General features: G+C 46.1%; 42 protein-coding genes and 1 pseudogene. 13 read left to right on the top strand and 30 right to left on the bottom strand.

Annotated features, from left to right (window positions below; translation table 11 throughout):
• From AACQ21_RS15635 to AACQ21_RS15620, 4 genes are all read left to right on the top strand, one after another.
• A partial coding sequence (locus tag AACQ21_RS15635; RefSeq protein WP_105977055.1) for a glycosyltransferase family 2 protein occupies positions 1–920 on the top strand: 920 nt, incomplete at its 5' end.
• Between the two features lie 36 nt (positions 921–956).
• Entirely contained in the window at positions 957–1,847 is an 891-nt protein-coding gene (locus tag AACQ21_RS15630) for a glycosyltransferase (protein WP_105977054.1), read from the top strand.
• A gap of 181 nt (positions 1,848–2,028) precedes the next feature.
• Positions 2,029–3,078, top strand: a complete 1,050-nt coding sequence (locus tag AACQ21_RS15625; RefSeq protein WP_105977053.1) for an EpsG family protein — start codon at positions 2,029–2,031, stop codon at positions 3,076–3,078.
• A gap of 21 nt (positions 3,079–3,099) precedes the next feature.
• Positions 3,100–4,236 (top strand): glycosyltransferase family 4 protein, encoded by a 1,137-nt coding sequence (locus AACQ21_RS15620; protein WP_105977052.1) that lies wholly within the window; start codon positions 3,100–3,102, stop codon positions 4,234–4,236.
• 58 nt (positions 4,237–4,294) lie between these two features.
• On the opposite strand, the gene AACQ21_RS15615 is transcribed toward AACQ21_RS15620, so the two are convergent.
• The gene (locus AACQ21_RS15615) at positions 4,295–5,293 is read right to left on the bottom strand and encodes a sugar transferase (protein WP_105977051.1); all 999 of its coding nucleotides are present in this window, start codon (positions 5,291–5,293) and stop codon (positions 4,295–4,297) included.
• A 379-nt stretch (positions 5,294–5,672) separates the two neighbouring features.
• Between AACQ21_RS15615 and AACQ21_RS15610 the strand changes: the two genes are divergently transcribed.
• Both AACQ21_RS15610 and AACQ21_RS15605 read left to right on the top strand, forming a co-directional pair.
• Positions 5,673–6,989, top strand: coding sequence for an MBL fold metallo-hydrolase RNA specificity domain-containing protein (locus AACQ21_RS15610; RefSeq protein WP_105977050.1), 1,317 nt, complete (start codon positions 5,673–5,675; stop codon positions 6,987–6,989).
• A gap of 226 nt (positions 6,990–7,215) precedes the next feature.
• A complete protein-coding gene (locus AACQ21_RS15605) occupies positions 7,216–9,105 on the top strand; it encodes a methyl-accepting chemotaxis protein (RefSeq protein WP_105977049.1) in 1,890 nt (629 codons plus the stop codon).
• A gap of 66 nt (positions 9,106–9,171) precedes the next feature.
• Here AACQ21_RS15605 and AACQ21_RS15600 read toward each other — a convergent pair whose 3' ends face one another.
• Together AACQ21_RS15600 and AACQ21_RS15595 are read right to left on the bottom strand one after the other, a co-directional pair.
• The gene (locus AACQ21_RS15600) at positions 9,172–10,407 is read right to left on the bottom strand and encodes a mechanosensitive ion channel family protein (protein ID WP_105977048.1); all 1,236 of its coding nucleotides are present in this window, start codon (positions 10,405–10,407) and stop codon (positions 9,172–9,174) included.
• Between the two features lie 168 nt (positions 10,408–10,575).
• Positions 10,576–11,502 (bottom strand): D-2-hydroxyacid dehydrogenase, encoded by a 927-nt coding sequence (locus AACQ21_RS15595; RefSeq protein WP_094164664.1) that lies wholly within the window; start codon positions 11,500–11,502, stop codon positions 10,576–10,578.
• Between the two features lie 71 nt (positions 11,503–11,573).
• On the opposite strand from AACQ21_RS15595, the gene AACQ21_RS15590 reads away from it, so the two are divergent.
• Positions 11,574–12,161: a YjaG family protein gene (locus AACQ21_RS15590; protein WP_026028258.1), complete on the top strand. Its 588-nt coding sequence runs from the start codon at positions 11,574–11,576 to the stop codon at positions 12,159–12,161.
• Between the two features lie 157 nt (positions 12,162–12,318).
• Here the strand turns inward: AACQ21_RS15590 and AACQ21_RS15585 are convergent.
• Positions 12,319–12,672: pseudogene (locus AACQ21_RS15585) on the bottom strand (endonuclease domain-containing protein); the annotation flags it as partial.
• Between the two features lie 20 nt (positions 12,673–12,692).
• Positions 12,693–13,745: a CNNM domain-containing protein gene (locus AACQ21_RS15580; protein WP_105977047.1), complete on the bottom strand. Its 1,053-nt coding sequence runs from the start codon at positions 13,743–13,745 to the stop codon at positions 12,693–12,695.
• 347 nt (positions 13,746–14,092) lie between these two features.
• Between AACQ21_RS15580 and hupA the strand changes: the two genes are divergently transcribed.
• Both hupA and AACQ21_RS15570 read left to right on the top strand, forming a co-directional pair.
• Positions 14,093–14,365 carry a nucleoid-associated protein HU-alpha gene (hupA, locus tag AACQ21_RS15575; RefSeq protein WP_010320328.1) on the top strand — a complete coding sequence of 91 codons (273 nt, stop codon included), beginning with the start codon at positions 14,093–14,095 and terminating at the stop codon, positions 14,363–14,365.
• Positions 14,366–14,407: 42 nt separating this feature from the next.
• Positions 14,408–15,097, top strand: coding sequence for a DUF1481 domain-containing protein (locus tag AACQ21_RS15570; protein ID WP_105977046.1), 690 nt, complete (start codon positions 14,408–14,410; stop codon positions 15,095–15,097).
• Between the two features lie 119 nt (positions 15,098–15,216).
• Here AACQ21_RS15570 and purD read toward each other — a convergent pair whose 3' ends face one another.
• Both purD and purH read right to left on the bottom strand, forming a co-directional pair.
• A complete protein-coding gene (gene purD / locus AACQ21_RS15565) occupies positions 15,217–16,512 on the bottom strand; it encodes a phosphoribosylamine--glycine ligase (RefSeq protein WP_105977045.1) in 1,296 nt (431 codons plus the stop codon).
• A 171-nt stretch (positions 16,513–16,683) separates the two neighbouring features.
• On the bottom strand, positions 16,684–18,276 hold the full coding sequence (purH, locus tag AACQ21_RS15560) for a bifunctional phosphoribosylaminoimidazolecarboxamide formyltransferase/IMP cyclohydrolase (RefSeq protein WP_105977044.1): 1,593 nt from the start codon (positions 18,274–18,276) through the stop codon (positions 16,684–16,686).
• A gap of 164 nt (positions 18,277–18,440) precedes the next feature.
• On the opposite strand from purH, the gene zntR reads away from it, so the two are divergent.
• Complete coding sequence (zntR, locus tag AACQ21_RS15555) at positions 18,441–18,839, top strand: Zn(2+)-responsive transcriptional regulator (RefSeq protein WP_013855804.1); 399 nt, start codon at positions 18,441–18,443, stop codon at positions 18,837–18,839.
• 28 nt (positions 18,840–18,867) lie between these two features.
• On the opposite strand, the gene AACQ21_RS15550 is transcribed toward zntR, so the two are convergent.
• The 10 genes from AACQ21_RS15550 to AACQ21_RS15505 all read right to left on the bottom strand — a co-directional run bounded on the left by AACQ21_RS15550 (position 18,868) and on the right by AACQ21_RS15505 (position 30,535).
• Positions 18,868–20,508 carry a methyl-accepting chemotaxis protein gene (locus tag AACQ21_RS15550; RefSeq protein WP_105977043.1) on the bottom strand — a complete coding sequence of 547 codons (1,641 nt, stop codon included), beginning with the start codon at positions 20,506–20,508 and terminating at the stop codon, positions 18,868–18,870.
• Between the two features lie 399 nt (positions 20,509–20,907).
• Entirely contained in the window at positions 20,908–21,204 is a 297-nt protein-coding gene (gene fis, locus AACQ21_RS15545) for a DNA-binding transcriptional regulator Fis (protein WP_010320338.1), read from the bottom strand.
• A 23-nt stretch (positions 21,205–21,227) separates the two neighbouring features.
• The gene (gene dusB, locus AACQ21_RS15540) at positions 21,228–22,196 is read right to left on the bottom strand and encodes a tRNA dihydrouridine synthase DusB (protein WP_038171221.1); all 969 of its coding nucleotides are present in this window, start codon (positions 22,194–22,196) and stop codon (positions 21,228–21,230) included.
• Positions 22,197–22,335: 139 nt separating this feature from the next.
• Positions 22,336–23,223 (bottom strand): 50S ribosomal protein L11 methyltransferase, encoded by an 888-nt coding sequence (gene prmA, locus AACQ21_RS15535; protein WP_013855808.1) that lies wholly within the window; start codon positions 23,221–23,223, stop codon positions 22,336–22,338.
• Between the two features lie 113 nt (positions 23,224–23,336).
• Entirely contained in the window at positions 23,337–24,683 is a 1,347-nt protein-coding gene (accC, locus tag AACQ21_RS15530) for an acetyl-CoA carboxylase biotin carboxylase subunit (RefSeq protein WP_013855809.1), read from the bottom strand.
• A gap of 14 nt (positions 24,684–24,697) precedes the next feature.
• Complete coding sequence (accB, locus tag AACQ21_RS15525; RefSeq protein ID WP_105977042.1) at positions 24,698–25,153, bottom strand: acetyl-CoA carboxylase biotin carboxyl carrier protein; 456 nt, start codon at positions 25,151–25,153, stop codon at positions 24,698–24,700.
• 83 nt (positions 25,154–25,236) lie between these two features.
• Positions 25,237–25,686: a type II 3-dehydroquinate dehydratase gene (gene aroQ / locus AACQ21_RS15520; protein WP_105977041.1), complete on the bottom strand. Its 450-nt coding sequence runs from the start codon at positions 25,684–25,686 to the stop codon at positions 25,237–25,239.
• Positions 25,687–25,971: 285 nt separating this feature from the next.
• Positions 25,972–27,921: an acetate--CoA ligase gene (acs, locus tag AACQ21_RS15515; RefSeq protein WP_026027881.1), complete on the bottom strand. Its 1,950-nt coding sequence runs from the start codon at positions 27,919–27,921 to the stop codon at positions 25,972–25,974.
• 141 nt (positions 27,922–28,062) lie between these two features.
• The gene (locus AACQ21_RS15510) at positions 28,063–28,695 is read right to left on the bottom strand and encodes a 3'-5' exonuclease (RefSeq protein ID WP_026027882.1); all 633 of its coding nucleotides are present in this window, start codon (positions 28,693–28,695) and stop codon (positions 28,063–28,065) included.
• A 13-nt stretch (positions 28,696–28,708) separates the two neighbouring features.
• Positions 28,709–30,535 carry a DUF294 nucleotidyltransferase-like domain-containing protein gene (locus tag AACQ21_RS15505; RefSeq protein WP_105977056.1) on the bottom strand — a complete coding sequence of 609 codons (1,827 nt, stop codon included), beginning with the start codon at positions 30,533–30,535 and terminating at the stop codon, positions 28,709–28,711.
• Between the two features lie 202 nt (positions 30,536–30,737).
• Between AACQ21_RS15505 and AACQ21_RS15500 the strand changes: the two genes are divergently transcribed.
• Both AACQ21_RS15500 and AACQ21_RS15495 read left to right on the top strand, forming a co-directional pair.
• Positions 30,738–31,928, top strand: coding sequence for a 3-phenylpropionate MFS transporter (locus AACQ21_RS15500; RefSeq protein WP_105977040.1), 1,191 nt, complete (start codon positions 30,738–30,740; stop codon positions 31,926–31,928).
• An 86-nt stretch (positions 31,929–32,014) separates the two neighbouring features.
• Entirely contained in the window at positions 32,015–35,449 is a 3,435-nt protein-coding gene (locus tag AACQ21_RS15495) for a PAS domain-containing hybrid sensor histidine kinase/response regulator (RefSeq protein WP_105977039.1), read from the top strand.
• 97 nt (positions 35,450–35,546) lie between these two features.
• On the opposite strand, the gene AACQ21_RS15490 is transcribed toward AACQ21_RS15495, so the two are convergent.
• Positions 35,547–37,250 carry a sodium:solute symporter family protein gene (locus AACQ21_RS15490; protein ID WP_017048884.1) on the bottom strand — a complete coding sequence of 568 codons (1,704 nt, stop codon included), beginning with the start codon at positions 37,248–37,250 and terminating at the stop codon, positions 35,547–35,549.
• Positions 37,251–37,262: 12 nt separating this feature from the next.
• A complete protein-coding gene (locus tag AACQ21_RS15485) occupies positions 37,263–37,529 on the bottom strand; it encodes a DUF4212 domain-containing protein (RefSeq protein WP_013855818.1) in 267 nt (88 codons plus the stop codon).
• Between the two features lie 387 nt (positions 37,530–37,916).
• Here AACQ21_RS15485 and AACQ21_RS15480 point away from each other — a divergent pair, with 387 nt between their 5' ends.
• Positions 37,917–39,662 (top strand): potassium/proton antiporter, encoded by a 1,746-nt coding sequence (locus AACQ21_RS15480; protein WP_105977038.1) that lies wholly within the window; start codon positions 37,917–37,919, stop codon positions 39,660–39,662.
• A 4-nt stretch (positions 39,663–39,666) separates the two neighbouring features.
• Here the strand turns inward: AACQ21_RS15480 and AACQ21_RS15475 are convergent, their stop codons facing one another.
• From AACQ21_RS15475 to AACQ21_RS15425, 11 genes are all read right to left on the bottom strand, one after another.
• Positions 39,667–40,296 (bottom strand): response regulator transcription factor, encoded by a 630-nt coding sequence (locus tag AACQ21_RS15475; RefSeq protein ID WP_013855820.1) that lies wholly within the window; start codon positions 40,294–40,296, stop codon positions 39,667–39,669.
• Between the two features lie 241 nt (positions 40,297–40,537).
• Entirely contained in the window at positions 40,538–42,340 is a 1,803-nt protein-coding gene (locus tag AACQ21_RS15470) for a protein-disulfide reductase DsbD (RefSeq protein ID WP_105977037.1), read from the bottom strand.
• A 160-nt stretch (positions 42,341–42,500) separates the two neighbouring features.
• A complete protein-coding gene (locus tag AACQ21_RS15465) occupies positions 42,501–42,959 on the bottom strand; it encodes an arginine repressor (RefSeq protein ID WP_088718009.1) in 459 nt (152 codons plus the stop codon).
• 408 nt (positions 42,960–43,367) lie between these two features.
• Complete coding sequence (gene pyrI, locus AACQ21_RS15460) at positions 43,368–43,832, bottom strand: aspartate carbamoyltransferase regulatory subunit (RefSeq protein ID WP_017042201.1); 465 nt, start codon at positions 43,830–43,832, stop codon at positions 43,368–43,370.
• A 15-nt stretch (positions 43,833–43,847) separates the two neighbouring features.
• The gene (gene pyrB / locus AACQ21_RS15455; RefSeq protein ID WP_017042200.1) at positions 43,848–44,777 is read right to left on the bottom strand and encodes an aspartate carbamoyltransferase; all 930 of its coding nucleotides are present in this window, start codon (positions 44,775–44,777) and stop codon (positions 43,848–43,850) included.
• A gap of 454 nt (positions 44,778–45,231) precedes the next feature.
• Entirely contained in the window at positions 45,232–46,242 is a 1,011-nt protein-coding gene (locus AACQ21_RS15450; RefSeq protein ID WP_013855826.1) for an ornithine carbamoyltransferase, read from the bottom strand.
• Positions 46,243–46,377: 135 nt separating this feature from the next.
• Positions 46,378–47,289: a carbamate kinase gene (gene arcC / locus AACQ21_RS15445; protein WP_013855827.1), complete on the bottom strand. Its 912-nt coding sequence runs from the start codon at positions 47,287–47,289 to the stop codon at positions 46,378–46,380.
• A gap of 73 nt (positions 47,290–47,362) precedes the next feature.
• Entirely contained in the window at positions 47,363–48,586 is a 1,224-nt protein-coding gene (gene arcA, locus AACQ21_RS15440) for an arginine deiminase (protein WP_105977036.1), read from the bottom strand.
• Positions 48,587–49,428: 842 nt separating this feature from the next.
• Positions 49,429–50,874 carry a YfcC family protein gene (locus AACQ21_RS15435; RefSeq protein ID WP_026027156.1) on the bottom strand — a complete coding sequence of 482 codons (1,446 nt, stop codon included), beginning with the start codon at positions 50,872–50,874 and terminating at the stop codon, positions 49,429–49,431.
• 515 nt (positions 50,875–51,389) lie between these two features.
• On the bottom strand, positions 51,390–52,703 hold the full coding sequence (locus tag AACQ21_RS15430) for an anaerobic C4-dicarboxylate transporter family protein (RefSeq protein WP_017042196.1): 1,314 nt from the start codon (positions 52,701–52,703) through the stop codon (positions 51,390–51,392).
• A gap of 148 nt (positions 52,704–52,851) precedes the next feature.
• A partial coding sequence (locus AACQ21_RS15425) for a lyase family protein (RefSeq protein ID WP_258174217.1) occupies positions 52,852–53,587 on the bottom strand: 736 nt, incomplete at its 5' end.

The raw sequence follows: 53,587 nt of genomic DNA, 5'->3' as shown, positions 1-53,587 counted from the left end.
TTATGCCTGTATACAATACAGAACTGTATGTTGAACGGGCAATGATTAGCTTGATGGAGCAAACCCTTGATGATGTGCAATTCATCATTATTGATGATGGTTCAAAAGATAATTCATTATCAATAATCAAAGAGGTAATTACTCGTTATCCCACTAGAAAAGATCAAATCACTCTTCTTAGTCGTGAGAATCGAGGTGTAGCTGCTACTCGAGCACAAGGAATGGAACTGGCTACTGGTGGTTATATAATTCACCTAGATAGTGACGACTGGGCTGAGAGAAATTGGCTAGAGGCTATGTATGCTAAAGCAATAGAGGATAATGCCGATGTGGTAGTTTGTGATTATTCTTTAATATACTCTAATGGTAATAAAAAGCGAGTTAAACAAAAGGTATATGACTCAGGAAGTAAGTGTGTGGAAAGTTTGTTGAAGAATAATGTTTGTAATGCAAACTGGAATAAAATTGTAAGATTTGAAATTATAAAGAGTAACAATATTACATTCTCGAATGATATTAATATGGGTGAAGATTTATTAATGTCTCTACAGTTTTTTTATTACGCAAATAAAGTCTCCAAGATTTCTGAATCTCTTTACAATTATAATCAAGAAAATGAAAATGCATTGACTAAGTCGTATAAAGACAAGTCATTTAAAGATATTCAAGATGTAGTTATTCTTGCAACCAAATTTCTTATGGAAAATGATGCAGATGACAGAATTTTACATGCCATTAATCATCTTAAATTAAATGTAAAATCAACAATTGTTAATAACTCGCCTAATGTTAATTATAAAAACAAAGCCATGTTATTATATCCAGAGACAAATTTTTTATTATTTATGGCAAAAAGGCTTTGGCGACTTAAATTCTATTTTATTGTATTTTACATAAGGTCTTGGTTTTCTTTAAAATAAAACGGCCTAATTTTTATTATAAGGAGGTGAGTGTTAATGAGGGTTGGAATAGGTTTAAAGCTTGGGTCCTACACGCCAGAGGCATATGCTTATGAGAAGTTTTTAACTGAAAATGGAATTGAAGTTCAGTTGGAAGATGAAGTTTCGTTATGCATAGATAATGATATAAATATTTATTTTATGGGTTTTCGACCAGCCCAAATACATAAGAAAAAAACTGAGATTGAGATTCATGAATATCAAAGTTTATCAACATATCCATTAGCTAAATTTAAAGATTATTTAAAAATCAATATAAATAAAAAACCAGAGCGAAGGATTTTTCTCAATGAAATTGTGAAGAATAGATTAAATTTTAATGATGATATACCATATATATATCGAGATATGGGTGTCGATAAGGAGTTTTATCAGGTTTCTCATAACAAAAAAAACTTCGATATTGTATACAGTGGCTCTATACATGGCAGGAAAGGGTTGATTAATGAGTTATACCGTTTGGCTTCTTTGGGCTTTAAATTACTAATTATTGGAGATGTTGACAGCACTATAATGAAGATTTTTTCAAGGTTTAATAATAGTGTAATCTTCACCGGAAGAGTTAGGAGAGAAGACTTGCCAGATTTATATAATATGTGCCGAGCTGGTTTGAATTATACGCCTAATATATATCCATTTAATATACAAACAAGTACAAAAACACTAGAATATCTAGCTTCTGGTTTAATGGTTATTACAAATAGCTATTATTGGAGTAATCGATTTTTCGCTGGTCAAAATCAGCATTGCATTTTTTTGGAAGATTTAAATAATTATATAGAAATTGAATGTAAGGATATGCGATTTAATTCTATTGAAGATTATGAATGGAATGTTGTTCTAAGGAAATCAGGATTTTATAACTTCATCAAAGGGAATGAATCCTAATCTTTCTATTTCATTTTCTATTGAAATAATTATTGCTATTAATTTTACATGTGGAAAATTTTATTTAAAATATGCATACTATGCTTGTGTCTTGTTAGACGTCCTATACGTGTTCAAATGTTTTTTAAAAGTGAATTTGAGTGTTTATTACTTGAATGGATAAGGGTTTCAAAAAGCACAAATGAATACTTATATTATTTTGTGGATTTTTTTAGTTATTTCTAATTTTACTATTAGCCAAATTGATCGCCGATTAGGTCATTTTTTCTTTAAGTTTTCTTTATTTATAATTTTTATTCTAGTAGGGTTTAGACATCAAGTAGGAGGAGATTGGTACAGTTATCTCTCTATTTTTGACGAACTACGTTACGCCAGTTTACCTCAAGCACTTTTATTTACGGATCCTGCCTACGGCGCATTTAACTGGCTAGCTCATCAATTGGGCTTCACTGTGCATTTTGTTAACGTAGTATGTGCATTGATTTTTATGTGGGGTTTGAGCTATTTTTGCCTTAAGCAACCTCAACCTTGGTTGGCGTTGTTAATCGCGATTCCTTATTTAATAAGTGCTGTAGCTATGGGGTATACTCGCCAGTCGGTAGCCGTCGGTATTTCTATGGTGGCATTTATGGCCTTGCTTGAGCTAAGGCCTTGGCGATTTGTCGGTTTAATTCTGTTTGCTGCTTTGTTTCATAAATCAGCCATCATCTTATTCATTCTTTTTCCGGTAGCGATGCCACACTTTCAGTTAGGCAAACTATTTGTTATTGGAATATTTAGTTCTGGACTCGGTCTATTATTAGTTTTAGAACGCTTAGGCAGCATGTGGGATCTCTATGTCAGCCAAGGTATGGACTCTGAAGGTGGCCTAATTAGGATATTGTTGAATACTGTTCCCGCAGTCTGCTTTTTCTTATTTAAAGAGAAGTGGCAGCAACGTTGGCCGAGCTCATATAAACTAACTCTGTGGTTATCCTGTATGGCACTTATTTTATTGCCAATACAATTTCTAGCTTCAACCGCGGCAGATCGAATTTCATTATATATCATGCCATTACAATTATTGGTCTTGTCTAGCTTGCCACTATTATTTCAATGGAAAGTTCAGTATGTGTTTTGTTATGGCTTAGTGTTGGCTTATTCTGCAGTATACTTAGTCTGGTTAAACTATTCATATTATGCACAAGAGGCTTGGATTCCATATAATAATTTATTGCTATTAATCTTATAGTTTAAAGAATGAGAATTACTTATGAAGTTAATTATGGTGGCGAATACTGCATGGTCAGTATTTAATTTTCGCCACTCTCTTATTAAAGAATTATTGAACCATGGTGTGGAGCTCTATGTTATCGCCCCTGAGGATAAGTTTTCAGAAAAGCTGGCTGAGATGGGCTGTCAAGTGCTCGATTTACCTATGCAAGCAAAAGGGGTAAACCCTATTGCTGATTTCGGTTTAATGCTACGTTTATTGCGTCATTACCGTGAAATAAAACCTGATTTTATTATTCACTATACGATCAAGCCCAATATTTACGGCTCCTTAGCGGCTAAATTAGCTGGAATTCCTTCTTTAGCGATTACTACTGGCCTAGGCTATACCTTCGTTAACCAAAATGTGGTTTCACAAGTAGCCCGTCAACTGTATAGGTTCGCCTTCCGTTACCCCAAAGAAGTATGGTTTTTAAATGAGGATGATCGATGCGCCTTTTTAGATCATCGTCTAATCGAGCCAAATAAAGCGGTATTGTTGCATGGCGAGGGGGTTAACCTTAACCACTTTGTACCGAGTGACAAACCACAACCTGATGAGAATATTCGCTTCCTACTGATAGCTCGTATGTTGCGAGATAAAGGTGTGTGTGAGTTTGTTGAGGCGGCGCGCCAAATTCGTAAGCAGTACCCACAGGCTATTTTTCAATTGCTGGGTGATTGTGGTGTGCCTAACCCAAGTGTGATTGGGCGTGAGGAAATTGCCCTGTGGGAAAAAGAAGGGATAGTGGAGTATTTAGGCACCACAGATGATGTGCGCCCCATTATTGCTCAAGCGGATTGTTTAGTTTTACCTTCTTACCGTGAAGGTATTCCAAGAACCATGATTGAGTCGGCTGCGATGGCAAAACCTTTGATTGTGTCTGATGCACCAGGTTGCCGTGATGTAGTGCTCGATGGTCAAACTGGCTATCTGTGTGAAGTGAAAAATGCTCTGTCACTGGCGCAGCGTTGCGAGCTGTTTTTAACACTCAGTGATTCAGAGAAACAGGTAATGGGTAAGGCTGGTCGTGCCTTTATGGAAGACAAGTTTGATGAGAAATGGGTCATCAAACAGTATTTCACAACACTCAAAAGATATGATGTATTACCTGCTAATAATGAAGTTTTGATATAACAATCTTGTTTTAAATAAAAAGGTTCCTTACGGAACCTTTTTATTCTAAGTGATTTTATTACCTTCCCATCCCAAACAAAACTGTCTTGACGGTCAACAACAAAATTTTCAATTCCATGCGCCAGTTCTGGTGCTTAATATAGTACACATCATATTTATGTTTCCATACGGCATCTTCTACTGATGCACCGTAAGGGTACTTCACTTGAGCAAGCCCTGTAACTCCCGGTTTCACCGCATGGCGAAAACGGTAGTAGGGAATTTGCTTTTCAAGCTCATCAATAAATACTTCACGTTCTGGCCGTGGGCCAACCATCGACATTTCCCCTTTTAATACATTGATTAATTGAGGAAGTTCATCAATTCGTGTTTTACGAATGAATTTGCCCACTTTGGTCACACGTGCATCATTTTTTATTGCCCATTGCGCGCCATTTTTTTCTGCATCATTACGCATTGAGCGAAACTTAATCACTTCAAATTCTTTGTTGTATTGTCCTGTCCTTCGTTGTTTGAAAAAAACAGGACCGGGTGATTCTAGTTTAATGAGAAGCGCGGTGATTAGCCCAACAGGTATTGCGACAGTCGATAAGCTGAAAACAAAAAAGAGATCAATAAAACGTTTTTCTCGGCTATGTCTTTTGTTTGATAAAATAGAAAAGGCTTTTTGGTGCAGGAAGTAACCGCTGTGCAGTAGCTCTGTTTCTGTATAGCCTACTTTTCGGTCAAAATAGCTGACCAGTGGCTCAACCCATGCACCAAACTCGGTCGCAGCGATTAAAAATAGCTGTTGACGTTTAGACAAATTCGCACTTTTAAAATGACAAAGTGTTTTATTTTTAAAATCGACTAAGTTGTAGTTGTTTACTTGGTAGTGAATTGGGTGTCGAGAGAGCACGGTGTGAATTTTGCCCGCATCTTCATCTGGACAATAAATGTACACTATCTCATTAGCCAAACTGTCAATCGTTTGATCTTGTCCATCGTAATCGCCTAATTCAGAGAGTTCAGCAACGGATTCACGGTGTTGTGTTGACTCATTAAAAATATCAGTCATAGCCTTAGTCTTTCTGGTTTATTAATTTAATAACCTAGCGCGATTATATTATCATTGATTTCTTATGCTTTCCTGCAAGGATATACCTACTTTGTAGGAATATTCCTATTTGGGCGGGCAGTATAGACTATTTTTCTGATATGTCATACCAATTACATTTATTATCCCCGGTATACCGATTCTTCTTATGTATATATATCCGAGTATTTGGTGTTGAAAATTAATCAATATTGATGATTTTGAAATTAATAAAATCAATTTATAAAGATGGCATCGCGTTTTGCAACAGTGAGTGATATTTTTTGTCGAAACATTAACCATGTTGTGTTGTTTATTTAACCGCTAAATATGCGAGCAAACATAAATTCAGGAGAAGAATATGGATATTATCCACCACGGTGGAAAAGAGACCGTCACGGGCTCTTGTCATGAGCTGAGGCTTGGGAAGAAAGGAATTTTGGTTGATTGCGGCTTATTTCAAGGGCGTGATAGCCGACCAATGGCGATTGATTTTCCATTAACTCATCTGCAGGCGTTGTTGTTAACTCACTCGCATATTGATCACATCGGCCGTATACCTTGGTTATTAGCGGCTGGTTTTCATCAGCCTATTTATTGCACACCCGCTACCGCAGAATTACTCCCGTTAATGTTAGAAGATGGGTTAAAGCTTCAACTTGGTTTAGGGCAAGCACAGCGTACAAGAATATTAGAAAAGCTGAATAAACAAATAAAGCCAGTGAATTATGGCGTGTGGCAGCGTATTTCTCGTGATTTAGACAATACTTATTTTCGCTTTACGCCTGCGGGCCATATTTTAGGGTCAGCGTTTATTGAAGTGAAACTGCCAAATAATGAAATTGTCCTGTTTTCAGGGGATTTAGGTCCCAGCAACACACCGTTATTGCCGGACCCTGTCTCTCCGCCTCGCGCCGATTATCTGCTAATTGAATCAACCTACGCGAACAAAACCCACGACAATGTGCAGCTGCGGGCGCAGCGCTTAAAGGACATCATCAACCGTTCTTTGCAAGACGGTGGCACCATTTTAATTCCTGCATTCAGTGTGGGCCGAACACAAGAGCTGCTGTTTGATATTGAACAATTGATCTTCAGCGGTGAAATCGATGGCAATATTCCGATTATTTTAGATTCACCCATGGCGCAACAGGTGACGAAATCTTACCGAAAGTTTAAAAAATTGTGGGGAAAAGAGGCGAAAAAGCGTTTGGATGCACAAAGGCATCCGCTTGCGTTTGAACAGTGTATTACCGTTCAAGATTATCGAAGCCATCAAGCATTGGTCAACCGTTTAGCCTCAACAGGGGAAGCGGCGATTGTGGTGGCCGCGTCTGGCATGTGTGAAGGTGGCCGAGTGATGGCCTATTTAAAAGCGCTGTTGCCTGATAAAAGAACCGATGTGATCTTTGCGGGCTTCCAAGCTCAAGGCACTCTGGGCCGAGCGATTGCGCAAGGCGATCACTCGGTGATGATCGATGGCGATGACGTGCTTGTGAATGCACAGGTTCACAGTATGTCGGGCTATTCTGCCCATGCCGACCAAGCCGATTTGTTGCGCTTTATTGAGGGCATTGCGACTAAGCCTAAGCAAATTCATTTGATTCATGGAGAGCCCACCACAAAGCAAGCTTTTGCGGTTACGTTGCGCAGTTTAGGTTATGAGGTGATAGATTGAGCGCAATGTTTTGCCGTGTTAATTGCATTGTTAATAGCAGTAACTTACTTTTAATAGGTGTAAAAGATTTGTATCCATTAGCAACTAAACGATAACGCTTTGTGGCTTAGATTGTGGCTTGGACTTTTTGTCGGTTAATTACGACGCGGTGTGAGTGCAAAGTGTACATGTGTAGTGGCGATTCTTACAAACAAAACCTAATCTATTTCACCAATGGGGGTGAGTTGTGAATCTATCGTTAAAAGGTAAGTTGATAATGACAAGTTTGCTTGTTGTTATTGTGATGGCGGTGGTGTTGACGTTATTGTCGGCAAATTTATTGAAAGATGAAACGGAGAGTGGCATTAAGGAAAGGGTGTATGGTATCTCGAAATCGGCAACGAGTTCGATTAGCCAATGGCTGGATGTTCGTAGCAAAGTCATTAGTGTGGTGATCCCTCACACAATGAAGGAAGATTCACTGCCTTTTTTACAGCAAGCTCAGCAAGGCGCACAGTTTGATTTACTCTATTTCGGCACTGAGCAAGGCACCATGCACCGTTCTATTCCGTCTCGAGGCGCAGACAATGCAAGCTATGATCCTCGGACAAGAGGATGGTATCAAGAAGCGAAAAATAGCTCCGGCACGATACTGACGGCCGCTTATGCCGATGCGATCACGGGCGCTTTGATGGTAACGCTCGCTGAACCGATTAAGAAAGACGGACAGTTTTGGGGCGTTATTGGTGCTGATGTGTTAATTGATCAATTGGTGAAGGATGTCATTGCGATTGATGCAGGGGCAAAATCAAACGCTATGTTGATCAACCGTGATACAGGGTTAATTGTTGCACACCGTAATAAAGATTTGATTCTCAAACCGCTGGCTTCTTATAGCCCTAACCTAACGCAGCAAGTCATCGACCGCTCAATGGCAGAGAATAAAATAAAAACCGTGATGGTTGGTGATGTCGAAAAATTATTATTCTTTACCGCCGTTCCTGAGACTGACTGGGTGCTCGGCATTGAGCTCGATAAAGAGGTGGAGTACACCAATATTGGCGCTCTCTTTATGCAATTAACCTCGATATCAGTCGCCATTACAATTTTGGTCGTGATCGTGTTTTCGGCATTGGTTGGCTTCTTACTGCGTGACTTGGGCCGAGTCTCCCAAGCATTAGCGGAAATTGCAGACGGTGATGCTGACCTTACGCAGCGCATTGAACCACGTTATCAAGATGAAGTAGGCGCACTGGCGAATAACTTTAATCAGTTCGTCGGTAATATGCACGGCATGATCAAGCGTTTCCATGAAGTGTCGCAAGGGTTAACACTGCAAGCAGAAAACACCGCTGCGCAAGCCCATGAGCGTACCCGACGCATTATGGTGCAACAAGATGAAATCAACATGGTGGCCACTGCGATTAATGAAATGGCTGCCGCAACGCAAGAGATTGCAGGCAATGCAGATAATACAGCGGCTACGTCTTTGGATACGGTGAAAATTTCTAACCACGGCGTTGAGCAGGTGAAAAATACTCAACAGTCGATCAGTGAGTTGTCGAAAGAGATGACGGTAGCCAAAGAAGTCATTGAGAACTTGAACCAGCACGCACAAAACATCAATACGATCTTGTCGGCGATTCAGGGTATTGCTGAGCAAACCAACTTACTGGCACTGAATGCGGCGATTGAAGCGGCAAGGGCGGGTGAGCAAGGGCGTGGATTCGCGGTGGTAGCGGATGAAGTTCGGGTACTCAGCCAACGAACGCACAGTTCGACGCAAGAGATTCAACAGACGATTGAAACGTTGCAGAAAACCACGACTCAGGCCGTGAACATCATGACTGAGAGTAGCAAGCTTTCCGAAAGTAGCGTGGAAGATGCCAACGTGGCCGCGCAAAGCTTAGTGAAAATTGGTGAAGCGGTCGGTACGATCAGCGATATGGCAACCCAAATTGCAACCGCCGCAGAAGAACAGGCGTCAGTCACAGAGGAAATTACGCGTAATACCCAAGGTATACGCGACGTGTCTGATGAACTGGCAAAAGAAGCACAAGAAGCTTCCCAACAAGCTGAATTGCTTTCTAGCTTATCTAAAGAGCTTCAACAAGAAATTAACCGCTTTAAACTGTAACCCTTCTCGATCGCTTTACGATTAAACCTCCCCCATTAGGGGGAGGAAACTCAGGCAATGTCATGTTTACCTTGCGAGTGCTTGAAAGTCACTGCCAGTTGGCGCTTGCGAAACGCGCAGGCCGAAGTCAGGAAGCACGGCATAAATGTGGTCAAAAATATCCGATTGAATACCTTCATATTCGACCCACACGACCGTATTGGTGAAACAATAGATCTCCAGCGAGACGCCATCGTGCGTGGGGGCCAGTTGGCGCACCATTAATGTCATGCCTTGGTGAATTTGGGGATGGTTACGCAAGTAACGTTCTAGATAGGCACGAAAACTGCCAATGTTGGTTAAGCGGCGTCCATTGATGCGGCAGGCTAAATCGAGTTGGCTCATCTGATTATAGGCGTTGAGCTCTTGTTCTTTTTCGGCCAAGTAGGGCTCTAAAAGTTGTGCTTTGCGTAGGTAGCTTTGCTCTTCTGGCGTCAGAAAGTGAATGCTATTGGCATCAATTAATACGCTGCGTTTAATGCGTCGGCCGCCTGATTCTTGCATCCCTTTCCAGTTTTTAAACGAATCAGAGATCAAGGCATAAGTCGGAATCGTGGTGATGGTTTTATCCCAGTTTTGCACTTTGACTGTGGTCAGGCTAATGTCGATGACGTTACCGTCTGCGCCATATTTGGGCATTTCTAGCCAGTCACCGACGCTTAGCATTTGGTTCGCTGAAAGCTGAATCCCCGCCACTAATCCTAAAATCGGGTCTTTAAATACCAGCATGATGACCGCCGTCATCGCACCTAAACCGCTCAGCAGTAGCACTGGTGATTTGCCAATTAAAATCGACGTCGCAAACAGTGCGGCGATAACAAATGCGATGATTTTGATGCTTTGAATAATGCCTTTGAGCGGAATGTTACGGCTGGTTGCGCTGCGATAAAGTAACGTTTCCACCACATTGAGCAGAGCGTAACTGCTTAACAGGCCAAAGAGGATAATCCACAGTAAGGTCAATGTATGCAGCAGTTCGTAAGTCGCACTGGCGTGGCTAAGCCATAACTGAGTTTGAATTGAAATGACAATCCCTTGAATTAACAAGGCAAAGCGGCTGAAAAGCTTTTTGCTAAACAGAATGTTTTGTAAAACTTGTGCGTTGGTTGTGCGCCGCTGTAGCCATAGGCTCACCCCTCGGTGCAACACTAAATGGATAACGATAGAAATAAGCGCGATAAGCCCAAGTGCTTCAGCAATCGGCAGCAGTTGTTCTAAATTAATGTTCAGTGATTGTAGCCACGAAGTGATGGCTGAAGGCATGATTTGCTCCTTGTGTCATTAGGCGATACCGTTCCTGTTTTACCGCATTAACTCGTGTTCGATGCGGCAGTGTATTCTCGACAGCAATGGCAAGTGGTTTGCGTGTCTATAGTAACATTGAGTTAAGGTTTCCCTAGGCTTAGTGCCGATTATTAACCGCTATTTGACCTAATAGCCTTTTTCAAAATCAATTCTGTTTTCAAGTTGGAACCCGTCGCGCCACAAGCCGTAATTACGGGTGAAAATCTCCACCACTTGCTCAGGAAAACTCACTGCCGCGATGTGCGGGGTAAGGCTAATAGCAGGGTGCGTCCAGAACGGGTGATCTTCGCTTAATGGCTCTTTTTCAAATACATCGAGGTAAGCGTGTTGAATGTGACCCTCTTCAATCAGTGCAATCAAATCACTCTCAACAAGGTTTTTACCGCGCCCGACATTAAACAGCAATGCATTGTGGCAATGGCTCAACGTACTTTGATTGAGCAAGCCTTTGGTGTGCGGCGTGTTGGGTAACGTACTGACCACAACCTCCGCGTGAGCGAGGGCAGTAGCAAGCTCGTTAATGTGATAGGTTTTATCAAAACCCCCGTTTTTGGCTGGGATGCCAGTGCGGTTGACGCCAATCACGTGCAAACCAAAGGCTTTGGCTACTTTTGCTAAATGGCTGCCAATCGAGCCTGTGCCGAGGATTACCATGGTTTTATCATTGATCGATTGATAAGGGTGGGTTTGCCACTGTTTGGCCGCTTGTTGCTGCGCGTAGCAAGCAAAGTGGCGAAAGTGTGCAATCAGGTTGCCCAGAACGTATTCAGCAATTTGCTGGCCGAAGATGCCTTTAACGTTGGTGAGCTCATAATCTTGACGAAGTTGTGGCGACATTAAGGTGTCGACGCCTGCATATTCCGAGTGCAACCATTCCAGTTGCGGAAAATCGTCCAAATACTTTGCCGCCAGTGGTGGTGCGGCCAGCAAAATGGTTGCTTCGCTGCGATCGTCAGTGATGGCTAAGCCGCTCAACTGCGCCTGTTCAATCGCTTGTCGATAAATATCGTTGTGTTCGGTCAGAATATAGAGTTTATGAGTGAAATTGTTCATAGGCTTTGCTTTTTTCCCTGTTGGTTATCAAGTACACTTCCGCTGTCTTTTTCTGCTGCGATTGAGTGATTATGCTACAAAACCCTCTGCAGGTTCGTCTTGAGAAATTTGAACCTTGGCAACAAATTACTTTTATGGCGTGTTTGTGTGAACGTATGTACCCGAACTATGCCATGTTTTGCGACAATACTGAATTTGCTCACACGCGAGTATATCGAGATATTCTCGACAGTGTTTGGGAATTGCTCACGGTAAAAAGTGCCAAAATCAATTTCGAGAACCAATTGGAGAAGTTGGAAGAGATCATTCCAAGCTCAGAAGATTTTGATGTTTACGCTGTGTACCCAGCAATTGATGCGTGTGTGGCTTTGTCTCACCTACTTCACGGCCTGCTTGATCGCGATTATCTGTATGAAAACATGCAAAAAATCAGTCAGGTGTCGGTGCTGACAGTGGCGCAGTTAGAAGAAGCGCAAACGGGCGAAGAGATCACCAACGACAATCAAAAACAAAATGAAGCGGTCTGCGCCGAATGGGATGTGCAGTGGGCTATTTTCCGCCCTCTGCGTGAAGCCGTAGAGCGAGATATTGATTTGATTAAAGACCTACGCCAAGAGCTACGCGACGAAGGCGTGAGCAACATTGGTGTGAGTTTGTAGTACACCCCCTCCTAACCTCCCCCTAGAAGGGGGAGGGACTAAAAGCGCTCTCGTCTACCTTGAAGGGGAGAGACTAAAAGCATGTTCGTTTTGGGTGCTGAAATGTGCTGATTTCAGTGATCGCTTTTAAATTCCATCCCCTTTGAGGGGAGGGGTAGGGTGGGGTGTTTAAGTAGCGACAAATATCCTCAACAACATCATCAAGTTGTATTCGTACTTCCTCGTTTGTATACCGTAAAACACGAATGCCAAATTGCTCTAGATAATCAGTTCTTGCTTGGTCGTAGATATAAGAAGACTCGCTGAAATGAGAGTCACCATCGATTTCAATCACCAGCCGATGACTTGGCGCATAAAAATCCACGATATAAGGACCAATACCAAACTGACGGCGAAATTTAGTGCCTAGTTGCTGGCATCGTAACCTTGCCCACACACTTTGTTCTGATGCTGTAGCGTTAGTACGCAATGTTCTACGCCGCATTTTTGTCGATTTAGGATTAGATTCCATTCTATTTCCTTTATTTTCTATTACTCATCCCTGTTTTCAATGACGCCGTGTGTTTTCTTCCAACGTTCCCAGCGTTGGTAAGCGAGCTGCTGCATGTCGGTGGTTTTATCAGCTTCATCAATGATCTCTTCACCCAGTAGGTATTCAAAAATATCCTCTAAGGTCAGAATGCCTTGTACTGTGCCGTATTCATCAACGATTAACGCCAATTGCAGCCGTTTTTGCATCATTTGTTCGAACGCTTTTAATAGGCTCATTTTGTTGAGCAGCGCATGAAGCGGCCTCATGACTTCTTCTAAACGTTTACTGCCTTGGCCCTTTTGTTGCAGTTTAAATAGCTCTAAGCGATGCACAAAACCGATGATGTCCTCTTTGCTGTCGCCATAAATAAGTGGACGCGAAAAGGGCGTATCTCTATGTTGCACGAGAAACTCGTCGATAGTGAGTTGCGCGCTGGCGCGAAACAAAACCGGGCGCGGTGTCATCACTTGAGTCACTGGGACGTGTTGGATAGCCAACAAGTTATTGAGCATTTTTGATTCGCCATCGGCAAACTCACCGCTTTCATTGGCCAGCATGGCCATCGCGGAGAGTTCATCACGCATTTTGGGCGCTTCATGGTGACGCGCTAAGCGTTTGGTGATCTGTTCTGAAAACCAGACGAAAGGCGTCAGCGCCCACACCATCCAGCGTAAAACTACCGCAGAAGCTGGCGCAAGTTGACGCCAATAGGTCGCACCAATGGTTTTCGGTACGATTTCCGACAACACCAAAATGCCTAGAGTTAGCACCGCAGAAAATACGCCGAGCCATTCGCTACCAAATACGACCGCCGCTTGTGCGCCTGCGCTGGCGGCACCGATGGTGTGAGCAATGGTGTTGAGCGTGAGAATTGATGCCAAGGGACGGTCGATGTCTGCTTTGAGTTTGTTCAGTCTGTCGGCTGAAGGGTGAGCGTTTTGACGCAACTGAGCAAGGTAACTTGGTGTAATGCTCAGTAGCACAGCTTCAAGAACCGAACAGATAAAAGAGACACCGATGGCAACGGCAATATAAACCGTAAGCAAAAACATGATTGTTCCTTAGTTTTATTTATACCAAATCAATACTGCGTTGAGCTTGATCCATGCCAATGTCGGTCATTGGAGGCTCTACCTGCGTAGGATTGTACTGATATATTAGGTCGCTTAAGTGACCTGAAATATCAGGTATCCAAGCATAAGTACGCTATAAATAAGGGCTTACAGCATCAAAAACAAGCGGATATTCTTTGTCAATCAGTAACAAATTGTGAGTTATTGCTCATATTGTGGTTAAAAGTGCGGCATAGAGACAAAAGATCAGCGACAAACCTTTGCCAGACGGGGGCTTTATGTTTTAGAGTGAGGTCAATTCGATAACACATGAGAAGGGAAACCTAATGAACAAGACCCAATTAATCGACTTTATCGCTGAAAAAGCAGACTTATCTAAAGCACAAGCAAAAGCTGCTCTTGAAGCGACTTTAGGCGCAGTTGAAGGCGCTCTCAAAGAGGGTGACCAAGTTCAACTAATTGGTTTTGGTACATTCAAAGTAAACCACCGTGCAGCGCGTACTGGCCGTAACCCTAAAACAGGTGCTGAGATTCAAATCGCAGCAGCTAACGTTCCAGCATTTGTAGCCGGTAAAGCACTGAAAGATTCAGTGAAATAATTTATACTACGCCGAGATACCCTCTCGGCGTAGATTTCTCCCATGAAAAAAATTCTTTTATCCATTCTATTTCCCCTAGTCTTAGTGGGATGCTCCTCCTCTAGCCATACGCCTAGTCTCGAACAATATTCCAATTATACCAGTGGGCAAACCATGGGTGATGCCACCAGTTTTTATTGGTATATCGAGCGTTCAGCCTCTCCAAACAGCGCCGCTGATTATGTCGCATCAGGTGATTATGGTTGGTATAAAACCAATTATCGCTGGGATAAAGGGACATTAAGAGAGCTCAAGCGCGAAGGTGAGCAGCTACAAAAAAAATCGCTCGTACCTTATTCGGTTCACTTACGTTTTAATGACGCTGGTGAAGCAATTTATCAACAATACCGTGTCGATGGAAAAATACTGCCACTCGATGAAGAACAGCTTTCCCATTACCTGCAACAAGCACAATACCTGATCTCAGAAACCAAAAATAAAGACAACCAAGGGTTAGAACTGATTCAAGGGGTGTGGGATGGCGAAGTGTTTGAAACCTGCACGGGTCATGAATACACGCAGATGGAATTTAACCAAACGCTGCCCAGTTTTGTGGTCAGTCGTTTAGCATCATTGGATAACTACATCGCATTTTTAGGTAAAATCCGCAATAACCGTGTCTATATCGAAGAGCTATTAATGCTTGCTGATGAGAATCATGGCTGTGTCGACAAACCGCAATTGTTGAAGTGATGATTAAGTTCATCTCTAAGTGGGTTTAGCACCAAGCCGATACAGAAGTATGAACATGAAGTATAAAAATAAGGCGCTCAATGAGCGCCTTATTGGATCATAACCTAGCCTTGTCGTTGTTATTTTGTTGTCTGTTGTTCACGAGCTATCGCGCGGTAGCCAATATCGCTGCGATAGAACATGCCATCCCAGTTGACCTGTTTGGCTAATTGATAAGCGCGCTGCTGCGCTTGTGAAACCGTGTTACCAAGTGCGGTTGCGCATAACACGCGACCACCGTTGGTGACGACTTCTCCAGCTTGGTCGCTTGTGCCTGCGTGGAAGATTTTCTCACCCGTGACTTCTTGCGTTGGTAAGCCAGAAATGACGTCTCCTTTCGCGTAGTCGGCAGGGTAACCGCCAGCGGCCAAAACAATACCGATAGAAGCGCGTGGGTCCCATTTTGACTCCACTTGATCAAGTTTGCCTTCCAGTGCGGCAAGGCAGAGTTCGACCAAATCTGATTGCATCCGCATCATGATCGGCTGAGTTTCAGGGTCACCAAAGCGGCAGTTGTACTCAATCACTTTCGGTGTGCCTTGCGCGTCAATCATTAGCCCAGCGTACAGAAAACCTGTGTAAGGGTTGCCTTCTGCCGCCATACCGCGCACCGTTGGATAAATCACCTCTTGCATCACGCGCTCATGGATCTCGGGCGTGACCACCGGAGCTGGCGAGTAAGCGCCCATGCCGCCAGTATTGGGGCCACTGTCTTTATCGCCGACGCGTTTATGATCTTGGCTGGTGGCCATAGGGAGAACATTTACGCCATCGACCATGACAATGAAGCTCGCTTCTTCTCCATCTAAGAACTCTTCAATCACCACGCGGCTGCCTGCATCGCCAAAGGCATTGCCTGCGAGCATATCTTGAATCGCGTCTTCGGCCTCTTGCAGCGTCATCGCCACAATGACCCCTTTGCCAGCGGCAAGGCCATCGGCTTTGACCACAATCGGTGCGCCTTGCTGGCGGACGTATGCCAAAGCAGGTTCAATTTCTGTGAAATTAGCGTAAGCCCCAGTAGGAATATGATGACGAGCTAAGAAATCTTTGGTGAACGCTTTAGAGCCTTCGAGCTGCGCTGCCGCTTGAGTCGGGCCAAAAATGGGTAAATCCGCCTTACGGAAAGCATCCACTACGCCAAGCACTAAGGGGGTTTCTGGGCCAACAATGGTCAGTTCAATACGTTTTTCTTGAGCAAAAGCGACCAAACCAGCAATGTCTTCCACTGCAATGTTGACGTTCTCAAGTTTAGGCTCAAGCGCTGTGCCCGCATTACCCGGAGCAACAAAGACAGTTTTAACATTTGGGTTTTGAGCGACTTTCCAACCCAGAGCGTGCTCACGACCGCCAGCACCTATAATCAGAATGTTCATCTATGAGTATCCTTTAACGTATAGAGTTTGTTTGTTGCCATTTACCCCCTCCTAACCTCCCCCTTAAAGGGGGAGGAACTTGGATGACAATATCTCCCCTAAAAGGGAAGCAAGGTCACTTGGTTTCTATTCCCTCCCCTTCTAGGGGAGGGCTAGGGTGGGGTAAGATTTTTAGTGACGGAAGTGACGCATACCAGTAAAGATCATCGCCATACCGTGTTCATCGGCGGCGGCAATCACTTCGTCATCACGCATCGAACCGCCCGGTTGAATCACACACTTGATGCCCGCTTGCGCTGCGGCATCAATGCCGTCACGGAACGGGAAGAAGGCATCAGAAGCCATTACACATCCTTCTACTTGTAAGCCTTCATCGGCCGCTTTAATGCCCGCAATTTTGGCTGAATAAACGCGGCTCATTTGGCCTGCGCCCACGCCAACAGTCATGTCACCTTTTGAGTAAACAATCGCGTTTGATTTGACGTATTTAGCTACTTTCCAGCAGAAAAGAGCATCTTTGATCTCTTCTTCACTCGGCTGGCGCTTGGTTACGATTTTGAGATCATCAAGGCTAACCATGCCTTGATCGCGATCTTGCACCAGCAAGCCACCATTGACGCGTTTCACATCAAAGCCCGTGGTTTTCGCTGACCATTCACCGCACTCAAGCAGGCGCACGTTTTTCTTCGCCGCAACCACTTCAATCGCTTCCGCTGAAACGGTTGGTGCGATGATCACTTCAACAAACTGGCGCTCAACAATCACCGCTGCGGTTTGTGCGTCTAGCTCGCGGTTGAACGCGATGATGCCACCAAAGGCAGACGTTGGGTCGGTTTGGTAAGCGCGGTTGTAGGCTTGAAGAATATCGCTGCCCAAGGCAACGCCGCATGGGTTGGCGTGTTTGACAATCACACACGCTGGCTCAGCGAACTCTTTCACACACTCAAGAGCGGCGTCGGTATCGGCGATGTTGTTGTAAGAGAGCGCTTTACCTTGGAGTTGGCGTGCAGTAGAGACTGACGCTTCCTCTGGGTTGGCTTCAACATAGAAAGCGGCCGCTTGGTGACTGTTCTCACCGTAACGCATGTCTTGTTTTTTCAGGAATTGTTGGTTGAAGGTGCGCGGGAATTTGCTCTCTTCATCACCTTCTTTGTTCTCTCCATAGGATGGAACCATAGTGCCGAAGTAGTTGGCGATCATGCCATCGTAAGCAGCGGTGTGTTCAAAAGCAGCAATCGCAAGGTCAAAACGTGTTTCGAGTGTTAGCGAATTGTTGTTCGCATCCATCTCGGCAATGACACGGTCGTAGTCATGTGCATTCACCACTATGGTCACGTCTTTGTGGTTTTTCGCCGCAGAACGCACCATAGTTGGCCCACCAATGTCGATATTTTCTACCGCATCAGCTAGGGTACAACCTGCTTTAGCAACGGTTTCGGCAAACGGGTAAAGGTTGACGACTACCATATCAATCGGCTTAATACCGTGTTGTTGCATAATGTCGTCATCTTGACCGCGGCGGCCCAACACGCCACCGTGTACTTTCGGGTGCAATGTTTTTACGCGACCGTCCATCATCTCAGGAAAACCGGTGTAGTCAGAAACTTCTGTAACAGCAATACCTTGGTCTGCTAATAAGCGAGCGGTGCCACCAGTAGAAAGAATATCGACACCGCGCTTCGCGAGAGCTTGAGCGAACTCAACAATGCCGGTTTTGTCTGATACGCTGATCAATGCGCGGTGAATAGGACGAGCGTTATTCATGCTTCGGTCTTCCTCAAATCATGGAGTTAATAGGAAATTTGATGGCGCACATTCTAACCAAACAATCATCAAAAAGCTCGCGCAATCGTTTGGCATCGCAAATTTTTTTATAAAAATGGCGATATTGGGTATCAAACGTAATAAAAACGTTAAAGGAGAATGAGATGTTTCAAATTGGAGAGCTCGCCAAACGCTGTAAAGTTTCAACTGATACGCTGCGTTTTTATGAAAAAAATGCGCTAATAAAACCGGCGGGGCGCAGTGAGTCTGGTTATCGTTTATATAATCAAAAAAATCAGCAGCAGGTGAGTTTTATTCTCAAAGCCAAAGAGCTAGGGCTCAGTTTGGATGAGATCAAAGAGTTACTGGAAATAAAGCTGGAAGCGACCGAACACAGCTGTGCGGAAGTGAAATCGATCACCAGTGCTAAGCTAGTGGTGATTGATCAAAAAATCGCCGAGTTAACGACGATTCGTCAAGCGCTAAAAAAAATCAACGATGCGTGCTGCGGTCATATAGACGACAACGCCAGCCACTGCTCAATTTTAGCGGCATTGGAGTGATCTCATCAGCCGATAAGGCGTGAGTTGCTCACACTTTAAAATGGCTAATGCTCTGTTTCAGTTGTTGGCCGCTGTCTGAGAGATATTGACTGGCTGTCGACACTTGATCGGCTTGGGCTGCAGCTTGGGAGCTGTGCTCGGCAATATGAGTCAGATTGCGATTAATCTCTTCTGTAGCGGTGGTTTGCTGGGCGCTTGCCTCAGCAATATGTTCATTGAGTGAGAGAATCTGTTTTACTTGCTCATCGATCTCATTGAGTACTTGCTGAGCTAAAACGGCTTGTTGCTGTGTGGCGGTTGATTGTTGCTGCGTTTGAGCCATAAATTCTCCCAGCTCTTTTGCGCGAGCCTGTAATCTATTGATTATCTGCTCTATCTCGTTGGTGCTGGTTTGAGTACGCGTTGCCAGCGCCCGTACTTCATCCGCGACGACCGCAAAGCCTCGTCCTTGTTCACCAGCACGTGCTGCTTCAATCGCCGCATTCAGGGCCAATAAGTTGGTTTGTTCAGCTATCCCTTGGATGACCGCCAGTATCGCTCCGACATCTTGTGTCTCTTTGGCGAGGTTTTTAGTGGTGGTGTCAGTGGTGGTCAGTAGTGCAGACAAGGAGTCCATAAAATCAGAAGCTTTGCCAATCACCGAGCTGCCTTCTTTGCCTTTGCTGCTGGCCGTATGCGCGGCTTTCGCGGCACTACTCGCCGCATTAGCCACTTCTTGATTACTCGCATGCAGTTCGTTCATCGCTGATGCGACTGTATCGACGGATTGCTGCTGCTCTAAGGCTTTGATTGAGGCATGTTGTGAGAGTTGAGTAAGCTCATTTGCCGAGTGGTTAACATTGTCGGTGATCGGTGTGATATTGGTAATGGTATGACGAATCTTCTCTGTGAACTCATTGAAGGCTTGCGCTATGTGTGACAGCTCATCACTACCTTGCACCGAGAGCTGTTTGGTTAAATCACCGTCGCCTTTGGCGATTTCTTCGAGTGCCTGTTTGGTTTCTTCACACGGTTTAGTGATGCTATTTCCTATCACTACTGAAAGAATCAGCATCACAATAATGACGATGCTAAGAATGAGCAATATCGATTGTAGGCGTTGCCAAATCAACGCATTGACATCGTCGATGTAGACTCCAGAACCGAGGATCCAACCCCAAGGTTTAAATAATTTTACATAAGAGATTTTACCCACATCGACGTTCGAACCTGGTTTGGGCCACATATAGTCGACAAAGCCTTCACCCTGCTGTTTAGCGACTTTAGTAAATTCTACAAACAGTTTTTTTCCGGTCGGGTCTGCGGCATTGGAGAGATCTTTGCCGTCCAATTGGGGCTTCATTGGGTGCATGATCATACTTGGCTGAAGGTCGTTGATCCAAAAATAATCATCAGCATCGTAGCGCAGTTTCGCGATGGCTTGTTTGGCTTGAGTCTGTGCTTGTTGCTCGGACAAGGTGCCATCGATTTGTAATTGGTGGAAGTAACTTAATACGCCGTATCCTGTTTCGACGATGTGGCGAGTTTTTGTCTGTTTTGATTGCATTAAATCGTGTTGGTAACTATTGAGCATCGAGACAAATGGGATCAACAGTAGCAGTGTGGTGACCGTGGTCAGCAGGTATAAACGCGTTCTAATTTTGGTCTGGCGCAAGTTCAGTAAGCTCATTGACGTCACTCCTTGTCAATCTTCCGAGTGGTTTTATCATTATAGGCCCATTTGACTTGGTGTTTAGATTGTTGCGTCGCCGAGCTCATCTTAGTCACTCCATTTTTGGGGGATAAAGCCTTACTCATTGTATGCACTGTTCACGACAAGTGATTTGGGGATCGGTCGGTAAATTTCCATCACATGCACAATGTAACCAGTTTGTTGCGGTCGCGTAAATGCGACAACAGAAGAAGAGAGAGCCCGCTCAAACAATCAGATCTCTTTATTGAATTAATGCAAAGTAAAGCAGCCCGTTGATATTTTAGTTATCCGTTGGGTGAAAATGAAAAAACCGAGCGCAGAGGCTCGGTTTTAAAAGCGATGGTATCTAGTTGCTAGATTTGTGCAGTAGCTAGATTAGTTCATGCCGTATTTTTTTAGCTTCTTACGAAGAGTGCCGCGGTTGATGCCCATCATGGTTGCTGCGCGAGTTTGGTTACCGCGAGTGTACTGCATGATGGTGTCGAGTAGTGGCTGTTCAACTTCAGCAAGAACTAACTCGTATAGTTCTGTCACTTCTTGGCCGTTTAACTGCGCAAGGTAGTTTTTAAGAGATGCTTTAACTGAATCACGTAGTGGCTTTTGCGTGATTTGATCTTGTGAAGTTACGGTTGTTACTGTGAAAGCTTCTGAAGTCAGGTTTTGTTCGAACATATGCGGTCTAGCTCTTCTCTTAATTATGATGCAACGTTATCAAAATAACCTTCGAGCGCGTCAATTTGCAGCGGTGCTGCGTCAATAGCGTTGAAGGTACGGCGAAACTCACTCGCTTGTTCATGTTCTTTCAGATACCAACCCACATGCTTACGAGCGATGCGAGGGCCTAAATACTCACCATAGAAACTGTGGAGAGCCTGTACATGACCAAGCATAATATCTTTCACTTCCGCAGCCGGAAGTTCAGACATCGTGGTGCCGTTTTCCAAATAGTGTTGGATTTCTTGGAAAATCCACGGGCGACCTTGGGCAGGGCGTCCAATCATTAAAGCGTCAGCGCCGGTGTAATCCAGCACGTATTTCGCCTTCTCTGGGCTATCGATATCACCGTTAGCAATAACCGGAATAGAGATGGCGCTTTTCACCGCTTTAATGCTGTCGTATTCGGCCTCGCCTTTGTACATACACGCTTTGGTTCTGCCATGCAGGGCTAAAGCTTGTATGCCGCAGTCTTCGGCTAATTTAGCGATGTAGACACAGTTTTTGTTGTCTGTGTCCCAGCCAGTACGGGTCTTTAATGTCACTGGGACATCAACGGCGTTCACCACCGCTTTCAAGATCTGTTCAATCGTCTCCGGAAATTGGAGTAAGGCTGAACCCGCCAGCTTTTTATTCACTTTTTTTGCTGGGCAACCCATGTTGATGTCGATGATCTGAGCACCGTTCTCAACACTAAATTGGGCTGCATCGGCCATAAGCTGTGGGTCGGCTCCCGCAATTTGTACCGAGCGAATGCCCGATTCGCCCTCATGTACCATACGTTGCATCGACTTTGACGTATTCCATAGAGCAGGATTAGAGGACATCATTTCACTGACGGCCATGCCTGCTCCATAGCGAAGACACAACTCTCGAAATGGTCTGTCAGTTACTCCTGCCATAGGGGCAACGATAAGATTGTTCTTAAGTTGATAGTTTCCGATTTTCAAAACGTCATCACAGTTCTGTACCAGCAAGGGCGCGCATTTTACGCATTTTTTTACTGCGTGAAAAGACTAATATTTGAGCATTTACAATTTGTTTTAGTAAATCGTATAAAATACAGTCTATTAGCACGCAAAGTCTTATCTAGCCTTGCTTGCGACCCGAGATGCGGCACCACTCATTGAGCTCAATTATCGGGTCAATGTGAAGCTCGTCACGATAATGGTTGGCAACTTCTTCGGCTTGAGTGTCCAAAACACCGGACATCGCAAGTTGGCCATTGGGTTTAAGTAACCCTTTTATCACACCATTCAGGTCACGCAGTGGGCCGGCCAAAATGTTGGCCACAACCACGTCAGCGATTAAGCCTTCAGGTTGATCTTGTGGTAAATACACTTCAAGTTGGTCAGCTACACCATTGCGTCCTGCGTTGTCGTTAGAAGCAAGCAGTGCTTGTGGGTCGATATCAATACCGACGACTTTGGCTGCGCCCAATTTGATCGCCGCAATGGCTAGGATGCCTGAACCACAACCAAAATCGATGACGGTTTTGCCTGTCAGATCGAGCCCTTCGAGCCACTCTAAACATAATGCGGTCGTCGGGTGAGTCCCTGTACCGAATGCAAGGCCCGGGTCGAGCATTACGTTGACAGCGTCAGGTTCTGGGATTTCACGCCAGCTTGGGCAAATCCACAAACGTTGACCAAATTTCATCGGGTGGAAGTTGTCCATCCATTCACGTTCCCAGTCTTTATCTTCGAGCTGTTCAACTTTGTAGGCAAAGTCATCACTCAGCAGTTTGCTTGAGCGAATTTGGTCAATGATCCATGCGCTATCGGCTTCGGCATCATACAGCGCCAGCACGTCGGTATCGCCCCAAAGGCGAGTTTCGCCCGGAAGCGGTTCAAAAACAGGGGTGTCGTGAGCATCAAGAAAAGTGACGGATACTGCGCCCGTCTCTTCCATCAGCATGTCGCCAATTGGCTCGGCATTGGCGTTAGTTGCGTTCAGTTTAATTTGAATCCAAGGCATGTCAGTTGCTCTGTTATGTCGTCAGTTGGCGCTGAGTTTAGCAGAAACTGACTCGGCTGCCGAAAACAAAAATGCTCACCGAAGTGAGCATTTGGTCTCTCGCGACGCGAAAATTAGTGCTGTAAACCCAATTTCTTCTCAAGGTAGTGGATGTTCGCTCCACCGTGTTGGAAGTTCTCATCTTGCATGATCGATTGCTGCAAGGTGATATTGGTTTTAATGCCATCGACGATCATTTCATTTAACGCATTTTTCATGCGCGCAATCGCCACGTCACGGTTTTCACCGTAAGTGATGAGCTTGCCGATCATTGAATCGTAATGCGGTGGCACTGTGTAGCCAGCATAAATGTGCGATTCCCAACGAACGCCCATACCGCCCGGCGCGTGAAAACGTTCAATTTTGCCCGGTGAAGGGAGGAAACGAACCGGATCTTCCGCGTTGATACGGCATTCAATTGCATGGCCACGGATCTTGATGTCATCTTGGGTAAACGACAGTGGTTGACCTGCGGCGACGCGAAGCTGTTCTTTGATGAGATCAACGCCAGTGACCATTTCAGTGACTGGGTGCTCAACTTGAATACGCGTGTTCATCTCAATGAAGTAGAACTCGCCGTTTTCGTATAGGAACTCAAACGTACCGGCACCACGATAGCCAATTTCGAGACAAGCGCGTGTACAACGTTCACCGATGTATTTACGCATCTCTTCGGTAATGCCTGGTGCAGGAGCTTCTTCAACCACTTTTTGATGACGACGCTGCATTGAGCAGTCACGTTCACCAAGGTGAATAGCGCCACCTTGACCATCCGCAATAATTTGTACTTCAACGTGACGTGGGTTTTCTAGGAATTTTTCCATGTAAACCATGTCATTGTTGAACGCCGCTTTGGCTTCGGCACGTGTCATTGCGATCGCTTGGGTTAGTTCATTTTCGCTACGAACCACGCGCATACCACGACCGCCGCCGCCGCCAGAAGCTTTGATGATCACAGGGTAGCCAATACGTTTCGCATGAGCTTTGTTTTTGACTTCATCGCCATCCAGTGGGCCGTCAGAACCCGGCACACAAGGAACGCCCGCTTTTTTCATTGCGCTGATGGCTGACACTTTGTCACCCATCATGCGAATGGTATCGGCTTTCGGGCCAACAAAAATGAAGCCTGAACGCTCGACTTGTTCAGCAAAGTCGGCGTTTTCAGAAAGAAAACCGTAACCGGGGTGAATGGCTACTGCGCCAGTCACTTCTGCTGCAGAAATAATGCGTGGAATGTTTAAGTAGCTGTCAATACCACGTGCTGGGCCAATACAGATGGTTTCGTCGGCCAGCAGTACGTGTTTTAAATCACGATCGGCAGTGGAGTGCACGGCAACAGTTTTGATGCCAAGCTCTTTACATGCGCGCAGAATACGAAGTGCAATTTCACCTCGATTCGCGATGACTAATTTATCTAACATAAAGCAAACCTCGATTATTCGATAACAACAAGCGGTTGGTCGAATTCAACGGTCTGGCCGTCTTCAAGTAGGATTGCCGTAACGACACCTGCTTTATCGGCTTCGATTTGGTTCATCATTTTCATCGCTTCAACGATGCATAGTGTGTCACCGACTGAAACACTTTGACCGACTTCGATGAACGCTTTTGAATCTGGACTTGGTGAGCGGTAGAAAGTACCGACCATTGGCGAAAGCACTTGGTGACCTTTTGGCGCTACAGGCGCGGCGGCTTCAGCCGTTGGCGCAGGGGCAGCGACTGGCGCGGCTTGTTGTGCTGGCGCTGGTGCAGCGTAATGCATCTGAGCCATCTGTACTGGCGCAGTGTTACGACTGATGCGTACCGATTCTTCACCTTCAGAGATTTCTAGTTCAGAAATGCCAGATTCTTCTACCAGTTCGATAAGCTTCTTGATTTTACGAATATCCATCTTTTCTTTCTCTTTATCTTGTGAATACGTCAGCCCTTAAGGTTGGGCCGTAGAGTGTTTGTTTATCGTTGATCGTCTGTGGGTTATTTTGCCTGTAGCGCTTTTATGGCAGCTGCAAGAGCAAATTCATAACCTTGTGCACCTAACCCGCAAATCACCCCTTGCGCCTTATCTGACAGATAGGAGTGGTGGCGAAAAGGTTCACGTGCGTGAACATTGGATAGATGCACTTCAATAAATGGGATGGCGACACCCAATAACGCATCGCGCAGTGCCACACTGGTGTGCGTCAATGCGGCGGGATTAATGATGACGAAGTCGACCTTGCCGTAAGCGGCATGGATGGCTTCGATCAGCTCATATTCGCGGTTCGATTGAAGGTGTTCTAACTCAATATCTGCTTTTTGCGCTTGTTCGCGTAATGTCTCGACAATGTGCTCTAAGGTGTCAGAACCATAATGTGCAGGTTCACGTAGCCCTAACAGGTTAAGATTTGGCCCATTTAAGACCAGAATGCGAGATTTAGCAGTCATTGTGTCGACATCTCCCTATATCGTGAAACGAATATTAATATTCCCATATTATTCTTAGGTCAGAGTGAATTTTTCGTCAAAAATTCCCTGAATTTAAGAAATTGCCCAAGATTATAGCTAATTCAGCGCAAATGGCAGCAATTTACTGGTCTTATCAGATAGTTTACTCATTTAATTCTGCAACCGAGTTAACAGAATGAGAAGAAGTGAGAGGGAAAGAAAAAGCCGCCACAAGTGTGACGGCTTAATCATCTCAATGCCTCGCGGCAGGTAGAATCGTTAGCGTTAAGACAATTCTGCTTTTTCGGCGATCAATTTATCCACTACGCTAGGATCGGCCAGTGTCGAGGTATCGCCCAAATTGCTGGTGTCGCCGGTGGCGATTTTACGCAAAATACGGCGCATGATTTTGCCAGAACGGGTTTTGGGCAGTGAATCGGTCCAGTGCAGTACATCGGGCGTTGCAATTGGGCCAATCTCTTTTCGTACCCAATCTTTGACCTCTTTGTGCAACTCGGCACTGGGGTAGACGCCATCATTTAAGGTGATGTAAGCATAAATGGCTTGGCCTTTAATATCGTGTGGCACGCCGACAATTGCCGCTTCTGCAATTTTATCAAAAGCAACCAAAGCTGATTCAATTTCCGCGGTGCCCATGCGGTGGCCAGAAACGTTTAACACGTCATCCACGCGGCCCGTTATCCAGTAGTAGCCATCCTCATCGCGGCGTGCGCCATCACTGGTGAAATACATACCTTTGAAGGTTGAAAAATAGGTTTGTTCAAAACGGTCATGATCGCCATAAACGGTGCGCATTTGGCCCGGCCATGAATCTAAAATAACCAAGTTACCTTCGGCAGCTCCTTCAATGATGTTGCCCATGTTATCGACCAAGGCTGGTTGCACGCCAAAAAATGGCCGTGTGGCCGAACCCGGTTTAAGTGCTGTCGCGCCCGGCAGTGGCGTAATTAAAATGCCACCCGTTTCGGTTTGCCACCATGTATCGACAATCGGTGATTTTTCGTTACCGATGGTTTTGTAGTACCACTCCCACGCTTCTGGGTTAATCGGTTCTCCCACCGAACCCATAATGCGCAAACTGGTGCGTGACGTCTCTTTGACGGCTTCATTGCCTTTCGCCATCAAGGCGCGAATAGCGGTCGGCGCAGTGTAAAGAATGTTAACTTGGTGTTTATCCACCACTTGACTCATGCGGTTGGTGTCTGGGTAGTTGGGAACCCCTTCAAACAGAACGGTTTTTGCACCATTGGCCAAAGGACCGTAAACCAAGTAGGTGTGGCCAGTGATCCAGCCCACATCGGCGGTACACCAAAACACTTCGCCCGGCTGATAGTCAAACACATATTTGAAGGTCATCGCCGCGTAAACAAGGTAGCCACCGGTTGTGTGTAGCACACCTTTGGGTTTACCCGTTGAACCAGAGGTATAGAGGATGAAGAGGGGATCTTCCGCTTTCATGGCTTCGGCTGGGCAGTGGTCGGAAGCTTTTGCGGTTGCTTCATGCCACCACACATCACGATGTTCGTGCCAGTCAATTTGGCCACCAGTGCGTTTAAAGACGATCACTTTGCTGATGTTTTTCACTTCAGGGTGGGTCAAGGCTTCATCGACGTTTTTCTTCAAGGGCACAGCGCGACCGCCACGTACACCTTCGTCGGCAGTGATGACTATTTTGGAATCGGAATCAATGATGCGACCGGAAAGGGCTTCCGGTGAAAAGCCACCAAACACCACAGTATGCACTGCGCCTATTCGAGTACAAGCGAGCATCGCAACGGCTGCTTCTGGCACCATAGGCATGTAAAGACAGACCACATCTCCTTTGCGAACTCCTTGATCTTTTAACACATTAGAAAAGCGACACACTTGTTGATGGAGTTCTTTAAAGGTGAGGGTTTTATCGTCAGCCGGGTCGTCACCTTCCCAGATAATCGCCACTTCATCACCACGAGTGGCAAGGTGGCGATCGATGCAGTTGGCGGAGACGTTTAATGTGCCGTCTTCAAACCAGCGAATATCTACATGGCCAGTATCAAACGAGGTTTGTTTCACTTGAGTGAAAGGCTTAATCCAATCCACAATCTTGCCGTGTTCACTCCAAAAGCCTTCTGGGTCGGTCACTGATTGTTGGTACATCGCTAGGTAAGTGTCATTATCCGCATGTGTTTTGGCTTTGATGTTCTCTTTTACCGGATAAACGTGGGCTTCACTCATTGCTTTTCTCCTTGTGAATTCGAACAATTTCCCTGTTGATTGGCGATCAAATTGCGCTGAAAGGAAAATCTGTATGTGGGTAACTGTCAGTCAGAGTGCGATTTTCTACAATTAGACTTTAGGATGAGTGTGGGGTAAGTGCTAGCGCGAGTAAGGTGCAACAAAGGGAGGCAGATCACCTTTGGTCAAGCGCACAAACACTAATGCCGCGGCGATGGCATCTTGCAGCGCGTCGTGTTTATCTTGCATCGGCAAGTCGAGATGGCGACAAATCGCCTCTAAGCTGAGGTCGATGTACGCGTTCGGCAGCATTCTCTCTAACTGATCATGATAGATTTGACTTACTTCGATGAGGGCATTGGGCAGTGGAAAGCCTAAATGTCGCCGGCAAGCGAGGTCGAGGATTTTTTTGTCATAACGAATGTGGTAGCCCACTAAAGGTCGGTTGCCGATAAAGTCTAATAGGTGAGTGATGGCCTCTTGCTCATCGATGCCATCGACCAGATCTTGATGGCGAATTTTGTGGATTTTGACTGAACCCGAGTCGAGCGATTGTGGCGCGCTCAAACGCACTTCAAATGGCTGGCTGGTTAAAATGCGGTTGTCGATAATTTTGGTGGCGGCAATCGTCACTAACTCGGCGCGATTCGGGTCAAGGCTGGTGGTTTCGCAATCGAGCGATACATATTCCCCTTGCATCGGCGTTGCAAACAGCGGCTGATAAGGCGAGTCTTTTAGTTTGTGAAACCAATAATGGCGTGTAAACCAATTCAATTTTCAGACTCCACTATTCGCGAATTTGATAGTGATAGCCAAGCCACTGCTTGAATTTTTTCACCACGTGTAAACTGTGCCTGAGCAGGTCACGCTCGGTTCGGTCGAGCTGTTTTAAATCGAGTTTATTGGTGCTGTGTTGATTGCTCAGTTGCTGAGCTAAGCGCAATTTAAAGAACTGTTTGAGCGCTTCACTGAGATTATCGGCGGTTTCTTTTTCCAAAACCCGTTGCTCTACTAGCGCCTCGATGCGTTCAAAGGTGTTGTTTTGTTGAACTTGATGTTCAAGGCTTAGGGCGCGAATGCCATGCACAATCGGGAAAATGCCACCTTGTTTAATATCTAAGCCAGATTTGGAGTGTTTTACGGTGCCAAACAGCGTGAGTGGCACAGAAAAGCTCAGCGCGGGGCGAGTAAACTCCATCAAAATCAATTCTTGGTCGGCCATTAAATGGCTCAAGTGCTGTTTAATAGGGGCCAATAAGTGTTTGTTGCCCGCGACGGCGTGTGCGTCGGCCATGATCGCAATGTCCATCACTTGCTCGGGTTTGGCCGCTTTTACCCATTGGCTAAGCGTGGTTTTCCACTCATTTTGGCTTTTGACCCATTTGGGATTATTGACCATCACATTGCCTGGACAAAGCGGATAGCCGAGCTGCTGTAAGGTGTGGGTGAGCGTGTCCATGACCACACCCATTTGATGCCACTGCAAGCCATCTTTGATGATCAGCGCGTTATCTTGGTCGGTTTTGAGGATCTGCTCTCCACGGCCTTCGGAGCCGAGTACGATCAAGCAGCAGTGATCATGCAGCGCGGGTGGCACAACCAAATGAAAGGCTTTTTCGATGATCTGTTCATTGACTGCTGAAATCAGCTCCATAATAAAACGAGTGCGAATGCCATTGTTGATTAGGCTTTCAACCAGTTGCCGTTGTTTGTTGGAGGCGAGAGCTAACTCTTCCACGCAGTTGGCGCGAGCAATACTTAACGTCAGCACGTGAGAATGAGTGGAGAAAGCACTGAGAATTTGTGTCATGTCCAGCATGCCAACGGCTTGATGACCATCACACACCATCACTCGTTTTATGCGGTTGCGCGTCATGGCAATCATCGCATTAAACAGAAAATCGCCATCGTTGATGTGCAGCACAGGAAAGGTAGCAATTTCCCCAACAGGGGTATCGAGCGGGTGGTTATCGAGCATGACGGAATGCAGCATATTGGTGCGCGTGACGATAGCATAAGGGTGCGCACTGGGGTTTTCGATTAAGCGTTGATCATGCTCGGCAAGACGAACTAAGGCCGCATCAACTCCGTTATCGCGTAATTGCTGGGTCACTTGGTTGAGCGGTTGATCTGGGTTTAAAATCATCGGTGGATGGTAAATCGAGTCATCCACCTTAGTTAAAATAAATTCGGCTAAATTCTTTTGCTGATGCGCCACATCAAGCAGAGCTTGGCGTTTGGCGAGGTTATTGTCGAAGTAGGCGGCGAACTGACCGTTGTTATTATACAGTTCGAGAAAGACGGCTTTCGGCAGAAGATAGCTTAAGGTATCTTCCAGCGCCAAATACTGATGCTTGGCTTTTTCTTCAAACAGTGCGCGTACATCAAACATGTCATCGTTGGCGTAGTGAGCAAAAATCTCTTTGCCATCTGGCGAGCGTTCTTCGACCGCGCCTTTGATCAGTACGTGTAGATACACGCTGGGTCTGTCACTGGCCTGCAGCAGATCGTTGCTACGAAAATACGCCACATCCAAGGATGAGCGAAGTCGCTGTTGCTGCGGCGGTGTTAAGCGGTCAAAGGGCGGTGACTGCATGTTGAATTTGTCAGGCATAACGATCGTCACTCAGAAGAAATTCCTATCTAAGTGTGACAAAAATCGCCACTACCTCCAGACGACTTTGGTCTAATGAGTGATATGACCCGCAAGGTTGTGAATAAGGAAACAGATTTGTCAGTAAACTTCCCTTTTTAGAAGCCTAAACTGCCTGCATAATACGGCGGTTTTCTCTCCCTCATTTTGTTCAGGATGAATCATGCTTAACCCCTCTCCATATGGTTGGATATCGCAGTACTTTATTGGTTTCTTCTTTGCGTATGGCGTTTACTTGCCATTTTGGGCGCTGTGGTTTGAAACCCAAGGTGTGTCTGCAACCGATATTGGCGTATTAATCGGTATGGGCTTTGCCACGCGTTGCGTCGCTAATTTGGTGATTACGCCGCGTATCCATAAGGCCGAGCTTCTTCTACCAGCACTGCGTTGGTTAAGTTTGGCGGCGTTTTTATTTATTGGTTTTCACTTCTTTACGGGCGGCAGTTTCTGGCTGATGGCATTAGCCACTGTGTTGTTCAACCTCTGCTGTGGCCCCGTGGTGCCGCTATCCGATGCGATGGCTAACTATTATGCGCGCTTAAAAATGCTCGATTATGGTCGCACTCGCTTATGGGGGTCGGTAGCTTTTATCGCCGGCTCTACTGTGGTTGGCGTACTTGTGGCACGTTATGGTTCTGACATGATCCTCTACACCGCCTTGGCTGGGGTGTTTGTTTCGCTATTGATTAGCTTGCGCAATCCCAACCCAATGCCCGTGACGGTTGGTGATGCACATGCCGTCCGACCGAAACTGACGCAGTTATTGCGTGAGTGGCCAGTGATAAAATTCTTGATTTTAGCGGCGCTAATACAGGGCAGTCATGCGGCGTATTACAGTTTCAGTTCGATTCACTGGAAAGCGGCGGGGCATTCGGAAGAGCTGATTGGCTATTTATGGAGTTTAGGGGTTGCCGCTGAAGTCGCGGTATTTGCGCTCAGCAAACGCCTTTTTTCAGGGTGGTCACTACGCACATTATTTGTTGTCGCGTCGATTGGGGTTGTGGTGCGTTGGACGTTAATGGCGTCGACCACCGCGCTGCTTGCGCTGGGGACGATTCAACTGCTGCATGGGGTGACGTTTGCGATGGCGCATATAGCGGCGATTCAATACATTCAGCACGCACCGCAAAGCAAAATGGTGGCTATGCAAGCACTGTATAACGCCATTCCACTTGGGGCATTTATTGCGTTGATGACTACCTTGAGTGGCTGGGGTTATGAACGCTGGGGCGCGAATGTATTTTGGGCGATGGCGGCAATGGGTATCTTAGCGCTATTGATCAAAGTCGAACCGACCTCATCTAACGTGTCAGGTATTGAGGTAATGAAAGCTACGCCTGAAGCACAGAATTAACCTTAACTGATTGAGATTAAAAATTATCCTTAGTTAAATGAAGCCTCTTCTTGGAAGAGGCTTTTTTGAACCGATAAGGATATCAAATGCAAGGATGGATCGTCGTTCCCGTTTCGCTCGCTTATTTAGGCGTGCTGTTTCTCATCGCTTGGTATGGTGATAGGCAAAGCCAATGGCTGGCGAAATGGCGACCGTGGATCTACAGCTTATCGATCGCGGTCTATTGCACCTCTTGGACTTTTTACGGCACTGTGGGTCAAGCGGCTAGCAACCCTTGGTCATTTCTGCCTATCTACATTGCGCCTATTTTAGTGTTTACCCTTGGCTGGCGTATGTTGGCGCGGCTGATTTTGATTGCGAAGCGCGAACATATTACCTCCATCGCCGATTTTATTGCTGCTCGCTACGGAAAATCGCAAGGATTAGCGGTAACCGTAACTTTGATTGCCGTGGTGGGCATTTTACCTTACATCGCCTTGCAACTGCGCGGCATCACTATGGGGCTTGAGATTGTCGCCCCCAACCTCGCTACGCAATTTGGTTATCAGAATTATCACGTCTCGTGGTTTGTGGTCGCGGCTTTAGCGCTATTTACTATGCTGTTTGGTACACGGCATATTGATAACACCGAGCACCACCGCGGCATGATGATGGCGATTGCGTTTGAATCGATTGTTAAATTGGTCGCTTTTTTAACCGTGGGCGGTTTCATCATTTATCTGGCTTCAAGCCGTGAAACGGTTGATCTAAGTGCGATTGCCCTGCAGACGTATCAAGCGCCCAACTGGCCAACGCTGTTGATCCACACCGTATTAACCATGATGGCGATCATCTGCTTACCGCGTCAGTTTCATACCATGGTGGTAGAAAATGAACGCGCGCAAGATCTACACACGGCGCGCTGGCTATTTCCTCTTTACCTGACTTTGATGGGGTTATTTGTTCTACCTATTGCATGGGTTGGGCAAAGTTTGCTAAGCGGCAGCCCTGCCGATACTTATGTACTCAGCGTGCCTATGTCGGTGGGCGCCGAGCAGATAGCGTTACTGGCGTTTTTAGGTGGCACATCAGCGGCCAGCGGCATGGTGATTGTCTCGACCATCGCATTGGCTATCATGGTTTCTAATGATTTGGTGATGCCGCTTCTGTTGCGCCGCATGCGCTTAACTCAGCGCAACTACCGTCATTTATCTGGGTTGTTGCTCAACATCCGTCGCGGGTTGATTCTATTGCTGCTGCTTGGCGCTTGGGGTTTTTATCAGGCGTTGGATGCGATTGGTTCTTTATCGGCGATCGGTTTTCTCTCATTTGCGGCGATTACCCAATTTGCCCCTTCATTGATTGGTGGCATGTACTGGCGTGAAGGCAACCGCAAAGGCGTTTATGTTGGATTGGCGGTCGGTTTTACTGTGTGGCTAGTAACCTTAATGAGCCAAACCGACATGCTGGCGGGCGATGCACAAACTAACGTTCTGTTATGGATGATCACCCCGCCGGATTGGTTGGTTCAGATGGGGCTGAAAAACTCAGATTGGGGCATGATGCTCAGTGTTGCTCTTAACACATTCTGCTACGTTGTTGTCTCTATGGTGACTCGTCCGAGTTTGAGTGAGCGTTTACAATCGGCCTCTTTTGTCGGTACGCCGCTGCCTGAGAGTGAGAATCTCAGCTTGTATCAAAGCCGCGTGACAGTGGCTGAGCTTGAAATGTTGGCCGCCCGTTTTGTGGGGCGCACTCGCGTTCGCACTGCCTTTCGCCAATATTGGAGCCAGCAGAGGGAGACGTTACTACCTAACCAACAAGCGCCATCTACCTTAATCCGTCATACAGAAAGAGTGCTGGCGGGGGTGTTTGGTGCTTCTTCGGCCAAATTGGTGCTCACTTCCGCGCTGCAAGGACGCAACATGCAGCTTGAGGAAGTGGCGACCATTGTTGATGAAGCATCCGAACTGTACGACTTTAGTCGCGGCTTATTGCAAGGGGCCATTGAGCATATTGGTCAAGGAATTACCGTGGTCGATAAAAAGCTACGGCTGGTGGCGTGGAATCAACGCTATCTCGAACTGTTTGAGTTTCCCGCTGGGCTGATTCAAGTGGGGCGGCCGATTGCGGATGTGATACGGCACAACGCGCAACACGGATTATGCGGCCCTGGTGACCCTGAGGATCACGTGCGGCGGCGGGTGTATCACCTTGAGCAAGGAACCAGACACACTTCGGCGCGTATTCGTCCTGATGGACGAGTTATTGAAGTGCAAGGCAACCCGATGCCGGGCGGCGGTTTTGTGATGAGCTTTAGCGACATCACCGTTTTTCGCGAGGCGGAGCAGGCATTAAAAGAGGCCAATGAAACCTTGGAAGAGCGCGTGCACCAACGCACCCTAGAGCTTGAAACCCTCAACAAACGCTTGGTGGCGGCAACTCAAAAATCAGACCAAGAATCGCAATCAAAATCGCGCTTTTTGGCCGCTGTCAGCCACGATTTAATGCAGCCGTTGAACGCTGCGCGCCTGTTTGCCTCTTCGCTCTCGGAGGTGGCCAAAGAGACGGAAGTGAAAACGTTGGCGGGTTATATAGAGAGTGCTCTGGGCGCGGCTGAAGATCTGATTGGTGATTTGCTGGATATTTCACGTTTAGAGTCCGGTAAGCTCGATGTGCATTCTCATAGCTTTGCTATTAATGATGTATTTTCGAATCTTAACGCTGAATTTAGCGCCTTAGCTAAGCAGCAAGGGATTGATTTTAAAGTGATCCCATCCTCGCTCTATGTGATGTCTGACCCTAAATTATTACGTCGCGTGGTACAAAACTTTCTCACTAACGCGTTTCGCTACAACCCTAAAGGTAAAGTGGTGCTGGGTGTACGCCGAGTGCGAGATCAGGTCAGGATTGATGTTTGGGATAATGGCATTGGTATCGAGCAAGATAAGCAGCAAGAAATCTTCGAAGAGTTTAACCGTGGTAGTCAAGTCCGTTCTGACCAAGGTTTGGGGCTCGGTTTAGCGATTTCAAAAGGCATTGCATATGTGCTGGGTCATGAAATTTCGATGCGCTCTTGGCATGGAAAAGGCAGCGTGTTTTCGCTCTCTTTGACGCGCGCTGAAGCTGTCAAACAGGCTCCGACACTGGCGATAGAACAAGGTATGCCATCTGATCTCAATCATCTGCGCGTACTGTGTGTGGACAACGAAGCTGATATTTTAGTTGGCATGAACGATCTGCTCGCAAGGTGGGGGTGTGATGTCAAAGTAGCCGCGGACTTACTGCAAAGCCTGAAAGCATTAGAAAACAATTGGTTGCCTGATGTTATTTTGTCGGATTACCGCTTAGATAATGGTCGCACTGGTTTAGAAGTGTTGCAGCAGTGTCGCTTGCGGCTTGGAGATAGCTTTGAAGGGGTCATCATCAGCGCTGATCGCACTGAAGAGATGATGGATGCGATTAAATCCAATGGCTTTAGCTTTATTCCCAAACCAATAAAACCACTCAAACTGCGCGCGCTGTTGAATCGAGTTAATTAAGCATGCAGCATAAAGCCGATGCGTGGGCATCGGCTTTATGGTTGTTATCACACTTCACTGCGGAGCGAACATCGAGCATGACGCTCGCAGGTGAAGATTAGTGGTCGTGAGCTTGCCCCGCGCCTTTCGGGAAGCGGATTGACTCCACCATTTCTTGCACTTCGGTTGGAACTTCTGCGGTAAATTTATTCACCACAATCGATACCACGAAGTTCAAACACATACCTAACGTACCAATGCCTTCAGGGCTGATACCAAACAACCAGTTATCTGGCGTGCTGGCTGCCGGGTTAATGAATTTGAAGTAGATGATGTAGGTTGCAGTAAAGATAATCCCTGCGACCATGCCCGCGATCGCGCCTTCTTTATTCATCTTCTTGTAGAAGATACCCAAAATAATGGCCGGGAAGAAGGAGGCGGCTGCCAATCCGAAGGCAAACGCTACCACCTGAGCCACAAAACCCGGTGGGTTAATGCCTAGGTAACCAGCACCCACAATCGCAATGATGGCGGCTAAGCGTGCGGCTAACAGCTCTTGTTTATCGGTCATGTTTGGTTTGAAGCCTTTCTTCAATAAGTCGTGAGAAATTGACGTCGAGATAACCAATAAAAGACCTGCAGCTGTCGAAAGCGCAGCCGCTAAACCCCCAGCTGCGAGTAAGCCAACCACCCAGTTTGGCAGTTTTGCCAGTTCAGGAGACGCCAATACGATGATGTCACGGTTAATGTTCATCTCGTTGCGCTCATCGCCAGAGTAGAACATACGACCGTCGTTGTTCTTATCTTTCCAGCTTACAAGGCCAGTATTCTCCCAGTTCTTAAACCAAGTAGGCGCGTCTGTTGCGGGTACGCCTTGCATGTCTGGGCCATTAATGGTCTCAATCATGTTCACGCGAGCAAAAGCGGCAACACCTGGCGCTGTGGTGTATAGCAAAGAGATGAACAGCAATGCCCAACCTGCTGAGATACGCGCATCACGCACTTTAGGCACAGTGAAGAAGCGAATAATGACGTGAGGAAGACCAGCAGTACCCACCATCAAGGCTGCGCAGATAAAGAACACGTCAACCTTGCTCTTGTTGCCTTCGGTATAAGCGGTGAAGCCGAGCTCTTGAGTTAAGCCATCGAGTTTATCGAGTAGGTAAACATCGGTACCGGTAATGGTTGAGCCCATACCAATTTGTGGCAGAGGGTTACCTGTCATCATGATCGAGGTGAAAATGGCGGGAACAAGGAAGGCGAAAATGAGCACGCAGAACTGTGCAACTTGCGTATAAGTGATGCCTTTCATGCCACCGAGTACCGCATAGAAAAACACGATCCCCATACCGATGACGATACCAACGTTAATATCCACTTCGAGGAAGCGAGAGAATACCACGCCGACGCCGCGCATTTGCCCCGCAACATAAGTAAACGAGATAAAGATGGCGCAAAATACCGCCACCATGCGCGCGGTTTTTGAGTAGTATCGCTCACCGATAAAATCTGGCACGGTGAACTGGCCAAATTTACGCAAATAAGGTGCAAGGCAAAGTGCCAATAACACATAGCCGCCTGTCCAGCCCATCAAGTACACGGTACCATCATAGCCAATGAACGAGATGATACCCGCCATTGAGATAAATGAAGCGGCTGACATCCAGTCCGCTGCGGTTGCCATGCCGTTGGCAACAGGGTGAACACCACCGCCAGCAACATAGAATTCACTGGTCGATCCTGCACGGGCCCAAATGGCAATGCCGATATAGAGTGCAAACGTAATACCGACCAGAATAAACGTCCAAGTTTGAATATCCATTTCGTAAACCTCTTAGTCTTCCTGTACGTTGTATTTCTTATCGAGCGCATTCATGCGCACAACGTAAATAAAGATCAAGGCGACAAAGGTATAGATGGACCCTTGTTGTGCGAACCAGAACCCTAGTTTGAACCCGCCTAAATGAATCGTATTAAGTGCGTCGACGAAAAGAACGCCTGCACCATATGATACCAAGAACCACACTGCCAGCAGTGAGCCCATAATTCCCAAGTTTTCCTTCCAGTAGGCTTGAGCATGCTCGGTTGATTGGAACGCCATGACCTTCTCCTTCGGTTTGCATATCGTAGTGTTAATTTAATGTCACAAAACTAAGATAGCAGTGAAAGGGTGGTGGGTCTGTGCAACTTTAGTCGGGAGGTTGTTTTTTCCAATTCATTGTAACTAAATGAAATGCCTCAATTTAGAAGGCCTTTCTTATGTTGAATAAATGTTAAATTAGCCAAAAGTATAAGATTATAAGCTCTTGATTGGAAAATCGCTCATGGAGAGTTAACGATTTTTTATGTGGTTGGTTATTCATGCCGCGATAAAAACGATCAATGTTTACATAAAGTTGTCTTAAAAACGGATTAAACTAAGGCACAATGGAACGCGAATTTATGTTGGTTATTCAATCAATAATAATTAAATCAATAAGGAAGGAATATGGATGCAATCGCTATCAATGGTTTTTTTCTCGTAGGTGCTTTGCTGATTGCATTAAGTGTGTTGTTAAGTCCAGTCTCTTCTAAGTTAGGAATTCCTATTCTGCTCGTTTTTTTATTGGTGGGTATGTTGGCTGGGGAGGATGGCCCCGGTGGCATCTTATTTGATAATTATCCGATTGCTTATTTAGTCAGTAACTTAGCGCTTGCCATCATCTTATTGGATGGCGGCATGCGTACCCGTGTTGCCAGTTTTCGGATTGCCTTTTGGCCGTCAGTTTCGTTAGCGACGTTTGGGGTGGCGATCACCACCATTCTCACCGGCTTGATGGCGGCGTGGCTGTTTAATTTGGAATTGCTGCAAGGTATTTTGGTGGGTGCGATTGTTGGCTCAACCGATGCGGCGGCGGTTTTTTCCCTGCTTAAAGGGAGAAGCTTGAATGAGCGCGTCGGTTCAACGTTAGAGATAGAATCGGGCACTAACGATCCAATGGCGGTGTTTTTAACCGTGACGTTAATTGCGGTACTGGGTAGCCAAGGCGATGATCTCAGCGCAGGATTCTTGCTGCTGAGTTTTATCCAGCAATTTGGCCTCGGGGCTTTATTTGGATTAGCCGGAGGTTGGCTGCTCTGGAAGCTGATTAATAGCAATCAACTTCCAGAAGGGCTCTACTCCATTTTGGCCATCAGTGGCGGTTTGATTATCTTTGCGCTGTCCAATTCACTCGGCGGCAGTGGTATTTTATCCATCTACTTGACAGGTTTACTGTTGGGCAATAAACCGACCCGTTGCCGCTATTCCATTTTGAACGTACTGGATGGGATGACGTGGCTTAGCCAAATTGGTATGTTCTTGGTGCTTGGGTTATTGGTTACACCTTCTGAATTGCTGACCATTGCGGTGCCGGGCTTTGCGCTCGCTTTTGGTATGATTTTGTTTGCGCGCCCCATTTCTGTATGGATTGGTTTATTGCCATTCAAAGCATTTACTGCGCGTGAAAAGTGGTTTATCTCTTGGGTTGGACTGCGCGGCGCTGTGCCCATTATTTTAGCGGTTTTCCCAATGATGGCCGGTTTACCGAATGCGCAGCTCTATTTCAACTTAGCCTTCTTCGTGGTGATGGTGTCGCTAGTGGTACAAGGGGGAACCTTGATGAAAGCGGCCGCTTTGGCTCGCGTTGAACTACCGCCCAAACCTGAGCCAATTTCACGTACCGGTGTTGAGATATACCCGTGCAGCGAATGGGAAATGTTGGTCTATAAACTCAAACAAGATAAATGGTGTATTGGTGAGCCATTACGCAACCTCTCTATGCCTGAAGGAACACGTATTACCGCTGTGTTTCGTGACGAGCAACTGCTTCACCCATCGGGCAGCACCAAGTTGCAAGAGGGCGATGTCTTGTGCGTGTTAGCACAGGAGAAAGATCTCGAATCACTGAGCAACCTATTTAGTGAAGCGCCAGAAAAAGCCTCGTTAGAGCGCTTCTTTGGTGACTTCTTTTTGGATGTGGATGCAAAACTCGTTGACGTTGCTGCCTATTATGGTTTGACGATTGTACACCTCAATCAAGAGATGACGCTCAACGATTTGCTGATCCAAGAGCTCGGAGCCACACAAGTACTGGGTGACCATTTTGAATGGCAAGGTCTGTATCTGGTCGTGGCGGACGTGGCCGATTGGCAAGCAACCAAAGTCGGTTTGCGATTACCTTTAGAAGAGACGTTAGATGAAGCGAGCGAGTAGCCGACTACTCGCCCAACTCATTGAGTAAAATTACTGCTTGAGTGCGGTTTTTAACCCCAAGTTTACGGAAAATAGCCGTCATGTGCGCTTTGATGGTCGCCTCAGAAACATTAAGCTCATAGGCAATTTGTTTGTTGAGTAGCCCATCAGAAAGCATGCCTAATACTTTGTATTGTTGCGGGGTTAAGGCGGCAATTTTCTTGGTTAAATCATTGCATGCGGCGTGATTGGCAATTAGCCCTTCAGGGAAAAATGGGTCACCGGCTAGGACTTGATTGAGCGCCGAGATCAGCGCGCGCATGTCACTCGATTTAGGAATAAAACCAAAGGCACCGTGGCTTTTTACTTGCGCCACCACCGAAGGTTCTTCACTGGCTGAAATCACCACAATCGGTAAATCAGGGTATTCGGCTCGCAAGTGAATGAGCCCTGACATCCCATTTGCGCCTGGCATTTTGAGATCCAACAGCAGCAAATCCACATCGCTCTGTTTGGTTAATAAGGCTAACAGGGCATCTAGCGAATCCGCTTCCAATAAATTGGCACCGCTTATCGCCATATGCACTGATTGAAATAGCGCATTGCGAAACAGAGGGTGGTCGTCAGCAATGATGATGGTGTAGGTCGAATCCATGACGTTTTACACTTTTAGCAATGTCGTTAAATCGATTATTGACCGCGATCTCTCACTGAACAATCTTTATACGCTAAAAGTCTGAACTGTATCCACTTTTTGTCTGATACTGAGTAGTGACTGAGCCTGATCTGAGAGTGGTGCATGCCAAGCGGTTCGAGAAGAAGTGATGGCGTTCACGCGCGATTATTGCCGACTGTTGCAATGGTTTGCTCAAACAGGCGGCAATAATCGGTAAACCTTAAAGCTGGTGGGCGATGAGGTGCGCTAAAAAGCGATCGGCTGGCATAAAACCGCTGATACGTGCGTTTGAAACGCGTTCACCTTGCGCATTCCAAAAATCAATCGTCGGTAACCCTAGCACGTTCATCGCCTTGAGCAGCTCAATATCTTGTGGCTGATTTTTGGTGACGTCCGCTTGCAATAGCACAAAGTTTTGCAGTTTCTGCGCGACCTCTTGCTGATGGAAAGTGTATTTTTCAAACTCTTTACACGCCACGCACCAGTCGGCGTAGAAATCGAGCATGACGGGTTTACCTGCTAATTTGGCTTGGCTCAACTGCAAGTTGAGCTCGGCAATATTATTCACCCGAATGAACTCGACATGGCTACGGCTTGCTAGGTTGGTTTGTTCTGGCTTAAACCACACATCCAACGCAGGTTGCGCTGAAGCAAACAGACCCAATACCGCAATAATGCCAACCATGCTCTGTTTCCAGCCACCAAACGGCAAGCTGTTTTTACAATGATAGAGCCAACCAAACGCGACGATCCCAAGCGCAGACCAGAGCGCCGTTGACCACACTGGTGGCAATAAGCGTTCAAGTAAGAAGATCGGCGCAGCCAGTAAAATAAAGCCAAATAGTGTTTTGACTCTCTCCATCCAGCCACCGGCTTTGGGGAGTAGTTTGTTACCAAATACGGCGACCAAAATCAGCGGAATCCCCATGCCCATTGCTAAGGCATACAGTGCAATCGCCCCCGTGAATAGGTCGCCACTTTGCGCGACATACAGCAGCGCGCCAGAAAGAGGCGCGGTGGTGCACGGTGAGCAAACCAAACCGGAAATCGCGCCCATGGCAAACACGCCAAGACTGTTCCCGCCTTGCTGCTTATTACTCAGGCTGCTTAGCCACGTCTGCACTTTGCTTGGCAGTTGTAAGGTATAAACGCCAAACATCGACAGGGCGAGTAGCACAAATAGGGTACTGAGGCCAATCAGTACATAAGGGTGCTGCATCGCGGCTTGAAATTGTAACCCAGCCGAAGCGACGACTAGGCCAAGCACGGTATAAGTGAGCGCCATACCTTGCACGTAAATAAACGATAAAATCAACGCGCGCCGTGGTGAAAGTTGGCCACGGCCAAGCACGATACTGGTGAGGATCGGGTACATCGGGAGTACGCAAGGGGTAAAGGCGAGGCCAACGCCAAGTGCTAAAAAGAGCAGCGGTGTCCACCAAGAATCGGCGAGGCGGCTTGCTAGCCCGTCTTGTTCAGCCACGGGCGCTTTTGGCGAATCTGTTTCGCTTTTCGCCATATTGGCCGCCGTGTTGTTGTCAGAGCGAGTATCGCTTGCCACAGCTTGAAGGTCGATAATTCGCGTTTCTGGTGGATAGCAAAAGCCCGCTTTTGCACACCCTTGGTACTGGATAATTAATTTGGCGTTCGCTGCTGCACTGAGGAGCGGTACGTCGACAAACAGTGGCTCAGTATAAATCTTCACATCACCAAAAAATTCATCGTGATATGGCTGACCATCGAGCATCTCGATTTCACCAAGCTGTGCATTTTCGGCGCTGATACTGATCCGATCTTGGTAGAGGTAATAGCCCTGCTTGACCTGCCAATCTAAGAAGATCTGCTTACCTTGCTGCTCAGCATGAAAAGGAAATGCTTGGTCAACAGGGACAAATTGATTGTCGGCTGAGGCCAAACCGAGGTTGTTACCACTATTGAATGGATTGTCATTGCCGAAGACCGCCAACGCAGGTTGGGAAAGTGTCAGCAGAGCTAGCAGTACAAAGGAAAAGAGTAGGCGCATACAAAAATCGAGTCTTCATTAGGTGAGTGTCATCTTAACCCAATCAGACCGCTTTTCGGCGCAATAAGTTTCACAGTGATGGAAAAATCGTCGCTGATGAGGCAGTGAAGCGAGAAAAGCCAAGTGAGGTTGTGGAGCTCACTTGGCTGGGCGATGGGGGTTAAGCGACACCTAGGCGAGTTTTCACCACCGCTTCACACGCTTCAATATTATTGATGTCTTTGGGAATAATAAGCACAGTGTCATTACCACCGACCGTTCCTAAAATCTCAGTGTGGGGATCAATATCAACCAATCGCGCGACCAATTGAGCACTTCCAGGATGAGTTTTCACCACCACAGTGGATTGATTGTGAGTGATAAACTCAATTTGTGAGGCGATAGATGACTCAACACGCACTGGCGCGGTTTCGACCGTAATGCAGTACACTTTTTTGCCGCACGCATTTTGCACTTTCACCACACCAAGTTGGGAAAGCAAGCGTGACACAGTGGATTGGCTAATGCCCTCATAGCCGAGCTCTATTAGCCTGAGTCGTAGCTCATTTTGGTTAGCAAAACTTTGTTGTTGTAGGATTTTTTTACAAGCGGAAGCTAACGTTTTGTCATCGGTTTGCATTGCGCCGTGGGGGATTTTTCTGTTCACGGGCGGTTCCTTTTATACACGCTACTGCGTCTGGGGTATCGGTGATCCTTACCATGCCAGCACACTCCCAAAGCCATAGAGTGTGAGTTCACGTTATGTTTAACGCCAATGGCGCAACGGTTGAGCATTGCTCTTTTCCCCTCTATAAGTGGTGGGGGATTATTATTGATGCCTGTAGCTTAACATTAATCAATGTGTCGCTTTTTGCGGGGGATCACCAAATAATAAACTAGATTACCGATTGATTTTTGGCGTTTTATGTTGATTTGATGGAATAATATGCACGGAAATATGCAAGATTCGTAAGTTGGTCCAGCGCCGAGTTAGGACGCTGGAGGCTGGCAGGGCTGTAAACGCGATGGATGCGCGCTTAGTGCTGTTTTAGCAACGTTCAGTCATGATTTCGCGCGAGAATACTTTCTCACAATAGTGGCATTTGAGATGCACATTCTCTTGTTTGAGTTGCACTTTAAAGCGGCTCTCGACAGGCTCGCCATGAGAGATGCAGTTGCTGTTTGGGCAACGAAATACGCTGTCAATTCTCTCAGGCAAAGTGAGGGTCAGTTTGTTGACCACTTTATACTCTTCAATTTGATTGACGGTGGCTTTCGGGGCATACAGTGCTAATTGGTTCGCTTGCTCTTTGGTGAGATAAAGGTTTTCTATTTTAATCAGATCTTTATTACCTAACGCAGAAGAGGGTAGGTTTAGGCCAATCGTCACACGTTGATTGGTTTCATTTAACTTAAACAAAGAGAGAATTTTGATCCCAAGGTTGGCAGGGATATGGTCAATCACGCTACCGTTACGAATCGCTTCAACTTGCAATTGGGTCTCTTTTACCATGATGTTATCTCCTACTTATAAGGTTGGGTTAAGAACAAGGGCTAATAAAGCTTCACGCGCATAAACGCCGTTTTCGGCTTGTTGGAAATAGTAGGCGTAAGGTGTTTTATCGACATCGGTGGTGATTTCATCGACCCGAGGCAGTGGGTGCAGCACTTTTAAATTGTGGCGCGCTTCTTTTAATGTTTCTGCGGTTAAGATGTAAGCCGATTTCATATGTGCGTATTCGGATGCATCAAAGCGTTCTTTTTGTACGCGCGTCATGTACAGCACATCCAGTTCAGGCACGACCTCTTCAATGCTGGCGTGCAAACTAAACGCAATGCCAGCCTCTGAGAGCTCTTCGCAAATGTAATCCGGCATCGCCAGCACTTCTGGGGCGATAAAAAAGAAACGTACATTGTTGAATTTCGATAAGGCTTGGGTGAGCGAATGGACGGTGCGGCCATATTTTAAGTCGCCGACGAACGCGACGTTAAGGTTATCGAGCCTGCCTTGCGTTTCATAAATGGAAAACAGATCGAGCAAGGTTTGGGTTGGATGTTGGTTAGCACCATCGCCACCGTTGACTACGGGAACGCCGTTGGAAAACTCAGAGGCTAAACGTGCAGCGCCTTCTTGTGGGTGGCGCATGACAAATGCATCGACATAAGAGGAAATAACTTGCACCGAGTCAGCTAAGGTTTCCCCTTTCTTGGCAAGTGACGTATTGCCGCCATTATCAAAACCAATCACTGTGCCGCCTAGGCGCTGCACTGCCGTTTCAAACGACAAACGGGTACGTGTAGAAGGTTCAAAGAAGCAGCTTGCTACTACTTTATTTTTGAGAAGTTCAGGGTTTGGTTCCGCTTTAAGCCTTGTTGCGGTTTCAACAATCAGCTCCAGTTCCGCGCGGCTCAGTTCTGGAATGGAAATGATGTGCTTGTTAAATAACGAATGCGCCATAACGTGTCTTCCCTCTGTATGGTTCGCTTTGGCTACTAGCCTTTGCGAAATTTTGCTTAAAAAAAAGCCCCCTAAAATAGGAGGCTTCAATAACGTTCAGAACAGAAAAACAAAACAGCTAACTCGACCGGCGCCGGGTGTAATGGATGGCGTTGATGGGGAGTGCTGCGGTTCATTTTCTGCTCCGTTTAGACAAATTGCGAAGGATTATACGGACAAAAAACACGCTGGCAATACTCTTTGGAAAATATCCAGAAAATGGATTTTTATGCGAAATTAGCTTGATTTCGATGTTATTTACTACGCGTTTACAGCTAAAGCATAAGTGCGATTTGTGAGTGTTATTGACTGAAAAAAAATGCGAGCTTTATTCAAGCTCGCATCGATTCAACATCAAAGAGATGAAGTAGACGATTCATCGCCTACATTCATTATCTACTATTCGTTACCTAAGTTAGTTACCTAAGGTGGCCACCATCACGGCTTTGATGGTGTGCATGCGGTTTTCAGCTTCATCGAACACGATGGAATGCTCAGATTCAATCACTTCATCGGTCACTTCAACGCCTTTGGCAAGCACTGGGTAGTTTTTCGCAAGCTCTTTGCCAACGGTGGTATCTTCGCCGTGGAAAGCAGGCAAGCAGTGCATGAATTTCACATGTGGGTTACCAGTGGCTTTTAACATCGCCATATTCACTTGGTAAGGCAGCATCAATTCAATGCGCTCTGCCCATGCTTCTTTCGCTTCACCCATCGATACCCAAACATCGGTGTAAAGGAAATCACAGCCTTGAACGCCTTCTTGAACATCATCTGTAAGCGTAATTTTCGCGCCTGTTTGCTTTGCAATAGTGCGACATTCCGCGACTAATTCTTCGGTTGGCCAGAACGCTTTTGGTGCAACAAGGCGAATGTCCATGCCCATTTTCGCAGCGCCCACCATCAAGGAGTTACCCATGTTGTTGCGTGCATCACCGAGGTAGGCAAATTTCATTTCATGGAGGCGTTTGCCACGGCCATGTTCGATCATGGTAAGGAAATCAGCCAGAATTTGTGTTGGGTGGAATTCGTCAGTTAAGCCGTTCCATACTGGTACGCCAGCGTAGGCACCAAGCTCTTCAACGATCTCTTGACCAAAGCCGCGATATTCGATGCCGTCATACATACGGCCTAAGACGCGCGCGGTATCTTTCATCGACTCTTTGTGGCCAATTTGTGAACCTGATGGGCCTAAGTAGGAGACTTGAGCACCTTGGTCAAACGCTGCTACTTCGAATGCACAGCGAGTGCGAGTTGAGGTTTTTTCAAAGATAAGTGCAATGTTTTTGCCTTTGAGACGAGGCTGCTCATAACCGTTGTATTTGGCTTTTTTCAGCTCAAGTGATAGATCCAATAGGTGCTGGATTTCGCGTGGAGTGAAATCAAGAAGTTTTAGAAAGTTACGGTTGCGTAAGTTAAAAGCCATGATCTTTTCCTCATTTGCAACGCTTGCTTCTGATGAGAGGGTGGAAGAAAGCGTTAATATTTGTTTAAAGTTAAAAACAGTTGTTTAAAGTTAAAAACAGATTCGGTTTATAAAATAGATTTTAAAAACAATGTGTTAGTCACGCGTAATATTGGTGCCTGCTGTGCCTTCTAAGATGCGTAGGCCATCTTCTAACGCGCCGATCCCAACGACTTTCCCGCCTTGTTGAATGAATTCGCACGAGGCTTCAATTTTTGGCCCCATAGAACCAGCATCAAATTGATAGTTGGCAAGCTCGCTTGGCGTTGTGCTGCGCAGCGCATGTTGGGTTGGTTTACCCCAATCAAGGTAAACGGCGTCAGCATCGGTCAAAATGAGCAGCGCGTCGGCGTTCAATTGTTTGGCAAGAAAGGCAGCAGACATGTCTTTGTCGATCACTGCTTCTACACCGACTAATTTGCCGTTTTCACGTTTGACTGGAATACCGCCACCACCGGTGCAAATCACTAAATGACCAGCACTGATAAGCTGGGAAATCGCATCATGTTCGACGATGCCTATCGGTTGAGGGCTCGGAACCACACGGCGGAAGTATTGGCCGTCGGGCTTGACTGTCCAGTGGTATTTCTCAGCCAATTCACGCGCTTCTGCTTCTTGATAAACTGGGCCAATCGGTTTAGTTGGGTTGGCAAATGCAGGGTCTTTCGGGTCGACCATCATTTGGGTCAACATGCACGAAATGTTGCGTTCAGGCAGCATGTTTTTGAACTCTTGCATCAACATGTAGCCAATCATCCCTTGAGTTTCACTGCCCAATACGTCGAGTGGGTACGGCGCTACTTTTTTGTATTCGAGACCTTGTAGTGCCAGCAGGCCAACTTGAGGGCCATTGCCATGCACCAGCACCACGTTATAGTGTTTGGCTATTTCGGAAATGGTTTTGACTGCAATTTCAATGTTGCGACGTTGAACATCTGCTTCTAATGGCTGACCACGACGAAGTAGCGCGTTTCCACCTAATGCAACAACAACAGTTTGTTTGCTCATAATTCTATCTCTTCTAAGGTGGGTTGAGGCGTGCAGAGGAAATTTGCCTCAACCCATTTGATTAACCTAAGGGCTAGATACCGTCACGCTCAATTGGGCAGCTCATGCAGCGTGCGCCGCCACGGCCACGGCCCAATTCGTCACCAGGAATAGACAGAACAGTGATGCCTGCTTTGTCGTATTTTTCATTGGTATAGGTGTTGCCTTCATAGCCAATCACTACGCCAGGTTTGACGGTTAGGACATTGTTTGCATCGTTCCACTGTTCACGTTCTGCGTTGAAGTTGTCACCGCCCGTTGTGATTAGGTTGAGCTTGTCAACGCCAAGTGCTTTTTCGATGGCGGTAACGAAGTAACCTTCTTCTTTCACGTTTACGGCACCAGACTCATCGCCTGTGAGGCTCCAGCATTTCACATCTTTGCGTACTACTTCTGGGTAAACAGAGAAGGTGTCTTCACGCATGTGTGTCATGACGGTATCTAAGTGCATGCAAGAGCGGTGTTTTGGTAGTTCCATCGCAATGATTTGCTTCGCTTGGCCATGTTTAAATAGGCCCGCAGCTAAGTGTTCAACACCTTGCGCTGTGGTGCGCTCAGACATACCAATCAGTACCGCACCTTTGCCAATCACAAGAACGTCGCCACCTTCAATAGTTGAATTATCGTAATTAATGCTCTCGTCATCACCGAAGTATTTAATGAAGTCTTGGCCCGCAAAGCTTGGATGCCAGCGGTAAATCGCACGCACATGGTTGGTTTCACGTTGACGTGCAGGTTTTGCCATCGGGTTGATTGACACGCCACCGTATACCCAGCAAGACGTATCGCGAGTAAAGAGATGGTTTGGCAGTGGTTCAATGATGAAGTCGGTTGGTGCATGCAAGCCTTGCATCATTGAAGAGGATTTCATTGGCATTTCAGCGTAAGACAAACCACCTGTCAGGATTTTTGCCAATTCAAGGTTTGGCAGATCGCTGAGGTAGCAGCGCACGTCATTCGCAAATGTTTTGCCAAGGCGGTAATTCGATACTTGTTGAGTAAGCAGCCACTCTTTTGCGACGGGAACCGCTAGCGTGTCGGCTAATAGATCGGTCAGCAGTAAAACTTCAACACCTTGGTCACGTAGCGTTTGTGTGAACGCATCATGCTCTTTCCCCGCACGCTCTACGGCCAATACATCATCAAACAAAAGGTCGTGACAGTTGGATGGTGTTAAGTGAGTGAGTGAGCGTCTTGGGCGGTGAACAAGAACTCGACGTAATTGACCAATTTCAGAACCAACATATAACTTACTCATAATAGTATCTCTCTTAATTTATATGCATTTATGCCGTTATATTTTTGACATTAAATTCAACTTGTTCTGGATAAATACATAATTATTTCTGTAGGGAATTCAGTATGAATTTATTTATTCACTTCTTTGTTCTGCAATTAATATTACCCTTGGTCTGTATATGTTCTTAGAGGTCCATCACAGAATGATTTATATTGAAATTCGGCGAAAATAATAGTTTTTTAACAATGTTTATGCAGTGTTTATATTGTGAGTGTCATATTTATTACTGCTTTTTTTATGGATGTTCATTCAATTTAAATATCACGCAGCACTACTCCATATAGGCTCGGTATTTTGGTTGGGAATTTTATGCACCAAAAACACATCGATAATTCATCGAATTGGTTAAGAATATGCACTTGAAAAGGGTATATAGTTGAATATGAGTCGAAGAAATGGGCTGTGTTAACATAACTTTCTTAATAAAACTTGATCTCACGCAGGCTTTCTAATGTAGATGTTTTGTCTGAATTGGCGTAATAGAGGACGGAAAATGAGAGATGAAATAGCAGGCGATCTGAATTTGGTGATAAAGGAATATAGGCCGCGTTTTATTTAGTCACCAAAAGTGGTTATTTATCCCAACCGATTGCTATAAAAAATAGCCATCAAAACTAATGGTTATCTAACGACGTTGAAAGCCATCATTTCCTGATTTGGCTAACGTATCATGCTTAGAGTTGAGTAGCTGCGCGGCCAATGAGCCTAAGTCGGCCTGCCAATAAAAAAGCCGCAATCATGCGGCTTTTAGAGGGTGTGACGCGGTTTTCACCTACGACATATCGTTCATCAGTTTGGCGCTATAGCATCGCACCTAGGCTGAGAGATAGCATAATGAATACGCACAATATGCCTAACAGTGGTGCGACCCATTTCACCCAGCGAACATAAGGTACACGAGCAATTGCTAAGCCGCCCATCACTACCGCAGAGGTTGGCGTGATGAGGTTGACTATCCCTGAAGCCGATTGGTAAGCCGTGACGACAAGGTCGCGGCCAACGCCTGCAAAGTCAGCCAATGGAGCCATGATGGGCATGGTTAATACCGCAAGGCCAGAAGACGAAGGTACAAGGAAAGAGAGAAGAATTTCCAGTAAATACATTACGTTAATAAAAATGACGGATGAAAGGCCAGTAACCATTTGCTCGGCTGAGAACAAAATAGTGTCGGTGATCATCCCGCGGTCCATGATCACCACAATGCCGCGTGCGATACCAATGATCAGCGCTACGCCTAATAGGTCTCGTGCACCATCAATAAAGCTGGTGGTGAATTCCTCTTCACTCATACGAGCAATTAAACCGATAATGATGGTTGCACCCAAGAACATCGCTGAGATCTCAGCCATCCACCATCCAGCAACAGATACCCCATAAATCATCACGCCAAAAGCGGCCGCGAAAATGGTCAAAATAACTTTGCGGGTGGCGGTGAATTCGAGTTTCTCTCCACTTTGGTTGCCAAGGAAGTGAGCTTTGTTCTCTTCGTACTTATCGTACACAATCGATTTACTTTGATCCGCTTGCACCATTTTCGCGTAGCGCATCACGTACAGCACACAGATAACCCAACCGACAGCTAACATTGCTAAGCGCAACATGATGCCATCAGTAAACGGAATGCCCGCTGCGTTGGCCGCAATTACGGTGGCAAACGGGTTGATAGTGGAGCCCAGCGTACCGATACCCGCGCCAAGCAGTACGGTAGCGGCGGCAACCAGTGGGTCAAAACGAGCGGCCATCATCACAGGTACGAGTAAGGTGTAGAAAGGTAAGGATTCTTCCGCCATACCGTAAATCGTACCGCCTGCGGCAAACAGCGCCATCAGGATGGGTATCATCAACTCTTCACGCCCTTCAAGCCGCGCTGTTACGCGTTCAATGCCCGCATCAATTGCACCTGTTTTGGTCACTAGGCCCAAAAAGCCACCAATGACTAAAATGAACAGAGATACGTCAATCGCGGCAGCTTCGTAGCTGTTGTGGTCATAAAAGCCGTCAATCGGTGCCATCAACACATCGATCACCCCTTGTGGGTTACCTTCTGCGTGTTGATAAGTTCCCGCAATAGGCACTTCTTTGCCCAGTTCTTCATTCATGGTGCGCTGATACTGACCGGCAGGCACAATCCAGGTTAAAAGGGCCACAAGAGCAATTAGAATGAAAAGGATGGTGTAAGCGGAAGGAAACTTAAAGTTAGCAAAGAAGCCACCTTTAGGTTCCGTGGATACAGTTTGGGTTGTCATAGCGATCTCCTTACACTCAGAGAACAACGAGATTCTGAGTGTGTTCAGCGGCTAATGTTCTTCAGTCTTCCAGCCCATTAAAATATTATCTACTAGGGGTGAAAGAATAAAAAGTGATTGGAACTTCAATTAAATACGTTAAATGAAAAGTTTTAATTATTATTAAGTGAACATAAATGCTCACTTGCTCAGATATCTGTATAAATTCTAAGGTGAGTTTTAAAGCGTAACTTTGTCTTGCTTCACAAAACAATAGTACCGAGTTACACACCATTTTTTTAGGGAATTTAATTTAGGGTAATTGAGTGTAAATAATGGAATTATATTCTTACGCTTTTTATTCGAAGACATGGAGATAGGAGGATAATCATTGTAGGGTAAATATATTGAAATTTTATTCATTAAGCTGAATGAGTGAAGAGAAGTAATTATTTATTGCTTTATTGATATGTGTCAATATTTTATACGTGACAAATAAAAAGGGAGCCAAAGCTCCCTTATAACAATAGTACAGATTACATCAAAATATTGGAGAACAACAAACCAAAACCAATACTAAACACCATGCTTAACAAGCCTGGGAGCATAAAGCTGTGGTTGAAAATATACTTACCAATACGAGTGGTACCAGTCCGGTCAAAGTCGATAGATGCGATGATAGGGCCGTAGTTTGGAATGAAGAAGTAACCGTTAACGGCAACGAAAACCGCAATAATAATGGCTGGTGGCAAACCCAAGGTTATTGCAACAGGGACTAACACGGCTGTTGTTGCGCCTTGGCTATTGACCATCACCGACAGAGCAAATAACGCGAACGCGAATGTCCATGGTGCGACTTCCACTAAGCCAGAGACCGCTTCTTTGACCATGGCACCATGGCCAGCAATGAAGGTGTCACCTAACCAAGCGATACCGAAGATCGCCACGATAGCACGCATACCTGCATGGAATACGGAACCTTGGCTGATGGCGTTGCCGTCAGGTTTGCACAGTAAAATGATCAGCGCCGCGATAGACAGCATCACGATTTCAATCGTGTGCGCCATCCCCATGGCTGAGCCGTTAAATTGTGGGCGCAAGCTAGGCAATGCACCCATCACCACCACCACAATGGCACCGAACAAAAATAGCCCGACCGATTTTTTCGCTTGTGGCGTGATTTGAATATCAGCAATCGATACTTCTTGTTCCATCTCTGCGCGAAATTCTGGGTCTTGCAAGCGACGTTGATATTCTGGGTCGTCTTTCAGCTCAACACCGATTTTATTGACGAATAAGCACGCGCAAGCCAAACCAAGAATGGTACTTGGGATGGTGATCATTAATACATCCGTTAGCGTGATGCCTTGTGGTTCTAAGAAGGCGACTAACGCCACGACGGCGGCCGCAATTGGGCTAGCTACAATCGCAAATTGTGACGCGATCACCGCCATACCTAAAGGACGTTCTGGACGAATACCACTGCGACGGCTCACTTCAGCAATAACGGGCAGTACTGAATAGGCCACGTGACCTGTACCAGCCATCATTGTAAAAAAGTAAGTTACCAAAGGGGCGATGAAAGTGATGTGGCGAGGGTTTTTATGCAAAATGTTAGTGGCAATTTTGATCAAATAATCTAAACCGCCAGCCGCTTGCATTGAGGCTGCTGCTGCAACCACGGCCATGATCATTAACATCACATCAATCGGTGGGCTGGTTGGTTGCATGCCAAATCCAAAGCTCAGTACAGCAAGGCCAATACCGCCCATCACACCAAGCCCAATACCACCAATCCTTGCACCAATTAGGATACATCCTAATACGATAAGGAACTCAATTAAGAACATCTTATACTCCTAAAGATAATGAAAAATAGGGTCATTCTACAGGTTCAGCGATATTGAACGGTATGCTTTGCGCCATGATGTAACGCAATTTTTTCTCACTTAATAACTTGTAGAAAGTAAAAAGGCTCTGAATCAGAGCCTTTTTTGATTATTCGTAGCGTTTCGCTTTGTACTGAGGGCGCATAAAGTTTTCGACGGACAAGATGTCATCGAGCTCTTCGGCGGTGAGTAAGCCTCGCTCAAGCACCACTTCACGTACGCTCTTACCCGTTTCCGCACAAATTTTACCCACGATGTCACCTTCATGGTGGCCAATATATGGGTTAAGGTAAGTCACGATACCGATAGAGTTGAATACGTAAGCTTCACACACTTCTTTATTGACAGTGATGCCGTCAACACACTTGTCACGAAGGTTTATGCAGGCGTTTGAAAGAATTTCAATTGACTCAAACATGCTTTGTGCAATCACAGGTTCCATCACGTTTAGCTGTAATTGGCCACCTTCTGCGGCAAAGGAAATAGTGTTGTCGTTACCAAGTACTTTAAAGCACACTTGGTTGACCACTTCAGGCACCACAGGGTTTACTTTTGCAGGCATGATGGAAGACCCAGCTTGCAGTTCAGGTAGATTCAACTCGTTTAGACCCGCTCGAGGGCCAGATGAAAGAAGACGCAAGTCATTACAGATTTTAGAGAGTTTCACAGCAAGGCGTTTTAGCGCGCCATGCGCCATAACATAAGCTCCGCAGTCAGAGGTTGCTTCAATTAAATCTTCCGCTGGTACCACAGCTAAGCCAGTCACCGCAGCAAGGTGTTTCACCGCCGCCGCTTGATATCCCGGCGCTGCATTCAGGCCAGTACCGATCGCTGTTGCACCAAGG

The organism is Vibrio sp. V01_P9A10T6, assembly GCF_963877065.1.
Lineage (GTDB): Bacteria > Pseudomonadota > Gammaproteobacteria > Enterobacterales > Vibrionaceae > Vibrio > Vibrio anguillarum.
The sequence above is the reverse complement of the archived record's forward strand: the minus strand, read 5'-3'. Positions and strand labels throughout refer to the sequence as shown.

Coding starts and splice junctions, on each gene's coding strand:
- AACQ21_RS15630 (WP_105977054.1), top strand. CDS start 957: ATGAGGGTTGGAATAGGTTTAAAGCTTGGGTCCTACACGCCAGAGGCA.
- AACQ21_RS15625 (WP_105977053.1), top strand. CDS start 2,029: ATGAATACTTATATTATTTTGTGGATTTTTTTAGTTATTTCTAATTTT.
- AACQ21_RS15620 (WP_105977052.1), top strand. CDS start 3,100: ATGAAGTTAATTATGGTGGCGAATACTGCATGGTCAGTATTTAATTTT.
- AACQ21_RS15615 (WP_105977051.1), bottom strand. CDS start 5,293: ATGACTGATATTTTTAATGAGTCAACACAACACCGTGAATCCGTTGCT.
- AACQ21_RS15610 (WP_105977050.1), top strand. CDS start 5,673: ATGGATATTATCCACCACGGTGGAAAAGAGACCGTCACGGGCTCTTGT.
- AACQ21_RS15600 (WP_105977048.1), bottom strand. CDS start 10,407: ATGCCTTCAGCCATCACTTCGTGGCTACAATCACTGAACATTAATTTA.
- AACQ21_RS15595 (WP_094164664.1), bottom strand. CDS start 11,502: ATGAACAATTTCACTCATAAACTCTATATTCTGACCGAACACAACGAT.
- AACQ21_RS15590 (WP_026028258.1), top strand. CDS start 11,574: ATGCTACAAAACCCTCTGCAGGTTCGTCTTGAGAAATTTGAACCTTGG.
- AACQ21_RS15580 (WP_105977047.1), bottom strand. CDS start 13,745: ATGTTTTTGCTTACGGTTTATATTGCCGTTGCCATCGGTGTCTCTTTT.
- hupA (WP_010320328.1), top strand. CDS start 14,093: ATGAACAAGACCCAATTAATCGACTTTATCGCTGAAAAAGCAGACTTA.
- AACQ21_RS15570 (WP_105977046.1), top strand. CDS start 14,408: ATGAAAAAAATTCTTTTATCCATTCTATTTCCCCTAGTCTTAGTGGGA.
- purD (WP_105977045.1), bottom strand. CDS start 16,512: ATGAACATTCTGATTATAGGTGCTGGCGGTCGTGAGCACGCTCTGGGT.
- purH (WP_105977044.1), bottom strand. CDS start 18,276: ATGAATAACGCTCGTCCTATTCACCGCGCATTGATCAGCGTATCAGAC.
- zntR (WP_013855804.1), top strand. CDS start 18,441: ATGTTTCAAATTGGAGAGCTCGCCAAACGCTGTAAAGTTTCAACTGAT.
- AACQ21_RS15550 (WP_105977043.1), bottom strand. CDS start 20,508: ATGAGCTTACTGAACTTGCGCCAGACCAAAATTAGAACGCGTTTATAC.
- fis (WP_010320338.1), bottom strand. CDS start 21,204: ATGTTCGAACAAAACCTGACTTCAGAAGCTTTCACAGTAACAACCGTA.
- prmA (WP_013855808.1), bottom strand. CDS start 23,223: ATGCCTTGGATTCAAATTAAACTGAACGCAACTAACGCCAATGCCGAG.
- accC (WP_013855809.1), bottom strand. CDS start 24,683: ATGTTAGATAAATTAGTCATCGCGAATCGAGGTGAAATTGCACTTCGT.
- accB (WP_105977042.1), bottom strand. CDS start 25,153: ATGGATATTCGTAAAATCAAGAAGCTTATCGAACTGGTAGAAGAATCT.
- aroQ (WP_105977041.1), bottom strand. CDS start 25,686: ATGACTGCTAAATCTCGCATTCTGGTCTTAAATGGGCCAAATCTTAAC.
- acs (WP_026027881.1), bottom strand. CDS start 27,921: ATGAGTGAAGCCCACGTTTATCCGGTAAAAGAGAACATCAAAGCCAAA.
- AACQ21_RS15505 (WP_105977056.1), bottom strand. CDS start 30,535: ATGCCTGACAAATTCAACATGCAGTCACCGCCCTTTGACCGCTTAACA.
- AACQ21_RS15500 (WP_105977040.1), top strand. CDS start 30,738: ATGCTTAACCCCTCTCCATATGGTTGGATATCGCAGTACTTTATTGGT.
- AACQ21_RS15495 (WP_105977039.1), top strand. CDS start 32,015: ATGCAAGGATGGATCGTCGTTCCCGTTTCGCTCGCTTATTTAGGCGTG.
- AACQ21_RS15490 (WP_017048884.1), bottom strand. CDS start 37,250: ATGGATATTCAAACTTGGACGTTTATTCTGGTCGGTATTACGTTTGCA.
- AACQ21_RS15485 (WP_013855818.1), bottom strand. CDS start 37,529: ATGGCGTTCCAATCAACCGAGCATGCTCAAGCCTACTGGAAGGAAAAC.
- AACQ21_RS15480 (WP_105977038.1), top strand. CDS start 37,917: ATGGATGCAATCGCTATCAATGGTTTTTTTCTCGTAGGTGCTTTGCTG.
- AACQ21_RS15475 (WP_013855820.1), bottom strand. CDS start 40,296: ATGGATTCGACCTACACCATCATCATTGCTGACGACCACCCTCTGTTT.
- AACQ21_RS15470 (WP_105977037.1), bottom strand. CDS start 42,340: ATGCGCCTACTCTTTTCCTTTGTACTGCTAGCTCTGCTGACACTTTCC.
- AACQ21_RS15465 (WP_088718009.1), bottom strand. CDS start 42,959: ATGCAAACCGATGACAAAACGTTAGCTTCCGCTTGTAAAAAAATCCTA.
- pyrI (WP_017042201.1), bottom strand. CDS start 43,832: ATGGTAAAAGAGACCCAATTGCAAGTTGAAGCGATTCGTAACGGTAGC.
- pyrB (WP_017042200.1), bottom strand. CDS start 44,777: ATGGCGCATTCGTTATTTAACAAGCACATCATTTCCATTCCAGAACTG.
- AACQ21_RS15450 (WP_013855826.1), bottom strand. CDS start 46,242: ATGGCTTTTAACTTACGCAACCGTAACTTTCTAAAACTTCTTGATTTC.
- arcC (WP_013855827.1), bottom strand. CDS start 47,289: ATGAGCAAACAAACTGTTGTTGTTGCATTAGGTGGAAACGCGCTACTT.
- arcA (WP_105977036.1), bottom strand. CDS start 48,586: ATGAGTAAGTTATATGTTGGTTCTGAAATTGGTCAATTACGTCGAGTT.
- AACQ21_RS15435 (WP_026027156.1), bottom strand. CDS start 50,874: ATGACAACCCAAACTGTATCCACGGAACCTAAAGGTGGCTTCTTTGCT.
- AACQ21_RS15430 (WP_017042196.1), bottom strand. CDS start 52,703: ATGTTCTTAATTGAGTTCCTTATCGTATTAGGATGTATCCTAATTGGT.